This window comes from Streptomyces sp. NPDC014861 (assembly GCF_043081625.1).
Taxonomy (GTDB): domain Bacteria; phylum Actinomycetota; class Actinomycetes; order Streptomycetales; family Streptomycetaceae; genus Streptomyces.
On the sequence record NZ_JBIBWV010000017.1, the window covers coordinates 57,672 to 114,362 of the forward strand.

46 protein-coding genes and 1 pseudogene (1 of these 47 cut by a window edge) are annotated in these 56,691 nt (G+C 73.6%); 24 read left to right on the forward strand and 23 right to left on the reverse strand.

What is annotated here, in order from left to right; all coding sequences use genetic code 11:
* The first annotated feature begins 165 nt into the window (after positions 1-165).
* Positions 166-993 (forward strand): class I SAM-dependent methyltransferase, encoded by an 828-nt coding sequence (locus ACF1BN_RS27295; protein WP_392334238.1) that lies wholly within the window; start codon positions 166-168, stop codon positions 991-993.
* Positions 990-1,862 carry an alpha/beta fold hydrolase gene (locus tag ACF1BN_RS27300; RefSeq protein ID WP_392334239.1) on the forward strand — a complete coding sequence of 291 codons (873 nt, stop codon included), beginning with the start codon at positions 990-992 and terminating at the stop codon, positions 1,860-1,862. Before ACF1BN_RS27295 ends, ACF1BN_RS27300 begins: the two co-directional genes overlap by 4 nt.
* A gap of 45 nt (positions 1,863-1,907) precedes the next feature.
* On the opposite strand, the gene ACF1BN_RS27305 is transcribed toward ACF1BN_RS27300, so the two are convergent.
* Together ACF1BN_RS27305 and ACF1BN_RS27310 are read right to left on the reverse strand one after the other, a co-directional pair.
* Positions 1,908-4,328 carry an RICIN domain-containing protein gene (locus ACF1BN_RS27305; RefSeq protein ID WP_392334240.1) on the reverse strand — a complete coding sequence of 807 codons (2,421 nt, stop codon included), beginning with the start codon at positions 4,326-4,328 and terminating at the stop codon, positions 1,908-1,910.
* A 350-nt stretch (positions 4,329-4,678) separates the two neighbouring features.
* Positions 4,679-6,118 carry an RICIN domain-containing protein gene (locus ACF1BN_RS27310; protein ID WP_392334241.1) on the reverse strand — a complete coding sequence of 480 codons (1,440 nt, stop codon included), beginning with the start codon at positions 6,116-6,118 and terminating at the stop codon, positions 4,679-4,681.
* A gap of 427 nt (positions 6,119-6,545) precedes the next feature.
* Here ACF1BN_RS27310 and ACF1BN_RS27315 point away from each other — a divergent pair, with 427 nt between their 5' ends.
* On the forward strand, positions 6,546-7,541 hold the full coding sequence (locus ACF1BN_RS27315) for a LacI family DNA-binding transcriptional regulator (RefSeq protein ID WP_392334315.1): 996 nt from the start codon (positions 6,546-6,548) through the stop codon (positions 7,539-7,541).
* 210 nt (positions 7,542-7,751) lie between these two features.
* Here the strand turns inward: ACF1BN_RS27315 and ACF1BN_RS27320 are convergent, their stop codons facing one another.
* Positions 7,752-8,747, reverse strand: coding sequence for a LacI family DNA-binding transcriptional regulator (locus ACF1BN_RS27320; RefSeq protein WP_392334316.1), 996 nt, complete (start codon positions 8,745-8,747; stop codon positions 7,752-7,754).
* Between the two features lie 311 nt (positions 8,748-9,058).
* On the opposite strand from ACF1BN_RS27320, the gene ACF1BN_RS27325 reads away from it, so the two are divergent.
* From ACF1BN_RS27325 to ACF1BN_RS27340, 4 genes are all read left to right on the forward strand, one after another.
* The gene (locus ACF1BN_RS27325; RefSeq protein WP_392334242.1) at positions 9,059-9,985 is read left to right on the forward strand and encodes a carbohydrate ABC transporter permease; all 927 of its coding nucleotides are present in this window, start codon (positions 9,059-9,061) and stop codon (positions 9,983-9,985) included.
* A gap of 3 nt (positions 9,986-9,988) precedes the next feature.
* A complete protein-coding gene (locus ACF1BN_RS27330; RefSeq protein WP_392334243.1) occupies positions 9,989-10,969 on the forward strand; it encodes a carbohydrate ABC transporter permease in 981 nt (326 codons plus the stop codon).
* 176 nt (positions 10,970-11,145) lie between these two features.
* Positions 11,146-12,483: an ABC transporter substrate-binding protein gene (locus tag ACF1BN_RS27335; protein WP_392334244.1), complete on the forward strand. Its 1,338-nt coding sequence runs from the start codon at positions 11,146-11,148 to the stop codon at positions 12,481-12,483.
* 138 nt (positions 12,484-12,621) lie between these two features.
* Complete coding sequence (locus ACF1BN_RS27340) at positions 12,622-14,373, forward strand: beta-galactosidase family protein (protein ID WP_392334245.1); 1,752 nt, start codon at positions 12,622-12,624, stop codon at positions 14,371-14,373.
* 465 nt (positions 14,374-14,838) lie between these two features.
* On the opposite strand, the gene ACF1BN_RS27345 is transcribed toward ACF1BN_RS27340, so the two are convergent.
* The 3 genes from ACF1BN_RS27345 to ACF1BN_RS27355 all read right to left on the reverse strand — a co-directional run bounded on the left by ACF1BN_RS27345 (position 14,839) and on the right by ACF1BN_RS27355 (position 18,845).
* The gene (locus ACF1BN_RS27345) at positions 14,839-15,867 is read right to left on the reverse strand and encodes an ABC transporter permease (RefSeq protein ID WP_392334246.1); all 1,029 of its coding nucleotides are present in this window, start codon (positions 15,865-15,867) and stop codon (positions 14,839-14,841) included.
* Complete coding sequence (locus tag ACF1BN_RS27350) at positions 15,864-17,549, reverse strand: sugar ABC transporter ATP-binding protein (RefSeq protein WP_392334247.1); 1,686 nt, start codon at positions 17,547-17,549, stop codon at positions 15,864-15,866. Before ACF1BN_RS27350 ends, ACF1BN_RS27345 begins: the two co-directional genes overlap by 4 nt.
* A gap of 240 nt (positions 17,550-17,789) precedes the next feature.
* A complete protein-coding gene (locus tag ACF1BN_RS27355) occupies positions 17,790-18,845 on the reverse strand; it encodes a substrate-binding domain-containing protein (protein WP_392334248.1) in 1,056 nt (351 codons plus the stop codon).
* A 545-nt stretch (positions 18,846-19,390) separates the two neighbouring features.
* Between ACF1BN_RS27355 and ACF1BN_RS27360 the strand changes: the two genes are divergently transcribed.
* Positions 19,391-22,291, forward strand: a complete 2,901-nt coding sequence (locus ACF1BN_RS27360) for an RICIN domain-containing protein (RefSeq protein WP_392334249.1) — start codon at positions 19,391-19,393, stop codon at positions 22,289-22,291.
* A gap of 196 nt (positions 22,292-22,487) precedes the next feature.
* Here ACF1BN_RS27360 and ACF1BN_RS27365 read toward each other — a convergent pair whose 3' ends face one another.
* Together ACF1BN_RS27365 and ACF1BN_RS27370 are read right to left on the reverse strand one after the other, a co-directional pair.
* The gene (locus ACF1BN_RS27365) at positions 22,488-23,033 is read right to left on the reverse strand and encodes a hypothetical protein (protein ID WP_392334250.1); all 546 of its coding nucleotides are present in this window, start codon (positions 23,031-23,033) and stop codon (positions 22,488-22,490) included.
* A 40-nt stretch (positions 23,034-23,073) separates the two neighbouring features.
* On the reverse strand, positions 23,074-24,039 hold the full coding sequence (locus ACF1BN_RS27370; RefSeq protein ID WP_392334251.1) for a pirin family protein: 966 nt from the start codon (positions 24,037-24,039) through the stop codon (positions 23,074-23,076).
* A gap of 201 nt (positions 24,040-24,240) precedes the next feature.
* Here ACF1BN_RS27370 and ACF1BN_RS27375 point away from each other — a divergent pair.
* The 4 genes and pseudogenes from ACF1BN_RS27375 to ACF1BN_RS27390 form a co-directional block, all read left to right on the forward strand.
* Positions 24,241-24,591: pseudogene (locus ACF1BN_RS27375) on the forward strand (tetratricopeptide repeat protein); the annotation flags it as partial.
* Positions 24,592-24,642: 51 nt separating this feature from the next.
* Positions 24,643-25,128, forward strand: a complete 486-nt coding sequence (locus ACF1BN_RS27380; RefSeq protein WP_392334252.1) for a hypothetical protein — start codon at positions 24,643-24,645, stop codon at positions 25,126-25,128.
* Positions 25,129-25,219: 91 nt separating this feature from the next.
* Positions 25,220-25,855 (forward strand): DUF305 domain-containing protein, encoded by a 636-nt coding sequence (locus ACF1BN_RS27385; protein ID WP_392334253.1) that lies wholly within the window; start codon positions 25,220-25,222, stop codon positions 25,853-25,855.
* A 520-nt stretch (positions 25,856-26,375) separates the two neighbouring features.
* Positions 26,376-27,329 carry a F510_1955 family glycosylhydrolase gene (locus tag ACF1BN_RS27390; protein WP_392334254.1) on the forward strand — a complete coding sequence of 318 codons (954 nt, stop codon included), beginning with the start codon at positions 26,376-26,378 and terminating at the stop codon, positions 27,327-27,329.
* Positions 27,330-27,427: 98 nt separating this feature from the next.
* On the opposite strand, the gene ACF1BN_RS27395 is transcribed toward ACF1BN_RS27390, so the two are convergent.
* Positions 27,428-29,092, reverse strand: a complete 1,665-nt coding sequence (locus ACF1BN_RS27395; protein WP_392334255.1) for an amidohydrolase — start codon at positions 29,090-29,092, stop codon at positions 27,428-27,430.
* A gap of 47 nt (positions 29,093-29,139) precedes the next feature.
* Positions 29,140-30,573, reverse strand: a complete 1,434-nt coding sequence (locus ACF1BN_RS27400; RefSeq protein ID WP_392334256.1) for a purine-cytosine permease family protein — start codon at positions 30,571-30,573, stop codon at positions 29,140-29,142.
* Between the two features lie 223 nt (positions 30,574-30,796).
* On the opposite strand from ACF1BN_RS27400, the gene ACF1BN_RS27405 reads away from it, so the two are divergent.
* Positions 30,797-31,402, forward strand: coding sequence for a TetR/AcrR family transcriptional regulator (locus tag ACF1BN_RS27405; RefSeq protein ID WP_392334257.1), 606 nt, complete (start codon positions 30,797-30,799; stop codon positions 31,400-31,402).
* A gap of 7 nt (positions 31,403-31,409) precedes the next feature.
* Here the strand turns inward: ACF1BN_RS27405 and ACF1BN_RS27410 are convergent, their stop codons facing one another.
* On the reverse strand, positions 31,410-31,994 hold the full coding sequence (locus ACF1BN_RS27410) for a hypothetical protein (RefSeq protein WP_392334258.1): 585 nt from the start codon (positions 31,992-31,994) through the stop codon (positions 31,410-31,412).
* 518 nt (positions 31,995-32,512) lie between these two features.
* Complete coding sequence (locus ACF1BN_RS27415) at positions 32,513-33,970, reverse strand: dihydrolipoyl dehydrogenase family protein (protein WP_392334259.1); 1,458 nt, start codon at positions 33,968-33,970, stop codon at positions 32,513-32,515.
* Positions 33,971-34,081: 111 nt separating this feature from the next.
* Between ACF1BN_RS27415 and trxA the strand changes: the two genes are divergently transcribed.
* Positions 34,082-34,456 (forward strand): thioredoxin, encoded by a 375-nt coding sequence (gene trxA, locus ACF1BN_RS27420; RefSeq protein ID WP_392334260.1) that lies wholly within the window; start codon positions 34,082-34,084, stop codon positions 34,454-34,456.
* 81 nt (positions 34,457-34,537) lie between these two features.
* On the opposite strand, the gene ACF1BN_RS27425 is transcribed toward trxA, so the two are convergent.
* The 3 genes from ACF1BN_RS27425 to ACF1BN_RS27435 form a co-directional block, all read right to left on the reverse strand.
* Entirely contained in the window at positions 34,538-35,725 is a 1,188-nt protein-coding gene (locus ACF1BN_RS27425; RefSeq protein ID WP_392334261.1) for a thiolase family protein, read from the reverse strand.
* Between the two features lie 468 nt (positions 35,726-36,193).
* Positions 36,194-36,463: a hypothetical protein gene (locus tag ACF1BN_RS27430; protein WP_392334262.1), complete on the reverse strand. Its 270-nt coding sequence runs from the start codon at positions 36,461-36,463 to the stop codon at positions 36,194-36,196.
* A 52-nt stretch (positions 36,464-36,515) separates the two neighbouring features.
* Positions 36,516-37,562 (reverse strand): LacI family DNA-binding transcriptional regulator, encoded by a 1,047-nt coding sequence (locus tag ACF1BN_RS27435; RefSeq protein ID WP_392334263.1) that lies wholly within the window; start codon positions 37,560-37,562, stop codon positions 36,516-36,518.
* Positions 37,563-37,718: 156 nt separating this feature from the next.
* Between ACF1BN_RS27435 and ACF1BN_RS27440 the strand changes: the two genes are divergently transcribed.
* From ACF1BN_RS27440 to ACF1BN_RS27450, 3 genes are all read left to right on the forward strand, one after another.
* Positions 37,719-38,993 (forward strand): MFS transporter, encoded by a 1,275-nt coding sequence (locus tag ACF1BN_RS27440; protein ID WP_392334264.1) that lies wholly within the window; start codon positions 37,719-37,721, stop codon positions 38,991-38,993.
* Positions 38,994-39,049: 56 nt separating this feature from the next.
* Positions 39,050-39,277, forward strand: coding sequence for a hypothetical protein (locus ACF1BN_RS27445; RefSeq protein ID WP_392334265.1), 228 nt, complete (start codon positions 39,050-39,052; stop codon positions 39,275-39,277).
* Between the two features lie 94 nt (positions 39,278-39,371).
* Positions 39,372-40,808 carry a flotillin family protein gene (locus tag ACF1BN_RS27450; protein WP_392334266.1) on the forward strand — a complete coding sequence of 479 codons (1,437 nt, stop codon included), beginning with the start codon at positions 39,372-39,374 and terminating at the stop codon, positions 40,806-40,808.
* Positions 40,809-40,903: 95 nt separating this feature from the next.
* On the opposite strand, the gene ACF1BN_RS27455 is transcribed toward ACF1BN_RS27450, so the two are convergent.
* Both ACF1BN_RS27455 and ACF1BN_RS27460 read right to left on the reverse strand, forming a co-directional pair.
* Positions 40,904-41,074: a hypothetical protein gene (locus ACF1BN_RS27455; protein WP_392334267.1), complete on the reverse strand. Its 171-nt coding sequence runs from the start codon at positions 41,072-41,074 to the stop codon at positions 40,904-40,906.
* 92 nt (positions 41,075-41,166) lie between these two features.
* A complete protein-coding gene (locus ACF1BN_RS27460) occupies positions 41,167-42,012 on the reverse strand; it encodes a TIGR02452 family protein (protein WP_392334268.1) in 846 nt (281 codons plus the stop codon).
* 221 nt (positions 42,013-42,233) lie between these two features.
* Between ACF1BN_RS27460 and egtA the strand changes: the two genes are divergently transcribed.
* From egtA to egtD, 4 genes are read left to right on the forward strand one after another with little or no spacing between them, the layout of a single operon-like run.
* On the forward strand, positions 42,234-43,493 hold the full coding sequence (gene egtA / locus ACF1BN_RS27465) for an ergothioneine biosynthesis glutamate--cysteine ligase EgtA (protein ID WP_392334269.1): 1,260 nt from the start codon (positions 42,234-42,236) through the stop codon (positions 43,491-43,493).
* Positions 43,490-44,824, forward strand: coding sequence for an ergothioneine biosynthesis protein EgtB (gene egtB / locus ACF1BN_RS27470; protein WP_392334270.1), 1,335 nt, complete (start codon positions 43,490-43,492; stop codon positions 44,822-44,824). The genes egtA and egtB overlap by 4 nt, the downstream gene beginning before the upstream one ends.
* Positions 44,824-45,576, forward strand: a complete 753-nt coding sequence (gene egtC / locus ACF1BN_RS27475) for an ergothioneine biosynthesis protein EgtC (RefSeq protein ID WP_392334271.1) — start codon at positions 44,824-44,826, stop codon at positions 45,574-45,576. The genes egtB and egtC overlap by 1 nt, the downstream gene beginning before the upstream one ends.
* Entirely contained in the window at positions 45,573-46,538 is a 966-nt protein-coding gene (gene egtD / locus ACF1BN_RS27480) for an L-histidine N(alpha)-methyltransferase (protein WP_392334272.1), read from the forward strand. Before egtC ends, egtD begins: the two co-directional genes overlap by 4 nt.
* Here the strand turns inward: egtD and ACF1BN_RS27485 are convergent.
* From ACF1BN_RS27485 to ACF1BN_RS27495, 3 genes are all read right to left on the reverse strand, one after another.
* A complete protein-coding gene (locus tag ACF1BN_RS27485; RefSeq protein ID WP_392334273.1) occupies positions 46,433-47,545 on the reverse strand; it encodes a 1-acyl-sn-glycerol-3-phosphate acyltransferase in 1,113 nt (370 codons plus the stop codon). The genes egtD and ACF1BN_RS27485 overlap by 106 nt on opposite strands.
* The gene (locus ACF1BN_RS27490) at positions 47,542-48,393 is read right to left on the reverse strand and encodes a GNAT family N-acetyltransferase (protein WP_392334274.1); all 852 of its coding nucleotides are present in this window, start codon (positions 48,391-48,393) and stop codon (positions 47,542-47,544) included. Before ACF1BN_RS27490 ends, ACF1BN_RS27485 begins: the two co-directional genes overlap by 4 nt.
* Positions 48,394-48,675: 282 nt before the next feature.
* Positions 48,676-49,926, reverse strand: a complete 1,251-nt coding sequence (locus tag ACF1BN_RS27495; RefSeq protein ID WP_392334275.1) for an extracellular solute-binding protein — start codon at positions 49,924-49,926, stop codon at positions 48,676-48,678.
* Positions 49,927-50,214: 288 nt separating this feature from the next.
* Here ACF1BN_RS27495 and ACF1BN_RS27500 point away from each other — a divergent pair, with 288 nt between their 5' ends.
* The gene (locus tag ACF1BN_RS27500; protein WP_392334276.1) at positions 50,215-50,430 is read left to right on the forward strand and encodes a dodecin; all 216 of its coding nucleotides are present in this window, start codon (positions 50,215-50,217) and stop codon (positions 50,428-50,430) included.
* Positions 50,431-50,481: 51 nt separating this feature from the next.
* Here ACF1BN_RS27500 and ACF1BN_RS27505 read toward each other — a convergent pair whose 3' ends face one another.
* Positions 50,482-50,970: a hypothetical protein gene (locus ACF1BN_RS27505; protein ID WP_392334277.1), complete on the reverse strand. Its 489-nt coding sequence runs from the start codon at positions 50,968-50,970 to the stop codon at positions 50,482-50,484.
* A 515-nt stretch (positions 50,971-51,485) separates the two neighbouring features.
* Between ACF1BN_RS27505 and ACF1BN_RS27510 the strand changes: the two genes are divergently transcribed.
* Positions 51,486-53,480 (forward strand): hypothetical protein, encoded by a 1,995-nt coding sequence (locus tag ACF1BN_RS27510; RefSeq protein ID WP_392334278.1) that lies wholly within the window; start codon positions 51,486-51,488, stop codon positions 53,478-53,480.
* Between the two features lie 168 nt (positions 53,481-53,648).
* Here the strand turns inward: ACF1BN_RS27510 and ACF1BN_RS27515 are convergent, their stop codons facing one another.
* A complete protein-coding gene (locus ACF1BN_RS27515) occupies positions 53,649-55,160 on the reverse strand; it encodes a SulP family inorganic anion transporter (protein ID WP_392334279.1) in 1,512 nt (503 codons plus the stop codon).
* Positions 55,161-55,328: 168 nt separating this feature from the next.
* Positions 55,329-55,730: a hypothetical protein gene (locus ACF1BN_RS27520; RefSeq protein ID WP_392334280.1), complete on the reverse strand. Its 402-nt coding sequence runs from the start codon at positions 55,728-55,730 to the stop codon at positions 55,329-55,331.
* Between the two features lie 283 nt (positions 55,731-56,013).
* On the opposite strand from ACF1BN_RS27520, the gene ACF1BN_RS27525 reads away from it, so the two are divergent.
* Positions 56,014-56,691 carry the 5' portion of a MerR family transcriptional regulator gene (locus ACF1BN_RS27525; RefSeq protein WP_392334281.1) on the forward strand. Its footprint extends 294 nt past the window's final position, so only the first 678 of its 972 coding nucleotides appear in the window; its start codon is at positions 56,014-56,016; its stop codon lies beyond the right edge, outside the window.

Below are 56,691 nucleotides of genomic sequence, written 5' to 3' on the forward strand. Positions count from 1 at the left end.
CCGGTGGGAGCCGTCCGCACGGCGGGCGGCTCCCACCGGCCTTCTCCGCAAGGGAGTCGATGCCACACGCCCACCACCAGCCCTCTCCGCAAGGGAGTTGATGTCGCACGCCCACCACCCTAGGGTGACTTAGGTAAGCCTTACCTGAGCAAGGTTGGTGATCGTATGACGAAGGAGCCCGTCGGGCTGGGCACCGTCCAGGAGACCCTCCTCATTCCGCTCTACGGCCGCGCCCTCGACGCACGGGCCCGCCACCCGGTCCTGGGCGACGCCGAGGCGCGGAGGATGGTCGACCGGATCGACTACGACTTCGCGAAGTTCCGCGGTCCCTCCCTCGGCGGCTCCGTCCTGCGCACCGCGATCTTCGACGGGTGGGTCCGCCGGTTCCTCGCCGAGCACCCGGACGGCACCGTGGTCGAGCTCGGCGCCGGGCTCACCACCCGCTCCCGCCGCCTCGACAACGGCCGGGCCCGCTGGTTCGACCTCGACCTGCCGGACACGGTGGAGCTGCGGCGGCGGCTCCTCCCCGACGCGGAGCGGACGGAGACCCTCGCCGCCTCGGTGCTGGACACCGACTGGTTCGAACGGGTCGCGGCGGCCGGCGGGCCGTACTTCTTCGTCAGCGAGGCCGTGCTGCTCTACCTCGGCGAGGACGAGGTCCGCGGCGTCGTCGCCGCGCTGGGCCGACGCTTCCCCGGGTCGGCGCTCGCCTTCGACACCGGCGGCGGCACGATGATGCGCCATCAGGACCGCAACCCGGTGTTCAAGGCCGTCGACGCGCGGATGACCTGGACCTGCGACGACCCGAGGTCCCTGGAGGGCTGGGGGTTGCGGCTCCACGAGAGCAGGACGTTCGCCACCCCGCAGCCGGACGTGGGCCGCGGCTGGCCGTGGCGCCACCGCTACGGGATGCCGCTGCTGGCCCGCCTCGCCCCGCCGGTCGTCAACTCCTACCGGATGAACCTCTTCACCCTGGAGGAGCCGGCCCGATGAGCGTCGCCCCGGCGCCGCACGTCCAGGGCGCCCCCGAAGAGGTCCCCCTGCCCGACGGCCGGCGACTCCACGCGATGGTGCTGGACGGCCCCCGGCGGGACGGGCCGACGGTGGTGTTCGAGGCCGGGGCGGGGGCGGGCCGGTCCTCGTGGGGTCTGGTCCAGCCGGCGGTCGCGCCCCACGCCCGCGCGGTCGTCTACGACCGCTCCGGCCTCGGCCGCAGCGCACCCGACCCGGCCGGCCGCACCCTGGACCGGATGGCCGGGGACCTCGGCGCCCTGCTCGACCACTTCGGCCCCGGCCCGTACGTCCTCGTCGGTCACAGCGCGGGAGGCCCCCTGGTCCGCCTCGCCGCCGCGCGCGACCCCGGCCGCGTCGCCGGGCTGGTCCTGGTGGACCCCACCGACGAGGCGGCGGACGTCCTGTTCGGCCGCGGCTTCCGCCGGATGGAGCGTACGGCCCTCCGCCTCGGCCTGGCGCTGGCCGCCCTCGGGCTGCTGCGCCCCCTGTTCCGCGGCCGGCTCGCCCTCCTCCCGGAGGACGCCCGCCACGACATGGCCCGGGAGGGCTTCACGCCCGGAGTCCTGCGCACCCAGCGCCGCCAGGCACGCACGTACCTCGACGAACTGGCCGCCTGGCGCGACACCCCGCCGGACACCGGCGACATCCCGATCACGGTCGTCTCCGGCGGCCTCCCCGGCGACGGCATGAACACCGCGGTCCGCGCCGCCGCGAACGCCTCCCATGCCCACCGCGCCGGCCTGGCACCGGGAGGCCGGCACGTCGTAGCGGCGAGGTCCGGCCACTACGTCCCGCTGACCGAACCCGAGACCGTCGTCCGCGAGATCCTGGCCCTCCTGCCGGACTGAGCCGCGCGAGGTCCGGCGGTCGGGCGACGGCCGGACCGGCGGCTGCTACGAGGTGGTGAGCTGCTGGTTCGCGGCGGCGGAGCAGCCGTGCTGGACGACCTCGGCGCCGTCGGCCGTGGAGACTCCGCTGACGTCCAGGCACTTGCCGCTGTGCCGTGCCATCAGGGTGGCGAAGCCGTCGGGCGACCTGTGCACCGACCACTGCTGGTTGGCGCCACCGCCGCAGGCGTACTGGAAGACGGTCGCGCCGTCGCTCGTGGACTCGCCGCTGACATCGAGACACTTGCCGCTGTGCCGCGCGACGACGTTGACGTAGCCACCGCCGGCGGGCCGCAGGGACCACTGCTGGTCGGTCGCGCCCCCGCAGGTGTACTGGACGACCTGGGCGCCGTCCGCGGTCGAGGCTCCGGTCACGTCCAGGCACTTGCCGCTGTGCCGCATCCGCAGCGGCACCCAGGTGTCCGCCGCGAGGGAACGGAAGGTCCATGACTGGTTGGAGCCGGTCGTCGGACGGTAGACCCCGACGGGCGCGCCGTCGCTCGTGGACTCGCCGCTGACGTCGAGAAGCTTGCCGCTCGCGCTGTTGACCAGGGTGTGGCGCCCCTCGCCCGTGGTGGAGAGCATCCACTTCTGTTCGGCGGAGGTGCCCGCGGTCACCAGGGCGAGCGAGTCGCCCTGGGCGGCGAGCGCCTTGCCGTTGGCGACGCTGGTGACGCGGTAGGCGGCGGTGTTGCTCCAGTCGGCGGAGGACAGCTTGGTGAACCGCCACTGCTGTGCCGTGGTGCCCGGGCTGGAGGTGCGCTGGACCAGGGTGCTCCGGCCGCCGCTGGTGGCGACCGCGAGGGCCTTGCCGCTGTGGTCGTTGAGCAGCTGGCGCGCGGCGCCGGTGGGGGCGGTGGTGTCGGAGACGTTCACACCGGTCACGCCGGGCAGGACGAAGGTGGTGACGGAGCCCGCGCCCACGGTGGCGGTGAGCGTCTTGCCCGCGGGGGTGAGGTCGCTCTCGCGGTGGAGGTTCCTGGTGCCGTCGGTGGTGTAACGCTGGACGGCCCCGGTGCCCACGGTCTGGAAGCCGCCGAGGTTCAGGGTGAGTCGCTGCGGCTCGCCGGTGGGGTTGGTGTGGACGACGACCGCGCCCTGGCCGGCGGGCCGCAGGGCGGCGAAGGTGTCGGCGTTGTCGGTGTTGATGACACGGGCACCGGGACGGACGAACTTGGTGTAGTTGGCCAGCGCCCAGTACTTCTTGTTCTTGCGCAGCGGTTCGGTGGCCGCGTCCCGCGGGGTGAAGTCGGTCTGGATGAGGCCCCAGTTGGAGTTCTCGCGGCCGGGCGTCATGTTCTCGTAGTCCTCGACGGCCTGCCACAGGACCCAGGCGCGGGGCTCCAGTTCGCGGAAGTCCTCGTTGACGCGCTGGGTGAGGTCGAGGGCGGGGCTCATGTCGGTGAAGCTCTGTCCGACGCTGCCGCCGAGGTCCACCTCGGACATCCACAGCGGGGTGGCCGTCCCCTTGGCGATGTCCCGCGCTCCGGTGCGGCCGCCGGTGCTGTACGTGTGGGTGTTGAGCTGGCCGACAGCGGTCCTGGCGGCCGCGTCGTAGGTGTCCCAGTTGGTGCGGAAGGTGTTCGGGTTGGTCTCGTCCATGGCGGCGATGCGGGTGCCGACGCCGTCGGCGTTCAGCCGGGCCCGCATGGTGGTGAGCATGCGCGCCTGGGAGGCGGGGTCCCAGTGGGAGCCCTCCTGGCGGCCACCCGCGCCCCAGTAGTCGGTGCCGGGTTCGTTGAGCGGGGAGAGGGTGTCGAAGGTGACGCCGGTGGCGGCCTCGGCGCGCTTCATGGCGCCCGAGAGGTACGCCGCGAAGCGTTCGTACTGGTCGGAGCGGAGGTTGTCCTGCGAGGAGTTCCAGTTGCCCGAGACCAGGCCGCTGTGCGTCATGAAGTACGGCGCGGAGTTGGAGAAGGCCTCGAAGGTGTCGGCGCCACGCGCCTTGGCGGCGGTGAGCCACCAGCGCTGGTTGGCGTCGGCGTCCGGGTTCCAGTGGGTGGGGTCGGCCGGGTCCCACCAGTCGGGGGACTCGGGCCCGGGGCGGTTCCACCAGCCGGGGACGGCGCCGCCGGCCCGCATGTAGGGGGTGGTCTCCGGGCTGTCGCCGCCGCCGATGTTGTAGCGGGCGATGGTGAAGCCGAGGCCGTCCGCGCCGTAGAGGGCGTCGGCGAGCGCGTTGCGCTGGGCGTCCGGCCATCCTCCGGTCACGTTCGCGAACCAGGCCAGGGCGGTGCCCCAGCCCTCGAACGGCTGCTGCTGGTAGCTGGGGTCGGGGCGTACGGTCACGGCCTGGCCGGTCTCCTCGGCCGCCGCGGAGACGGTGGGGGTGAGGCCGGTCGTGAGGAGGGCGGCCGCGGCGGCCGCGCCCAGGACGGCGCCGCTCCTGCGGACGCGGGCCGGAGGTCGTTCTCTGCTGGGGCGCATGGTCGGTCTCCCTGAGTGGATCGGTGGTCGTCGAGGGCCTCCGACGGCGGGACCGGGCGGCCGGGAACGCGAGGAGGCGCGGAGGGTGGCGTCGGCCGGCCGGGAACGCGAGGAGGCGCGGAGGGTGGGGCAGGTCCCGTCGGGGGCTCGGGGCCTGCCCCGGTGCGCTCCGGACGGCCGTCGGGCGGCCGAGCGGAGCGGGACCGGCGGGTGCGGCGGCGGTGTCCACTCGCCGCACTCGCGGGCCGACCGGTCCCGGCGGCCGTCGGGCGGCCGAGCGGAGCGGGACCGGCGGGTGCGGCGGCGGTGTCCACTCGCCGCACTCGCGGGCCGACCGGTCCCGACGGCCGTCAGGCGGCCGAGCGGAGCCACTTCTGGTTGGCGCCGCTGTTGCAACTCCACTGGATCAGCGCCGTACCGTCCGCCGTGGACTGGTTCGTCACGTCGAGGCACTTGCCGCTCGCCGAGGCGGACAGCTGCACGGTGCCGCCGGAGCCCGTCACCCTCCACTGCTGGCCGGTCGTTCCGTCGCAGGGGTACTGGGCGATCGCGGCGCCGTCGGCGGTCGACCCGCCCGCCGGGGCCAGGCACTTGCCGCTGTGGCGGGCGATGATCTGCACCCGGTTGGTGCCGGCGGGCTTCAGCCAGAACTGCTGGTTGACGCTGTTCGCGCAGCCCCACTGGATGAGGGCGGCCCCGTCGGCGGTGGAGCGGTCGGCGACGTCGGCGCACTTGCCGCTGTGCGAGGCGGTCAGCGTCTCCCAGGTCCCGAGCCCCCGGACCGTGCCCGCGGCCGCGTCCACGGTGATCTGCGGGTAGTAGTCCATGGTCATGGTGGTGGCGGTGGGGAACTTCAGGGGGAGCCAGACGTACTGGGAGTCGTTGACCATGCCGCCCAGGGAGTTGCCCCAGCGGTCGCCCATGTAGAGGTACGAGGTGCCGGAGGTGCCCTGGACCGGCAGCACGTACGCCGTCTGGGATCCGTAGGTGGTCCAGTCGCCGATGTCCTGGAGGCCGCTCCAGGAGCCGGTCACGCTGCTCGCGGTGGCGTACTTCTGCTGGTTGGGGGCCCAGCCCGTGGCGCCCGAGGTCAGCAGGAAGTACACGCCGCCGCGCTTGAACATCGCCGGCGCCTCGCGCCACTGGCCCGGCCACAGCTTCTGGACCTGCGCCGCGATGTCGGTGTAGTCGGCGGTGAGGCGGTAGACGTGCAGGTCGGCGTTCTCGTTGGCGGCGGAGATCATGTAGCCGGTGCCGTCGGTGTCGACGAACGTGGTGATGTCCCGGGACATGTGGCCGAGCGGCCGGAAGCTGCCCCGCCAGGTGTAGTCGCCGTCGACGGTGTCCGACACGGCGACCGCGGCGCGGGCCTCGGAGTAGTCGGTCGCGCTGCCCTCCTTGTGCATCCACATCACGAACGTGCCGGTCGAGGCGTTGTACATCACCTTCGGCCGCTCGATGTTCGCCCCCGCGAGCTCGGGGTGGCTGCTCGCGGTGAGGACGTGGTGGCGGAACTCCCAGGTCTTCAGGTCGGTGGAGCGGTAGGCGGAGACGTACTTGAAGCTGTTGTCGGCGTTGCGGTTCTCGCCGAACCAGTAGTAGTACGTGCCGACCTTGACGACACCGCCGCCGTGGGCGTGGACGGGGTTGCCCTGCGGGTCCGTGAACTGGGTGGCGTTGGTGACGGTGACGGCCGCCGCGTGAGCGGTGCCGGCCGAGCCGAGCAAGGACAGGAGGACGGCGCAGAGTGCGGTGAGCACGGTGGCCGTCCCCGAGGTGGTGCGTCGCATGATCGCGTACCTCGTGGTCTGGAGGGGGAGGGGATGGACGGGTGTGGCGGAGGGGGCGGGCGAGGGCGCGGCCTCCCGCACGGCATGACCGGTCGTCAGGAGGAGCACGCTCGTGGAACCGCCGCAGCCCCGGCGGGCCGCCGGGGTCCGCGGACGCCGACGGCATGTGATCGCCGCGTCACGGCGAGGTGTCGGCTCGTCGTGTTCGCGTTAACACGAGTGCCTGGGACGAGAGTTTGGGAGGGGCGACAGGGGCTGTCAAGGATCCGGACACGATCCACCGAAGATCTACCGACTGGTATGTTTGCGCCAACACGCCGGGGCCCTCCTCGGGGGCCGCCCGGACGTTCGCGACGGAAGGTCATCGATGGCGACGGACAACAGAACGAGGTCGCCCCGCTCGCGGCCGGCCCGCCAGTGGCCGTCCATGGCGGACGTCGCCACCCTGGCCGGCGTCTCCTCGCAGACGGTGTCCCGGGTGGCGAACAACCGGCAGAACGTCGACTCTGCGACCCGCGAGAAGGTGCTCTCGGCCATGCAGACGCTCGGCTACCGCCCCAACACGGCGGCCCGCGCGCTGGTCACCGGCCGTTTCGGGGCGCTGGGCGTGGTCAGTTTCGACGTCGGCGCGCACGGCAACGCCCGCACGCTCGGCGCCATCGCCGACGCCGCCCGCGAGGCCGACTTCTCGGTGAACTTCATGGGCGTACGGGCCCAGACCGAGGCCGCCGTGCACCACGCCTTCCAGCATCTGATGCTGCAGTCCGTCGACGGCATCGTGCTGGTCGAGTCGCAGATGCTCGACACCCCGTCGCTGCGCCTCCCGCCGTCGATGCCGGTGGTGGTGGCCGACGGCGACACCGGCCACGAGTACCCGCACGTGGACTTCGACCAGGCGCACGGCTCCCGCAGCGTGGTGTCCCACCTGCTCGGCCTCGGGCACCGCACGGTCTGGCACCTCGCCGGCCCGCCCGACTCGTTCGCCGCGCGCCGGCGCGCCGAGTCCTGGCGCCGCACCCTCACGGACGCGGGCGCGCCCGTGCCGCCCGCGGTGCACGGGGACTGGTCGGCGCGGTCCGGGTACCGGGCCGGGCTCGACCTCGCCCGCCGGCCGGAGGTCACGGCCGTCTTCGCCGCGAACGACCAGATGGCCATGGGCCTGATGCGCGCCCTGCACGAGGCGGGCAGGAGCGTGCCCGGCGACGTCAGCGTGGCCGGTTTCGACGACATCGCCGAGGCCGCGTACCTCCTCCCTCCCCTCACGACCGTGCACCAGGACTTCGAGGTGGTCGGCAAGCACTGCGTCGCGCTGCTGCTCGACCAGATCGAGGGCCGTACGGACGGGCCTCGGCGCAGGGAGGTGGAGCCCCTCCTCGTGGTGCGCTCCAGCACGGCTCCGCCCCGGCCGGGCGCCCTGGCCTGAATTCGCCGGCCGGACGCCCTGACCTGAGCTCGCCGCCCGGGCACCCTGACCTGAATTCGCCGCCGGGACGCCCTGGTCCGAGTCCGCCGCCCGGCGCCCTCACCGGAGACCACCGCCGGACCCCGCGGGGCCCGGCCGCCCCCGCGCGGCCACGTGCCGCGAGCCGCCCGTCGTGGTGGTCCCGGCCTGCCGCGACCACCACTCGCGGCGTCAGCCCTCCCGTCCGGGTGCGGCGGGGGACGCCGTGCTGCGCCGTTCCACCAGGGTGGTCGGCACGAGGCGCACCCCCGTGACCGTCTCGCCCGCCAGTTCCCGCAGGACCGCCTCGACGCACCACTCGCCGACCTGCGCGAAGTCCTGGTGGACGGTCGTCAGGGGCGGGATGAAGGAGGCCGCCTCGGGGATGTCGTCGAAGCCGACGACGCTGACGTCCTCGGGGACGCGCACTCCGCGGTCGTGGAAGGCCCGCAGCAGACCGAGGGCCATCTGGTCGTTGGCCACGAAGACCGCCGTGCACCCGGTCCCGTCGGCGAGGCGCAGGCCTGCCTCGTAACCCGATTCGGGGGTCCAGTCCCCGCGCAGGGCGGGCGGCACCGCGCGCCCCTCGGCACGCAGCGTCTCCTCCCACGCCTCCGCTCGGCGGCCGGCGGCGAAGGACTCCTCGGGGCCCGCGATGTGCCAGACCGTGTCGTGGCCGAGGTCGAGCAGATGCCGTACGGCGGCGCGTGCGCCCTGCCGCTGGTCCGTGTCCACCACGGGGAAGTCGGTGGCGTCGGAGTCGACCACGACCACCTTGACGTGCGGCGGCAGGGTGAGAGCGGCGGTGTCGAGCAGGTGCACCTCCATGATCAGCACGACGGCGTCGACCGCCAGCTCGTCGAGGCGGGTGAACGCCCCCTTGACGTTGTCCTGGGTGGGTGCGTCGAGCGGGATGAGCGTGACCGCGTAGCCCGCGCGGGACGCCGATCCCGCGATGGCGTCCAGCGTCCGCACGTTTCCGGTGCTGGTGAGTCCCATCGTGATGACGCCGATGGCCCGGAAGTCACCCCGCTTGAGGGCGCGGGCCGCGCTGTTCGGGCGGTATCCCAGCTCCTTCATCGCGTCGAGGACCCGTTTCCGGGTGGCCTCGACGACGGCCGCGTCGCCGTTGGAGACGCGCGAGACCGTCTGCGAGGAGACGCCCGCCAGCTGGGCGACGTCCGCCATCGAGACACGGCGCTGCCTGGTGCGCGCCCCCCGCCCGCCGCCGCTCGCGGCCGCCGCCGGCCGGCCGGTCGCGTTCTGCTCGGTCACCCGATTCCCTCTCGTTCGCTGCCACTTCGTGCTTGACGCTCCCCTGCGGGAATGTCACCATCACGCTACCGATGATTACGTAAACATTTCTCGTCGGCCGGCCCTTCCGCAGGGCCGGTTCCCGGCCGCGGGCCGCCCTACGCCTCAGGCGGGCGCATCCCTCAGGCCCCATTCCCTCGCTCCCGTCCTCCGGCCCGACCGGTCACCGACGCTAGGACCACGCCATGACGCTCCTGTCGACGCGCGCTACGGCAGCACCACCGCCCCGCCCACGAGCCCGCTTCCGCCTCCGCAAGGAGGCCCTCGTGGGCTGGGGATTCGCCGGCCCGTTCGTCGCGGTCTTCGGCCTCGTCTTCCTCGCGCCCATCGGCTACGCCGGCTATCTGAGCCTGTTCCAGGACCGGCTCATCGGCGGGACCTCCTTCGTCGGCCTCGACAACTACGGCGAGGCGCTGACCGACCCCCGCTTCTGGGACGGGCTGATGCGCGTCGGCCTCTTCCTGCTGGTACAGGTGCCGATCATGCTGGGCATCGCGCTCCTCGTGGCGCTCGCGATCGACAGCGGCCGGCTCTACGGCAAGACCTTCTTCCGCGTCTCGATCTTCCTCCCGTACGCCGTGCCCGCCGTCGTGGCCAGCCTCATCTGGGGCTTCATGTACGGCGACCAGTTCGGCCTGGTGGGCAACATCAACGAGGCGCTCGGCGTCAGCCTCCCCAACCCGCTCTCCCCCTCCCTGGTCCTCGCCTCCATCGGCAACATCGTCACCTGGGAATTCGTCGGTTACAACATGCTGATCTTCTACTCCGCCCTCAAGGTCGTCCCCCGCTCGCTCTACGAGGCGGCGGCGATCGACGGCGCCGGGGAGTGGCGGATCGTGGCCTCGGTCAAGCTGCCGGCCATCCGCAGCGCCCTGGTCATCGCCACGATCTTCTCGATCATCGGCAGCTTCCAGCTCTTCAACGAGCCGAGCATCCTCCAGAAGCTCGCCCCCAACGCCATCACCAACGACCTGACCCCCAACCTCTACACGTACGCGCTGTCGTTCTCGGGACAGCAGCACAACTACGCGGCGACCGTGGCGATCGTGATGGGCGTGATCACCGCGATCATCGCCTACGCGGTCCAGCTTCGCGGCATGCGGAAGGGCTGAGCCATGACCACCTCCCTGACCACCGCGGCCGCCGAGTCAGCCCCGGACCCCCGGGAGCCGCGCGCCGCCGGCACCGCGGCCGCACCGCACCGCGCACGCCCCGCCGCGACCCGCCGCAAGCGCCTCCCGCACACTCCGCTCGACCCCCGGCGCAGCGTCCCGCTGACCCTCCTCACCGGCCTGGTCCTCGTCTACACCCTGCTCCCGCTCGCCTGGCTCGTCATCAACGCCACCAAGAGCCGGCGGGGACTGCTCGACTCCTTCGGACTGTGGTTCGCCGACGACTTCGACCTGTGGGGCAACATCACCCGCACGGTCACCTACGACGACGGCGTCTTCGTCCGCTGGCTGCTCAACACCCTGCTGTACGTCGCGGCCGGCGCGGGCGGCGCCACCGTCCTCGCCGTCCTCGGCGGCTACGCCCTCGCGAAGTACGACTTCCCCGGCCGCAAGGCGGTCTTCGCGGTCGTCATCGGAGCCGTGGCCGTCCCCGGCACCGCCCTCGCGGTGCCCACCTTCCTGATGTTCAGCAACATGGGCCTGACGAACACCCCCTGGGCCGTCATCATCCCCTCCCTGATCTCCCCCTTCGGGCTCTACCTCATGTGGGTCTTCGCCGCCGAGGCGGTCCCCACCGAGCTCCTGGAGGCCGCGCGCATCGACGGCTCCGGCGAGCTGCGCACCTTCTTCCGCGTAGCGCTGCCGCTGCTCGTACCGGGCACCGTCACCGTGCTGCTGTTCTCCATGGTCGCGACCTGGAACAACTACTTCCTGCCGCTGATCATGATCAAGGACCCCGACTGGTACCCGCTGACCCTCGGCCTCAACGCCTGGAACGCGCAGGCCCAGACGGCCGGCGGCGAGGCCGTCTTCGACCTGATCGTCACCGGTTCCCTGCTGACGATCGTCCCGATCGTCGCCGTCTTCCTGCTGCTCCAGCGGTACTGGCAGTCCGGCCTGGCCGCCGGAAGCGTCAAGGAATGAGCGCCCTCCCCTCCTCATCACCCGCCCTTCCGTCTCGCCCGCCTCGCCGCATCGCCGGTCCCTCCGCGTCACCTGTCCCTCCGCGTCACCCGCCTCGCCGCATCACCCGTCCCTCCGCATCACCCGTCCCTCCGGAAGTCCCTCCCTGCCCGCACCACCGACCAGGAGCACCTCCCATGCGCACCCACTCCTCCCGCAGACTCCTCAGCGCCCTCGCCGTGCTCGCCACGCTCTCGCTGACCGCCACGGCCTGTGGCTCCGACGACTCCGACGCCGGCACCGGCGGCGCCCCGAAGGACGTCGCCGCCGCGCTGGAGAAGGGCGGCAAGGTGACGGTGTGGGCCTGGGAGCCCACCCTGAAGAAGGTCGCGGCGGACTTCGAGAAGAAGTACCCCAAGGTCGACATCGAACTCGTCAACGCCGGCACCGGCGACAAGCAGTACACCGCCCTCCAGAACGCCATCGCCGCCGGCTCCGGCGCCCCCGACGTCGCCCAGATCGAGTACTACGCCCTCGGCCAGTTCGCCATCGGCAAGACCGTCGAGGACCTCTCCCCCTACGGCGCCCTCGCCCACTCCAAGAGCTTCACCCCCGGCCCCTGGCAGGCCGTCAACCAGCACGAGGGCGTCTTCGCGCTGCCGATGGACTCGGGCCCGATGGCGTTCTTCTACAACAAGAAGGTCTTCGACAAGCACGGCGTCAAGGTCCCGACCACCTGGGACGAATACGTGGAGGCCGCCCGCACGCTCCACAAGGCCGACCCCAAGATCTTCATCACCAACGACACCGGCGACGCCGGCGCCACCACCAGCCTCATCTGGCAGGCCGGCGGCCGCCCCTACCACTCGCGCGGGACCGACATCGACATCGACTTCGACGACGAGGGCACGAAGAAGTACACCGCGACCTGGCAGAAGCTCCTCGACGAGAAGCTCGTCGCCCCCATCAGCTCCTGGAGCGACGCCTGGTACAAGGGCCTCGCCGACGGCTCCCTCGCCACCCTCTCCATCGGCGCCTGGATGCCCGCCAACCTCACCTCCGGCGTCGCCACCGCCTCCGGCGACTGGCGCGTCGCCCCCCTCCCCCAGTGGACCGAGGGCGACAGGACCAGCGCCGAGAACGGCGGCAGCTCCCTCGCCATCCCCAAGGCCGCCGAGAACAAGGAACTCGCCTACGCCTTCACCGAGTTCGCCACCACCGGCACCGGCGCCTCCACCCGCGTCGCCGAAGGCGCCTTCCCCGCCACCCGCGCCGACCTCGAATCCAAGGCCTTCCTCGACAAGCCCTTCCCCTACTTCGGCGGCCAGCAGGCCAACCGCGTCTTCGCCGAATCCGCCCGCAACGTCGGCGAGGACTGGACGTACCTGCCTTTCCAGGTCTACGCCAACTCGATCTTCAACGACACCGTCGGCAAGGCGTACGTCTCCCCGACGAAGCTCGACGACGGGCTCAAGGCATGGCAGGACGCCAGCGTGAAGTACGGCGACGACCAGGGCTTCACCGTCAACAAGTAGGCCCCACCACCCCGGGGGCGGAGCGTCGGCGCTCCGCCCCCGCGAGCCCGCGCACGGGCTTGCCCCGCCCGTCATGTTTGCGTAAACATTCCGACGTTTCGATCTCAGCACGCCTTCACGTACAGGAGCAAGCAGCGCATGCCCGTTCTCCAGACCGACACGACCGGATTCCTGCTCGACGGACGCCCCTTCCGTCTCCTGTCCGGCGGGCTGCACTACTTCCGGGTCCACCCCGAGCAGTGGCAGGACCGACTCCGCAAGGCCCGGCTCATGGGCCTCAACACCGTCGAGACCTACGTCCCCTGGAACCTCCACCAGCCGCGTCCCGACCGCTTCGTGCTCGACGGCGGGCTCGACCTTCCCCGCTTCCTCGACCTCGCCGCCGCCGAGGGGCTGCACGTCCTGCTGCGCCCCGGCCCGTACATCTGCGCGGAGTGGGAGGGTGGCGGTCTGCCCTCGTGGCTGCTCGCCGAGCCCGACATACGGCTGCGCTCCCGCGACCCACGCTTCCTGGCCGCCGTGGACGACTTCCTCCACCGGCTCCTCACCCCGCTCCAGCCGTACCTCGCCTCGCGGGGCGGACCGATCCTGGCCGTGCAGGTGGAGAACGAGTACGGAGCGTACGGCGACGACACCGCCTACATGGAGCACATCGCCGGCTCCCTGCGCGCCTGCGGCGTCGACGTACCGCTCTTCACCTGCGACCAGCCGGTCGACCTGGAGCGGGGCGCCCTGCCCGGCGTCCTCGCCACCGCCAACTTCGGCAGCCGGTCGGCCCACCACCTGGCCGCCCTGCGCGCGCTCCGCCCCGAAGGCCCGGTGATGACCACGGAGTTCTGGATCGGCTGGTTCGACCGCTGGGGCGCCCGGCACGTGGTCCGCGACGCCGACGACGCCGCCCGCGAGCTCGACGAGGCCTTGGCCGCAGGCGCCTCGGTGAACTTCTACATGTTCCACGGCGGCACCAACTTCGGCTTCACCAACGGCGCCAACGACAAGCACACCTACCGCCCCACCGTCACCTCCTACGACTACGACTCGCCGCTCGACGAGGCCGGGGACCCGACGGAGAAGTACACGGCCTTCCGTGACGTGATCGCCAAGTACGCGCCCGTGCCGGACGCCCCCGTGCCCGCCCCGGGCCCCAAACTGGCCCTCCCCGCGGTCGTGTTGACCCAGAGCGCCGAACTGCTGCCGAGCGCGGACGAGTTGAGCTCACGGGTCGACTCGCGCCGGCCGCTGACCATGGAGGAGCTGGAGCAGGACTTCGGCTTCGTCCTGTACGAGACCACCGTGCCCGTGCGCGGCCCGGCCCTGCTGGAGATCGAGCACGTCCGCGACCGCGCCCAGGTCTTCGTCGACGGGCAGCCCGTGGGCGTCCTGGAGCGCGAGAACCACGAGCACTCGCTGTCCTTCACGGCCCCGCGGGCCGGCAGCGTGCTCTCGATCCTGGTGGAGAACCAGGGCCGGGTGAACTACGGCGAGGGCATCCACGACCGCAAGGGCCTGCTCGGCTCGGTCCTCCTCGACGGCGTCGAGCCGTCGGCGTGGACGAACCGCCCGCTGCCGCTCGCCACGCTGGACGACGTCCCCTTCGCCGTCGGCACGGCCACGCCCGTGGGCCCGGCCTTCCACCGGGGCACCTTCGAGGTCTCCGGGCCGGCCGACACCTATCTGCACCTCGACGGCTGGACCAAGGGCAACGCCTGGGTGAACGGCTTCCCGCTGGGCCGGTACTGGTCCCGCGGCCCGCAAAAGTCGCTGTACGTCCCCGCTCCCGTGCTGCGCGCGGGCACGAACGAGGTCGTCGTCCTGGAGCTCCACGCCGGCCCCCGGGGCCGTACCGTCGACTTCCGCGCGACGCCCGACCTCGGTCCGACCGAGGAGTAGACCGTCCGGCGGCGCCGGGTACGGGCCCGTCCCCCGCGTGCCCGAACCCGGCCCCTCTCCACCCAGCCCTCCCGGCTTCCGGGAGGGCTTTCGCCGCTCCCGGGACGCCGGGCCGCTCGCGTACGGCGGGCGTCAGGGGCGCGCGTAGGACGGGCGCCGGGGGACGCGTGCGGCGGGCGCCGGGGGACGCGTGCGGCGGGCGCCGGGGGACGCGTACGGCGGGAGGCTCCGACCGGGAGGAGCACCGCACACTGCACCGCACACCGCACACCCCACACGGCACCGCCACCGGCGCCCGCCCCGGGCGACCCGGTGCGCGCCTCTGGCCACTCCGGCGCGTCTCCCGCGGCCCCCTCCGGATCCCTTGCGCACTCGTCCGTCTCCACCGCGGCCCCGGTACGCCACGAGGCCCGCTCCCCGAGGGGGCGGGCCTCGTCCGTGCGCGGGGCGCCGGTGCGGGACGGGTCAGTGCGGGAGTCCGACCGCCCGTTCGCCGTTGCGGCGCTGCTGGATCACCACGGCGGCCACGAGCAGGGCGCCCTGGGCGACGTTCTGCCAGAAGGTGTTGATGCCCTCGACCGTCAGGCCGTTCTCCAGCGCGCCCAGGAGGGCGACGGCGAGGAGGGTGCCGCCTACCCCTCCCTTGCCGCCCTTCAGGGCGCAGCCGCCGAGGGCGGCGGCGGTGATGGCCTTGAGTTCGAGGCCCTCGCTGCCGGAGACGGGCTGGCCGGAGCCGGTGCGGGCGGTGAGGAGGATGCCCGCGATGGCGGCGACGACGCCGATGAGGGCGTAGACGGCGATCAGGTACTTGTTGATGTTGATGCCGGCGAGGCGGGCGGCGGTGTCGTTGCCGCCGATCGCGTAGAGGTTGCGGCCGATGTCCGTGTACGTGAGCAGCACGTGCACGGCGATCGCGACGACGATGAGGATCCAGACCATGACGGGCAGACCGGCGATCTTGCCGCGCCCGAGGAAGACGAAGACGGGGTCGTTGAGGACGTACCCCTGGGCGCGGCCGTCGGAGAGGAGCTGGGCGAGGCCCTTGTAGGCGGCGAGTCCGGCGAGGGTGGCGATGGTCGGGTTGACGCGGCCGTGGACGATGACGATGCCGTTCACGACGCCGACGAGGACGCCGGCGCCGACGGCGGCGAGCATGCCGGTCAACGCGCTGGAGCCGGTGCTGGTGAAGACCATGGCGCTGACCACGGAGGCGACGCCGACCTGGGAGCCGACCGAGATGTCGAGGCCGCCGCAGATGATGACGACGGTCTGGACGACGGCGAGGAGGCCGGTGATGGTGGCCGCCTCGGCGATCACCTGGAGGTTCGCGAGGCTGAGGTAGTTCTCGTTGAGGACGCCGAACAGCCCGAGGACGACGACGAGCGCACCGATGAGGCTGAGGTTCTGCCCGCCGAGGGCGGCCAGCGGGGAGCGCTTGCGCGCCGCCGGCGGGGCCTTCTCCGTCTCGGCCGGGGAGGTGGTGGCGGTGGTCATCGGGGGCCTCCATGGGCGGAGTCGTCACGGGGCCGGGCGGCGGCCGGGGTGGTGGCGGTGTCGTCCGGCGGGGCGAGGCCGTCGGCCGGGGTGGTGGTGGTCGGGTCCGGCGGGGCGGGATTTCCAGCCGGGGTGGTCGGGTCCGGCGGGGCGAGGTCGTCGGCCATGGCGAGGTTGAGGATCGCTTCCTCGGTGGCCTCGGCGCGGGCGAGTTCGCCGGTGACGCGGCCGCCCTGCATCACCACGATCCGGTCGGCGAGTCCGAGCACCTCGGGGAGTTCGGAGGAGATCACGAGCAGGGCGACGCCGTCCCGGGCGAGGTCGGCGATGATCCGGTAGATCTCCGCCTTGGCGCCGATGTCGATGCCGCGAGTCGGCTCGTCGAGGATCAGGACCTTCGGCCGGCGCAGCAGCCAGCGGGCCAGGACGACCTTCTGCTGGTTGCCGCCGGACAGCTTGCGCACCTCGTGTTCGAGGGACGGGGTGCGCACCCTGAGCCGGTCGGAGAAGTCCTGGGCGACGGCCTTCTCCTGGCCGCGGCGGACGAAGCGCATCCGGCGGAGGCGGTCCAGGCTGACCAGGGAGGTGTTGTCTCGGATGGAGCGGTGCAGGAAGAGTGCCTGGGCCTTGCGCTCCTCCGGCGCCAGACCGATGCCCGCCCGGATGGCGTCCTTCGGTCCGCGCAGCCGCAGCGGCCGGCCGTTCAGGATGATCCGGCCGGAGCGGAGGGGGCGGTCGCCGGCGAGGGCGAGTCCCAGCTCCGAGCGTCCGGCGCCCATCAGGCCGGCGAGGGCGACCACTTCGCCCGCCCTGACCTGGAGGCTGATGTCGGTGACGTCCTCAGTGGTGACGCCCTCCAGTTCCAGGACGACCTCGTCCCGTGCGACGTCCTGCCGGACGAAGAGCGAGGAGAGGTCGCGGCCGACCATCATCCGCACGACCTCGCTCTCGGTGGTCGCGGCGGCTTCGAGGACGCCGGCGGAGGCGCCGTCGCGGAGCACGGCGATCCGGTCGGCGAGCCGGAAGATCTCCTTCATGCGGTGGGAGACGTAGATGATCGCGATGCCCTGGGCGCGCAGGCGGCCGATGAGGGCGAACAGGGCCTCGGCCTCGTTCTCCGCGAGCGAGGAGGTCGGCTCGTCGAAGGCGATGACCTTGGCGTCGCCGGTGAGGGCACGCAGGATCTCCACCAACTGTCGCTGTGCGGCAGTCAGTTCGGAGCCGAGCCGGTCGGGGTCGATGACCTTCTCGAAGCCGAGCCTCGCCAGGTCCGAGGTGATCCTGCGGCGCAGTTCGGCGCGGTCGAGACGCCGGCCGGCCGTGCGGGGCAGGGATCCGGCGTAGACGTTCTCCGCCACGGAGACGTGCGGGATGATCTCCGGTTCCTGCGGGATGATGCGGATCCCGGCCCGGCGCGCGTCGTGCGGCGAGGCGAAGGAGACCGGCGCGCCGGAGAGCAGGACGCGACCCTCGGTGGGCTGGTGGTCGCCGGTGAGGATCTTCAGCAGCGTGGACTTGCCGGCGCCGTTCTCGCCCATGAGCGCGGTGACCTGCCCGGGCGGGAAGGTCAGGGTGACGCCGCCGAGGGCCTGAACGGCGCCGAAGCGTTTGGTGATGTTCTCGACGGCGACACCGACGCCAGGGGTGTCCCGGGTGAGGGGTGGGGTGTCGGGTGTGGTCATGCTGGCCTCACGTGCTGGAGGGGCGGGGGGGACGGGGGCACATGCGCCGATGGGAGGGGGAGGGCGCGGCGGGCGAGGGCCTGCGGTGGAGGGGAGGTCCGGTGCGGAGAGAGAAGGTGTGGAGAGGGCCGGTGCGGAGGGAGCCGGTGCAGGGAAGGCCGGTGCGAAGGGAGCCGGTACGGGGGAAGCCGGTGCGGCGCGGACGGGGCGGTACGCCGCACCGGCGTCGAGGGGCGGCACTCAGCCGCAGGTGACTCCGGCGGACTTCCAGGTGGCGGCGTCGACCATGGTGGTCGGGGCGAAGGCCTCCTTGGGGAAGGCCTTGCCGTTCTTGAGCTTGTCGTACATGGTCTGCACGGCCAGGGCGCCGACGTCCTCGCCGTTGATGAACAGCGCGGCCTTCATTCCGGACGGCTTGCCCGAGCTCCAGTTCTTGCAGGCGAGGTAGGCACCGAGGCCCACGCCGATGACGTCGTCGGCCGTGAAGCCGGCGTTCTCCAGCGCGGTCACCCCGCCCTGGACGTTCTCGTCGTTGCAGCCCCAGACCACCCAGTGCTTGACGTCCGGGTTCGCGGTGATCGTGGCCGCGATCTTGTCCTGCGCGCCGGTGGGGCTGTTGTCCGTGGGGACGTCGATGTTCCGCACCTCGGAACCGGCCCCGGCGGCGAAGGCCTCCTTGGCCGCCTCTACGCGGTCGGTGCAGACGGTCACGTCCTGCTTCCAGGCGGAGATGGTGCGGGTCTCCGCCGCGTTCCAGCCGGCCTTCTTGAACTCGGCGGCGGCGCGCTTGCCGACCTCGCCGCCCATCTGGGCTCCGCTGAAGCCGATCCGGGGCACGAGAGCGTCGGGAGAACAGGTGGAAGGGTCCGGTCCGGTCGTGCAGATCTGGTCGTCGGAGGTGAGCAGGGCGACCTTGGCGTCCTTGGCGATCTGGGCGACCTGGGGGCCGACGGCCGGGTCGGGGACGACGACGATCAGGCCGTTGCTCTTCTGCGAGATCGCCGACTGGGCCTCGCTGATGGTCTTGTTGGCGTCGGTGCCGAGGTTGACGACCTTCAGGTCGATGCCGAGCTCGTCCGCCCTGGCCTTGGCGCCGGCCGCCTCCCCGACGAAGTACTCCTGGTCGCCCTGCTTCTGAAGGTACGTCAGGGCGATCTTGCCGTCGACCTCGGCGACGTCCCCGCCGCCGCCCGGACCCGCCTCCTGCCGGCCGCTGGAGCAGGACGCCAGTGCGAGGACGGTGGTCAGTCCCAGGACGGCCGCCGCCATCGGACGCCGGTGGTGTGCAGTGAACATGGTCATTCCCCTTGCTCGGACGGGCCGGACGCGACCGACCGGTGAAGCGCGGATCGGCTGGACTCGCGGAGATCCGCGGAGGGAGGGGAACGACGGTTCCGGTCCTGTCCGACGGCGGCGCGAGAGTGAACGGCGGGCGCTTGCTGGAGTGGTGAAGTCACCACGACACGTCATGAACCAACTGGACGCACCACAGAGAAGCGCCGTTTCCATCAAAAGTCAACACGCTGGCTCCCGTCGCCCCGCGGATCGATACGCGCCCGTTACTGCCGCCCCACGAAGCCCTGTTCGCGTCGGACCACCCGACAGACAGCCAGCTGCCGCAAACATCAAGATGTTGAAATCTGTTGAATTCACCCCGGCTCTACGGGCCACGCACGGAGGCGCCGACGCGGCTCTTGACGCTCCCGAACGGCGCGTGCTGCACTGACCCGGCATCGATGTTTACGTTGCCATAGCGTGAGTCCACGGCGGCCGGGACGCCGCCGCGAGGCCCGCCTCCTTCGTCACGCCCTCCCCGCCCCGCGCATCGAAGGGTTCGATCCATGCCCACCCCGCACCCCCCTCTGGGCCGCAGAGGATTCCTCACCGCGACCGCGCTGACCGCGGGCGCCGCCGCACTCCCCGCCGGCCTCCTCCCCCACCGGGCCGAGGCCGCCGTACCGCCGCAGGTGGCCTTGCCCCAGCGGGGCATGTACGACACCGTTCCCGCCTGGTCCTGGACGGACGGCTTCGTCTCCGGCAACGGCGAGTACGGCGCGGTGTTCCACGGCGCCCCGCAGCTGGAGAAGGTCGTCCTCAACCACCACCGGTTCGTGCTGCCCAACGGCACCCGCCACCTGAAGCCCCCGGTCCTGGCGGACCGCCTGGAGGCGGCGCGGGACCGGGCGCTGGCCGGTGACCACTGGGGCGCCGCCGGCGAGTTCGCGGACGGCTGGTCCCTGCGCTGGACCCAGAGCTTCCACCCCGGGTACGAGCTGCGTCTGAGCACACCGGGGGCGACCACCACGAACGACTACGCGCGGGTCACCGACTTCCGTACCGGCGAGATCACGCACTCCTGGTCCGACGGCGCCGGGGTCTGGAAGCGGCGGGCGTTCGTCTCCCGGGCCGACCGGGTCCTCGTGCACGAGCTGCTGCCCGCCGCCGGGAAGACCGTCGACACCGCGCTCATGGTCGACACCGCTCTCGAGGGCGCGCCGGATGACATCGGCTTCACCACGACCGCCACCGTCTCCGGCGGACAGGGACTCCTCGGCCTGCGCGCGGTGTATCCGTCCGGTCTGGGCGCCTTCGGGTACGAGGGCGTCACCCGGGTCGTCGTCACCGGCAGCCGGGCCTCGGTCTCGGCCTCCGGCGGCAGGCTGGTCGTCGCCCGCGCGACCAGAGTCCTGCTGCTGACCAAGCTGGGCCGGTACGAGAGCGCCGCCGAGTGGAACACCAAGCCTCTCCACACCGCCCTGGCCGCACTCCCCGCGGACTACGCCGGACTGCTGAACCGGCACGCGCCGTTGCACCGAGCCATGTTCGACGGGTCCAGTCTCGACCTCGACGTCCCGGCGGCGGACCGGCTGCTGTCCACCTCGGAGCTGACGGCACGCCAGAACGCCGATCGCGGCACCGTCGACCTCGCACTCCTCGAGCGGATGTACGACTGCGGGCGCTACCTGTTCGTCAGCTCCAGCGGCATCCTGCCTCCGCGCCTGACCGGTATCTGGGCGGGCAGCTGGAACGGCGCCTGGGCGGACGACTTCACCACCGACGCCAATGTCAACCTCCAGGTCGCCGGAGGCAACATCCTCAGCCACGGGGACGCCATGAAGGGCTTCTTCGACCTCGTCCTGGGACAGCTCGACGACTGGCGCACGAACGCCGCCCATCTCTACGGGGCCCGGGGCTTCCACGCGCCGTCCCGGACGGACGGCGAGCACGGACACATGCTCCACTTCGACGGCGGCGGCTTCCCGGGCCAGTGCTGGACGGGTGGCGCCGACTGGATGCTCCACCCGCTCCTGGAGTACTACCAGGTCACCGGGGACACCGCTTTCCTGCGCGACAAGCTCGGCCCGGCACTGATGGAACTCGCCCTGTTCTACGAGGACTTCCTCACCCGCACCGACTCCGACGGCAAGGTGGTCTTCGTCCCGTCGTTCTCCATGGAGAACTCCCCCTCCAACACCGGCCAGATGCTCTCCGTCAACGCCACCGGCGACATCATGGCCGGACGCCACGCCCTCCAGGCGGCCATCGACGCCGCCGACGCGCTGGATGTGGAGCAGGGCAGCGGGCAGGGGGTGGCACGCTGGACGGCGCTGCTCGCCCGGCTCCCCGAGTACGCCGTGAACGGCGACGGAGCCCTCGCCGAGTGGTCCTGGCCCGGTCTGCACGACCGCTACAACCACCGCCATGTCCAGCACCTGTACGGCGCCTGGCCCCTGCACGAGATCAACCCGGAGGAACGGCCCGACCTGGTGTTCTCCGCGCGGAAGGCGCTCAGGATGCGCGGCGACGAGAACCACTCGGCCCACGGCAGCCTGCACCGGGCGCTGGCCTGGGGCCGCCTGAAGGACGGCGCCGGCGTCTACGAGAACATCCTCAAGATCCTCGGCGGCAACATGGTCTTCCGCTCCCTGATGACCTCCCACAACCCCGACCTGCACACCTACAACAGCGACGCCGCCAACGCGCTGCCCGCGGTCGTCGCCGAGTCCCTCGTCCACACCCGGCCCGGCCTCCTGGAGATCCTGCCCGCGCTGCCGGAGCAGTGGGCCCGGGGCACGATCCGCGGGGTACGGGGCCGCAACCGGGTCCTCGTCGAGAGCCTCACCTGGGACACCGCGGCCCGCACGGCCACGCTCTCCCTCGTCTCGGACCTCACCCAGACCCTCGACCTCGTCAGCCGCCGCGGCATCACCTCACTGACCGGCCCCGCGACCGTCACGGCCTCCCCGCTCGGCGCCCACGCCAGAAGCCTGACCCTCACCGCCGGAGCACGCACGCAACTCGTCGTCGGCCTGCTCACCGGGACGTACCGCCTGGTCAACCGGGTCAGCGGCAAGGTCCTGGACGTGGCGGACGAATCGACCGGCAACGGCGCCCCGGTCATCCAATGGCCCTGGACGGGCCGGCCGAACCAGCGGTGGCGGCTGTCACCGAACCACGACGGCTCCTTCCGTCTCGTGAACGTCCACAGCGACAAGGTCCTCGACAACCCGGGCGCGTCCACGACCGCCGGCGAGCCGCTGGACCAGTGGACGGACACGGACGCGCCCAACCAGTGGTGGAAGCTCGTGCCCGCCGGCACGAGCGGTCACCACCACCTGGTCAACGGCTCCAGCGGCCTGTACGCGGCCGTGGAGAACGGCTCCGCGGACGACGGCGCCAGGATCGTCCAGCGGCCGGCCGACGGATCGGCCGCCCAGGAGTGGACCCTCGTCGCCCTCTGACGCGAACGATCCGGACCGTCTCCGCGCGGGACATGACGTCGTCTCGCGGCGCGGGCGTGTTCGCTGAGGGGCACGCCCGCGCAGGTGGACCCGGGTGTCGTGACGCGCCTCCCGGGCGTTCGGGAGGCGCGTACGTCCTACGCGCGGTGCTGGACCGTGGAGTGCCCCAGCATCTCGGACATGGCCCGGGTCGCGCTCAGCAGTTCCGCCGAGAGGCGGGCCACGTCCTGCTCCGTGAGACCCCGCGCCGGCATGACGAGGGTGACGACGAGCGGGAAGGACTCGCCGGCCGTGAACACGGGGCCGCCAGGGAGGTGACGCCGGGAATGACGCCGCCGACGGTGGTGGACACCCCCTCGCGCAGCACCTCGGCCCGGATCCGGTCGACCCGGTCCCGGGTGGCCGCGTCCAGGGCCTCCGTCTCCAGCTGTGCGCGCAGCACCGGCTCGGTGAGCCGCTCGGGCAGGTGCGCGAGGAACGCCGCTCCCATCGCCGAGTTCAGCAGCGGCATGGTGGCGCCGACGCGGACCGTGATCGGCAGTGCGTGGGCGCCGTACTCCCAGCGCACGACGACGGGGCCGTGATCGCCCCACACCGCCAGGTTGACCGCGTGCGAGGTACGGTCCCTCAGCCCCGGCAGGTGTTCGCTGACCAGGGCGACCTCGTCCATCCTGCGCAGTGACTCGACACCGAGCCGTCGCATGGCCGGTCCCATGTCGTAGTGCCCGGAGCTGGGCGACATTCCCCGACCCCCGCATCGACCCGGGAGAGAAAACCCCAGGTCAGCGCACCCTTCCCCGGGCCTTCAGCGTCGTCGCCGGGACCTCGGGGGCGGACAGGCGATCGCCGTCGTAGCCCTTGACCTCGCCGAAGCGGTCGCTCGTCATCCACTCCTCGCGGGCCTTGCGGATCTCGTCGTCGGTGCGGCCGACGAAGTTCCACCACATGACGATCTCCTCCTCGAAGGGTTCGCCGCCGAGGAGCATCAGTCCGGCGTCGGAGGCGGCGCGGAGCGGGAGGGACGTGCGGCCGCAGCCAAGGTAGAGCATGGAGCCGGGGAGGACGGGGACGCCGTCGACGTGGGCCTCGCCGGACATGGCGAGGACGGCGTACTCGAAGTCCGGGTCGAGCGGGAGCTCCGTCTCGGTGCCGGCGGCGAGCGCGAGATCGGCCCCGACGATCGGGGTGTACGCGGTGCCGGGCGAGGTCGCGCCGTCGAGGGAGCCGAGGATCACCGTGGCGGTGAGGCCGGGCGCGGTGACCCGGGGCAGGTCGGTGTGGTGCTGGAAGTGCGGTTCGACGTGCCGGTGGGCGTCGGGCAGGGCCACCCAGAGCTGGGCGCCGTGCAGGAGGCGCGCGTGCGGCCGGGGGCTCTCCTCGGAGTGGGAGATCGCCCGGCCCGAGGTCATGAGGCCCAGCTCGCGGGGGCGGATCGTCTGGAGACTGCCGGTCGAGTCGCGGTGCAGGACCTCGCCCTCGTGCAGCCAGCTGACGGTCTGGAGGCCCATGTGGGGGTGGGGCGGGACCTGCATGCCGGGCTCGTCGGCGATGTCGTCGGGGCCGTAGTGGTCGACGAAGGCCCAGGCCCCGACCATCCGCCGGCCGAGGTTCGGCAGCAGCCGCCGCACCTCCGTCGCCTCGCCGAGCTGGACGTGCCGGGGGCTGAGGAGTTCGCGTACGGGCTCGGCGACGACGAAGCCGCGGCCACCGCACACCGCGAGCTCGGCCTGGCGGTCGAGATTGCTCATCGGGGATCGACACCTCTCCAGTGGGGGAATCAGGGAGATCGAAGAGATCGGGGAGATCGCAAGGATCGGGGCGATCGCAGAGATCGGGAAGATCAAGGAGATCGAGGCACAGCATAGATGGTGGAATGTTCAACTACTCTTCGGTGTTGACGAGGGCGGACCACCCCACAGGGTGGCAGATCCGGCACCCCGGAACAGGGAGAGCAAGTGAGCGACACGTACTACGAGTTCGGAACGGCCGCCGATCGCTGGAGCCGCGCGCAGTTGTTCTTCGACGCGAAGGAGTACCAGACCGCCGTCCGCATCCTGCGCGGCCTCGTCGCCGAGCACCCGGACCAGACCGCCCAGCGACTGCTGCTCGCCCGCGCCTACTACCACTCCGCCCAGCTCAAGCTCGCGGAGACCGAGCTGCGGGCCGTCCTGGAGCGCGATCCGGTCGAGCACTACGCGCGGCTGATGCTCGGCCGCACGCTGGAGCGCCAGGGGCGCGCGGACGAGGCCGCCCCGCATCTGCGGATGGCCGCGGCGATGAACGGCGAGCTGCCGTCCTGACGCGGATCTGATACCCCGGCACGGTATGGTCGGGCCCCGGAGGTCCTGATCATGCCCACACCCCGGCCGCGCCCCGGCGAACGAGCGGGAGGTGCCCTCGCGCACCTCCTGCTCGTCGTCGTGCTCGCGCTCGGGGTGGTCATGATGCACTCCACCGGTCACCCCCAGGGCTCGCCCTCGGGCACGAGCGCCGTCGCCGGCACCGTCTCCACCGCCGCGAACGCCATGGACGCCATGAGCGCCGCCGATGGCTCGGGGGGCGGGAGCGGCGCGGCGGCGCACGCTCCGGACGTCGGCGGGTCCCACGGCTCCGGCCTGCCGGACGAGGGGCACGCGCCCGGGTCCGGGATGGACATGACCACGCTCTGCGTGGCCGTCCTGGCCGGCTGGCTGCTCGCCGGCCTCGTCCGGGCCGCGCTCGGCCGCCGCCCCGACTGGCTCGTCCTCCTCCTCGCGCGACTCACTCCCGCGCTCGGGCCGCACGCCCCGCCGCGCCGCCCACCCGACCTCGCCCGGCTGTCCGTCCTGCGGATCTAGGCCGTACCCGTCCGCCGCGAGCCGCTCCGTGCCGCCCGCGCGCCCACCGGTATGAGCCCATGACCGTACGTACAGCACACGAGGTATCACCATGCGTACTTTCCGGAACCGCACCCCCCGCGCCCTCGGCCTGACCGGCGCCGTCGCCGCTGCCGCCCTGCTCCTCGCCGCCTGCGGTGACGAGGGCGGTTCGATGAGCGGGATGGACCACGACGGCGGGACCGCGTCGGCGTCCGCCACCGGCGCCCCCTCCGCCGCCCCCTCGGCGGCCGGGAGCTTCAACGACGCGGACGTGATGTTCGCGCAGATGATGATCCCCCACCACGAGCAGGCCCTGGAGATGGCGAAGCTCGCCGACGGGCGCGCCGAGGACGCGGGCGTCAAGAGGATCGTCGCCGCCGTCGAGCAGGCCCAGGACCCCGAGATCCGGAAGATGCGGGCGTGGCTGAAGGGCTGGGGCAGGCCCGAGTCCGCGGGGGCGGGCCACTCGATGGCCGGGATGATGTCCGAACAGGACATGAAGAAGCTCGCCGACGCCAAGGGCAAGGACTTCGACCGCGCCTTCGCCGAGCTGATGATCGCCCACCACGAAGGCGCCGTGACGATGGCGCGGGACGAGCAGAGGGACGGCCGCAACGCCGAGGCCAGGGACCTGGCCGGTGAGGTCGTCCGCGCCCAGACCTCCGAGATCACCGAACTGCGGAAGATCCTCGACCGACTCGGATAACGGCGTCCGGCCCGCGACCAGTCGCCACCGCGTGGCCCGGTCCGGCGGCCGGGCCGGGGGACCCGGCCCGGCCGGGGGACCCGGCCCGGTCGGGGATCCCGTTCCCGGCTGGGCCGGGTCCGTCCAGGCTGGGCCGGGGCCCTCCAGGCTGGGCCGGGTCCGTCCGGGCTCCTGTCCCCTCCAGGCTCGGGCCCCATCAGGACCGGGGCCCGGCCCGGCTCAGGCCGCATCCAGGCCCCGGGTCCCGTCCGGGCTCCAGTCCCGTCCAGCTCGCGGAACCGCCCGAGCCTGCGGTACCGCCCGAGCCTGCGGTCCCGCCGAGGCTCGCGGTGCACCCACCCGAGCACTGGCAATCACCCGAGCCCTCGACCTCACACGGACTCCCGGCCCCACCCGAACCCTCAGCCCCGCCCAGACCTGGCCCGGCCCCGAACCCTCAGCCCCGCCCAGACCTGGCCCGGCCCCGGGCCCGCCCCTCCGACACCTCCGCCTCGGCGAACGAAGGAACAACGAAAAAACGATGATCACGCCACGCATCCTCAGGATCGCGACCCGCTCCGCCGCGAGCGCCCCCGACCCTTCCCCCTCCCCCGCACGGCCCCTCGCCCCGTCCCGGCGGCTGTACCTCACGCTCGCCGTCGCCCTCGCCCTCCCTCTCGCCCTGACGGCCTGCTCGCAGGCCCCCGACGTCCAGGGCGAGGCTTCCGGATCCGCCCTCACCCACATCCACGGACTCGGCCTCCACGAAGGCACGCTGTACGTCGCCACGCACGAGGGGATCCACTCCCCCGGCGCCGGCGGCGCGCCCGTCCTCGTCGGCGACCGGCGCGACGACTTCATGGGGTTCACGGTTGCCCCCGACGGAACCTTCCTGGCCAGTGGCCACCCCGCGCCGGGCAGCGGCGGCCCCTCGAACCTCGGACTCGTCGCCTCCTCCGACGCGGGCCGCACCTGGACGGAGCAGCCCCTCGGCGGCGAGGTCGACTTCCACGCGCTCGACGCGGCACCCGGCGGGCCGGTCTACGGCTACGACAGCACCAACGGGCGGCTCCGCGTCACCCACGACCGGACGGCCTGGGAGGACCGGGCCACGCTCCGCGCCCTCGACATCGCCGTCTCGCCGACCGCGCAGGACACCGTGGTCGCCACCACCGAGGCGGGCGTCGCCCGCAGCACCGACGGCGGCAGGACCTTCACGCCCGGGTCCGGGCAGGTCCTCTCGTACGTCTCCTGGGGCACGGCGGACGCGCTCCACGGTGTCTCCCCCGACGGGGTCCTCTTCCGCTCCGGGGACGGCGGCACCTCTTGGACCCGGGTCGGTGCCGTGCCCGGGGGCGCGCCGCAGGCCCTGACCGCCGTCGGCGCGCGACAGCTCCTCGTGGCCACGGGCGACGGGGTCTACGAATCACGGGACGCGGGCCGCTCGTTCGTCCGGCGGATGGAGGTGAGGTCCGGGGATGACGGCGGGCACTGAGCGGATCGGTGCGTGAGGGCGCCCGTACGGGAGAAGGAGAAGGCGCCCGGCGACCGGGCGCCCCCGCCTCACCCTGCCGCATCCCGCCTCGCCCCGCCTCACACCACCGCGCTCTCCGCCACGATCTCGCCGCCGACGACGACCGTCTCCGCGACCGTCCCGGGGATGTCCTCCGGGGCGATCCGAAGGATGTCCCGCGAGAGGACGACGAAGTCGGCGAGCTTGCCGACCGTCAGCGAACCTCGTTCGTGCTCCAGGAAGTTGGCGTACGCGGAGCCCATCGTGTAGCCCTCGACCGCCTCGACGGCGGTGAGGGTCTGCCCCTCCGTCCAGGGCTCCCCGCCGTGGAGCGGGCGGCGGGTGACGGCGGCGTGGATGCCGACCATGGGGTCCATCTCGGCGACGTTCCAGTCGCTGGAGAGGGCGAGCACCGCGCCGGCCTCCCGCAGGTCGCGGAGCGGCCAGGCCTTGTGCCAGCGCTCGGGTCCGATGTTCTCGGCCCAGTCCTGGCCGGGTCCCGCGATGTCGGGGGCCGCGTGCCGGGGCTGCATGCAGGCGACGACACCGAGGTCGGCGAAGCGCGGGGTGTCGGCGGGGTCCAGGCACTCCACGTGGACGACCTGGTGGCGGGCGTCGCGGGGGCCGTTGACCGCGCGGGCGTGGGCGACGGCGTCGAGGACCGTCCGGATGCCCCGGTCGCCGGTCGCGTGCACGAAGCACTGGAAGCCGCGCGCGTCGAGGCGGGCGAGCAGGTCGGCGAACTCCTCGGGCGGGTAGAAGGTGTCGCCCCGATGGCGGCCGCAGCCGGCGTACGGCTCCAGGAGGGCGGCGGTCCGGGGCTCGACGACGTCGTCGATGTACAGCTTCAGCGGCCCGACGCGGAAGCGGTCGTCGGCGTGCTCCCCGGCCGCCGTCTCGAAGGCGTCGAGGTCGGCGTCGGTGGTGCCGCGCGGGTGGAAGAGGGCGGCGACGATCCGGGAGCGGAGCCGGCCCTCGGCACGCGCGCGCGTGAAGAGGGCGAGGTCGTCGAGGGAGTTCTGGGGTTCGACGACGGTGGTGATGCCGAAGCGGATGGCGTCGTCGAGGCTCTTGGCGAGCCGCCCGTACTGGCGGTCGGGCGAGGCCCACGGGACGCCGAGGGCGCGCAGCGCGCGGTGGCCGTCCCGGGAGAGGCCCTTGATGGCGAAGTCCTTGACGAAGCCGGTGGGTTCGCCGGTGGCGGGGTCGGTGACCGCGGTGCCGAAGGGGAGGTCGGTGTGGTCGCGGTCGACGCCGAGGGCGCGCAGGGCGGCCGTGTTGAGCCAGGCGGTGTGGACGTCGTAGCTGAGGACGAGGGCCGGGGTGTCGCCGGTGGCGGGGTCGAGGTCGGCGGCGGTGGGCATGCGGCCGCCGGGGATCGCGGAGTAGTCGAACGCCTCGGCCTCGATCCAGGCGGCGTCGGGGTGGGCGGTGTGCCAGGCGCGCACGCGCGCGTGGATCTCGTCGAGGGTGCGGGCGCCGGCGAGCTGGACGCAGGCGTCGTCGGAGCCGAGCCGGACGTGGTTGTGTGCGTCGACGAAGCCGGGGAGGACGAGCCGTCCGCCGGCGTCGAGGACGCGGGTGCCGGGTCCGGTCCAGGCGTCCGCGTCGGCGGCGGCGCCGAGCCAGACGATCCGCCCGTCCCGTACGGCCATCGCCTCCGCCTCGGGCAGCGCGGGGTCGACGGTGTGGATGCGGGCGCCGGTGAGGAGCAGGTCGGCGGGGGCGGGGGTGGTGCCGTTCATGCGGGGTGCGTTCCTTGTCGTACGGGAGGAGTGGCGGCGGTCGCGGGTCAGGCGGCCGGGTGCGGGGTGGCGGTGCGGCGCGCCAGGAGGACGTACACGAGCGCGGCGACGGGCGCGCCGAGGAGCGTGAGGTCGGCTCCGCCGAGCGGGGCGACGAGGGGGCCGGTCCAGAGGGCGGAGTCGCAGGTGAGGGCGGAGAAGAGACCGCCGGTGAGGAGGGCGGCGGCGCCGGCGGGATGCCAGCCCGCGCGGTACCAGTAGGCGCCGGCCGGGTCGGTGCGGTGGAGGGCGTCGGAGTCGTAGCGGCAGCGGCGCAGCAGCATGTCGGCGAGGAAGACGCCGCCCCAGGGGGCGAACACGATGATCAGGAGGGAGAGGAAGGAGAGGAGGGAGGTGGTGAAGTCGGTGAGGAAGAGGGCGCCGAGGGAGCCCGCGGCGGTGACGGCGGCGCTGACCCCGAGGGCGCGGACGCGGTTCCAGGGGATGCCGAGGACCTGGAGGTTGAGGCCGGAGGAGTAGAGGGTGATCACGGAGTTGGTGACGGAGCCGCCGAGGACGAGGGCGAGGAAGACCGGCCGGAACCAGCCGGGCAGCAGGCTCTCGGCGCCCGCGACCGCGTCGGTCATGTCGGTCTGCGTGGCGGCGGCGACGCCCGTGACGCCGAGGGCGACCGAGGAGAGGAAGCCGCCGAGGGCGCCGCTGACGGTCACGGCGCGCAGGCTGGTGGTGCGGGGCAGGTAGCGGGTGTAGTCGGCGGGCATCGGGAGGTACGAGAACGGGCCGGCGAGCATCACCACGAAGGCGAGGCTCCAGCCCACGGCGCCGGGACCGGTCGTCGGGGCCGAGGTGTCGGCGCCGGGCACCAGCAGGACCACGAGGACGCCGAAGCCCGCGGCGAGGACGTAGGCCATCCAGCGTTCGGCGAACTGGACGGTGGCGTGGCCCCAGAAGGAGATCGCGAAGGTCAGGGCGAGGGTGACGGCGAGGGCCAGGGCGCGGGGCAGCGGTCCGCCGGACCAGCCCAGGGAGGCGAGGAAGGCTTCCAGGGCGAGGGTGCCGACGACCGTGTTGACGACGGTGTAGCCGATGCTGACGATCCAGTTGAGGGCGCCGGCGGGGCGGTTGCCGCGAGGGCCGAAGGCGGCGCGGGAGAGGACGAGGGTGGCGGTGCCGGTGCGGACGCCGCCGAGACCGGCGGCACCGATCACGAGGAAGGAGAGGCCGCCGATCACGACGACGGCGGTGGCCTGCCAGAAGGAGAGGCCGAAGGCGACGGCCAGGGAGCCGTTGATCACGTAGGTGAAGGTGAGGTTCGAGCCGAACCAGACCCAGAAGACGTCCTTGGCGCTGCCGTGGCGCTCCGCGTCGGGGATGGGGTCGATGCCGTGTTCCTCGACCTGGAAGACCTCGTCCCGGGTGACCGTCGGGACGGCCGCGGCCGGCGTCTCCTGATCGAGCACCCCGCGCTCTTCTCTTCGCATGCCTGCACCCCTGCCTGGATCTCGCACAGCGATCTCGAACGATGATCTTGAACAATGACCTTGAGCAATGATCTTGAACACCGTTCTAAGTTCTTGAATGACATTCAAGATGAGTGACAGGTTCCGGTCGCGTCAAGACCCTGGGGAAGTCCGGTTAAGGTCGGAGGCGTACGCGGCCGCGCGCGAGGGCGGGGCCGGGCCGGACGAACGGGGCGGGACGACGGTGACAGGGGCGGCACGGCGGCGCGACGGACACGTCACGCAGGAGCGGATGCTGGAGGAGGCCATGGCGGCGATCGCCGAGGACGGCCTCGCCTCCCTCACGATGTCGGCGCTGGCCGAACGGCTCGGCACCAGCGGCGGCCACATCCTCTACTACTTCGGCTCCAAGGACCGGCTGCTGCTCGCCGCGCTGCGCTGGAGCGAGGCCGCGCTCGCCGACGAGCGCCGGGCCCTGATCGCCCGCCGGACCACCGCGGAGCGGAAGCTCGACGACTTCCTGAGGCTCTACCTCCCGCGCGGCCCGCGCGACCCGCGCTGGACGCTCTGGATCGAGCTCTGGGCCCGGACCCCCGGCAACCCCGAACTCCGCGAGGCCCAGCAGGAGCTGGACGCCGACTGGCAGCGCGACCTGGAGTCCCTGCTGTCCGCCGGCGCCGCCCGCGGCCGCTTCGCCCCGCTCGACGCGACCGCCCGCGCCTCCGAACTCCTCGCCCTCCTCGACGGCTTGAGCACCCGCGTCGTCCTCGGCCAGGGCTCCACCCCCGACCCGCGCCCCCCGCTGGACACCGCCCGCGCCGCGGCCGCCCTGCTCGTCCCCCGCGCCTGAGCCTCGCTCAGCCCGCCGCGGGATCCGCGGGGCCGGCGGGGTCCCCGGCGTCCGGGGGCTCCTGGGGGTCCACAGGCCCCCGGGGCTCGACGCGGTCGAACGGCCAGGTCGGCGCGTCCGGGTGACGCTCCATCTGTTCCGCGTACCAGAGGATCTGCTCGGTGTGCAGCATCGGGCGCGAGAGCTTCGCCACCGCCGGGTACGAGGCCGCGATCGCGTCCGCCACCAGCAGCGCCGCCCCGGCGTCCGACGCCGGATCGCCCGGCCGCTCGAGCGGAACCCCGTACCACTCCGCGACGGCCGGCAGCGAACGGCCGCCGGGCCGGTAGCGGTCCGCGTGCCGGTCCAAGACCAGCGGATCGCAGACCGGGGCGACGACGCCGTCCGGGAGACGGTCGGCGAGCGGGGCCAGGCCGTGACGCAGGAGTTCGGCGTGGAGCGTCGAGAGCACGTGGGGGGCGTACCAGACGACGAGGAGTTCGTGGCGGGCGAGGTGGTCGGAGAGGAGGCCGGCGAGCTCTTCGAGGGCTCGGGCGGGATCTTCGGATCCCTTGCCCGGACCTGGGACGGGGGATCCGACGCTCGGATCCAAGATGCTGGATCCAGGATCCGGATCCGAGGTACCGGATCCAGCGTTCGGGTCCGAAATACTGGATCCATGATCCAGACCCGGAGTCTGGGGTCCGGAGCTTGGATCCCGGATGTTGGATCCAGGATCCAGACCCGGAGCCTGGGATCCGGGGGTTGGATCCAAGATGTTGTATCCAGGAACCGGACCCAGCGCCTGGGATCCGGAGCTCGGGGCCTGGATGTTGGATCCAAGATCCAGTACCCAGTCCCGAGCCGTCCCGTCGCTCCCCCGCACCGCCGCCGCCGTGATGCGGTCCCGCGCGGGATCGTTTCCCGTGGATCCGATGTCCAGCGACAGCAGCGGCCGCCGGTGCCAGCCCGGATGGTCTCCGGGCGGCGGCGGGCCCGGCGCGGGAGCGTGCTCGCGGTGGTGGACGTCCCAGCCGCGGCGGCCGTGCCGGAGCAGCCCGGCGCCCGCCGGGACAGGTTCGCCGCAGCGGGCGCAGGTGGCGTCGTACGCGTTGATGCGCTCCTCGGGGCTCACGCCGGGTCGGCGCCGTCCCGGTAGGCCTCCAGGAGCCGGAGCCAGACCTCGCTGAGCGTGGGGTAGGAGGGGACGGCGTGCCAGAGGCGGGAGACGGGGACCTCGGCGGTGACGGCGACGGTGGCGGCGTGGAGCAGTTCGCCGACGGCGGGGCCGACGAAGGTGGCGCCGAGGAGGACCTCGCGTTCGAGGTCGACGACGAGCCGGGCCCGGCCGCGGTAGCCCTGGGCGTAGAGGCCGGCGCCGGCGACCGAGCTCATCTCGACGTCGACCGCGCGGACCCGGTGTCCGGCGCGTTCGGCCTCGGCGAGGCTGAGGCCGACGGCGGCGGCCTCGGGGTCGCAGAAGACGACCTGGGGGACGGCCCCGTGGTCGGCGGTGGCCGCGTGCGAGCCCCAGGGCGCGAGCTCCGTGAGCGCGGTGCCGGCGGCGCGTGCGGCGATGGCGGCTCCCGCGATCCGCGCCTGGTACTTGCCCTGGTGGGTGAGGAGGGCCCGGTGGTTGACGTCCCCGACCGCGTACAGCCAGTCGCTGCCGGTGACGCGGAGGCTGTCGTCGACGTCGAGCCACGAGCCGGGTTCCAGGCCGACGGTCTCCAGGCCGATGTCCTCGGTGCGCGGGGCCCGGCCCGTCGCGAACAGGACCTCGTCGCCCTCGACCGTGTCGCCGCCCTCCAGGACCACGGTGACGGGGCCGCTGCCGCCGTCCCGTACGACCGCCTCGACCGAGACGCCGGTGAGCACGTCGGCGCCCCGGGCCCGCAGCGCCTCCGTGACGAGCTCGCCGACGAAGGGCTCCATGCGCGGGAGCAGCCCGTCGCCGCGGACGAGCATCGTGACGTGGGAGCCGAGGGCGTGCCAGGCGGTGGCCATCTCGACGCCGACGACGCCTCCGCCGACGACGATCAGGCGACCCGGCACCCGGTCGGCGCTGGTCGCCTCGCGGCTGGTCCAGGGGCGGGCGCCGGCGAGGCCGGGCAGCGGGGGCAGGACCGCGCGGCTGCCGGTGCAGACGGCCACCGCGTGCCGGGCGGTGAGGACGTGGTGCTCGCCCTCGGGGCCGTCGACGACCACCGTGCGGGGACCCCGCACGCGCCCGTGGCCGCGGTACACGCGTACGTCGATGGACGCCAGCCAGTCGACCTGGCCGTCGTCCTTCCAGTACCCGACGGTCTCGTCCCGGTGCGTGAAGACCTCCACCGCGTCGAGCGGGCCGTACACCGCCTCGCGCAGCCCGGGGACCTTGCGCGCGTCGGATCGGGCGAGGACCGGACGGAGCAGGGCCTTGCTGGGCATGCAGGCCCAGTAGGAGCACTCGCCGCCGAGCAGCTCGGCCTCCACGATCGCGGCGGTCAGTCCGGCGGCCCGTACCCGGTCGACGACGTTCTCGCCGACCGGTCCCGCCCCGAGGACCACCACGTCGTACTCGTGCTCGTTCTCCACCGTTCGCGTCATGAGGAACAGTCTGCTGGGTAGGGGCCGGAATAGCGCGGCTCGATAGGCCGTTGTGCGGGGCGAGTCCCCAGGGGACCGTGAGGACACCACCGGAGACGGAAAGGCGGAGGAATGAGCACCATCGAGCTCACCAAGGAAAACTTCGACGAGGTCGTGAGCGAGAACGACTTCGTCCTGATCGACTTCTGGGCTTCCTGGTGCGGACCCTGCCGTCAGTTCGGCCCGGTGTACGAGGCGGCGTCCGAGCGTCACCAGGACCTGGTCTTCGCCAAGGTCGACACCGAGGCGCAGCAGGAGCTGGCGGCCGCCTTCGAGATCCGCTCGATCCCGACGCTGATGATCGTGCGGGACAAGGTGGCGATCTTCGCGCAGCCGGGGGCGCTGCCGGAGGCCGCGCTGGAGGACGTCATCGGCCAGGCGCGGAACCTGGACATGGACGAGGTGCGGAAGTCGGTCGCGGAGCAGCAGCAGGCCGGGGGCCAGTGACCCTGTCCGCCCCCGCACGGTGAGAGCCCCCGCTCCGGCGGGGGCTCCGTCGTGTGCCGGCGGCCGGGGGCGGAGGGCCTGTCAGCGCTCCAGGACCAGCGCCAGGCCCTGTCCGACGCCGATGCAGAGGGCCGCGAGGCCCGTGCCGGAGCCGGCGGCGGCGAGCTGGTGGGCGACGGAGCCGGCGAGGCGGGCGCCGGAGGCGCCGAGCGGGTGGCCGAGGGCGATGGCGCCGCCGCGCGGGTTGACGATCGTGGGGTCGAGTTCCGGCCACTCGGCGAGGCAGCCGAGGGCCTGGGCGGCGAACGCCTCGTTGAGCTCGAAGGTCGTCAGGTCGGCGAAGGAGCGGTCGGCCTTGCCGAGGGCCCGGCGGACGGCGGCGACCGGGCCGAGGCCGAAGAGCTGGGGCTCGATGCCGGTGACGGCGGAGGCGCGGACCCGGGCGAGCGGTTCGCGGCCGCTCTCGCGCAGCCCGTCCTCGTCGACGAGGAGGAGGGCGGCGGCGCCGTCGTTGAGCGGGGAGGCGTTGCCGGCGGTGACGGTGCCGCCGTCGGTCCTGAAGGCGGGCTTGAGGCGGGCGAGCGCCTCCAGGGAGGTGTTCTCGCGGACGCACTCGTCGCGGTGGAGCTCAGCGCCGGGGTACGGGACGACCTCGCCGTCGTACAGGCCCTTGGCCCACGCCTCGGCGGCCTTGCGGTGGCTGTCGAGGGCGAAGGCGTCCTGGCGGTCGCGGCCGATGGCGTGCTTGTCGGCGACGAGTTCGGCGCCCTCGCCGAGGGAGACGGTCCACTCGGCGGGCATCCGCGGGTTGGTCATGCGCCAGCCCAGGGTGGTCGAGTGGAGCTGCTGGTGGCTCGCGGGGAAGGCGCGCTCGGGCTTCTGGAGGACCCAGGGGGCGCGGGACATGGACTCGACGCCGCCGGCGATCGCCACGGACGCGTCGCCGAGGGCGATCGCGCGGGCGGCCTGGATCACGGCTTCCAGGCCGGAGCCGCAGAGCCGGTTGACGGTGACGCCGGGGACGGTGGCGGGGAGTCCGGCGAGCAGGACGGCCATGCGGGCCACGTCGCGGTTGTCCTCGCCGGCGCCGTTGGCGTCGCCGAAGTAGACGTCGTCGATGAGGGCGGGGTCGAGGTCGGGGGTGCGGTCGACGAGGGTCTTGACGACATGGGCGGCGAGGTCGTCCGGCCGTACGGAGGCGAGGCCGCCGCCGAACTTCCCGATCGGGGTGCGGACGGCGTCGACGATGTACACGTCGCGGATGCTCATCGGATCTCTCCCGGGTGACCGGCGGACGACTCTGTTCGCCTGGTGAAAGAAGTTTCGCGCTGGTGCGCGCGCAGAGTCTGGGCCCCTCGGCCGCGCCTGTCAACGGCGAGCCGGGCCCGCCAGCCGCGGCCGTCCCTCGGCGGCCGGACAGCCACGCGCCGGTGAGGCGCAGGTGAGGCGCCGGTGAGGCGCCGGTGAGGCGCCGGCCGGGACGTCCCTCGGCGGTCACGCGACCCTCGGCGGTCAGGCCGTCCCCTCGGCGGTCACGTGGTACGGCACCGGTCAGGCCGTCCCGGAGCAGTCACGCGACCCTCGGCCGTCAGACGGTCCCGGGCCGCCGGTCAGGCCGTCCCTCGGCGGTCACGCGACCCCCGGCCGCCAGACGATCCCGGGCCGGTCAGGCCCGTCCCGGGGCGGGGCCTGACGAGTCCCGCCCCGGGGCGCGCCCGTCTTCACCACCCCTCCGTGTCATCCCGCCGACGCTTCCCGCACCAGCGCGACCAGGCCGTAGTCGAGCTCCCGGCCGTCCACGAGCAGGGCCTCGACGGTCAGCGTCCCGGGGTCGATGTCGGCGACGACGCCGTGCCCCTCGTAGATGGGGTAGCCGGACTCGCCGGACCGTCCGGTCCGCTCGACGACGGCCGTCCGGACGGCGCTGTCGGCGACGGCGGCCCCTCCCCGGTCCAGGACGTGCGTCGGCACCAGCAGGATCTCGTACCGCTTCGGGTGAGTGCTCATGAACCGACGCTAAGCGCTGCGTCCGCCTCTCGCCGGGCGGCGGGCGCGCCGGTCAGCTGGACTCGCGCCGGATCACCCGCGAGTCGAGGAGGGAGCGGGCGCTCGGCCCGGGCGCGGTGCCGTTGACGGCGTCGTCGATCATGGCGGCCAGTTCGCGGCCGGGGATCAGGTCGATGCGCACGGTGCTCAGGCGCGGGCGCAGCAGGCGGCCGAGGAGGAGGTCGTCGGCGCCGACGACGGCGGTCTCCTCGGGCACGGTCGTCCCGGCGTCCTGGAGGGCGCGCATCAGGAGCATCGCGTACTCGTCGTTGTAGGCGAAGACGGCGTCGAGAGCGAGCTGCGGCCAGCGTGCGGCCAGTTCCTCCGCGGACTCCTCGGTGTACGCGAGGGGCAGGGGTACGACGGCGGCGCCGGCGGACTCGGCGGCGCGGCGGGCGCCCTCCAGGCGGGGGCCGGAGAACATCGCGAGGCCAGGCTCCTCGGGCACGACGACACCGATCCGGCGGCGGCCGTTCGCGATCAGGTGCTCGACGGCGACCTCGCCGACCCGGGGCTGGTCCAGGACCAGGGAGTGGGTGTCGTCGGCCGGGCGGGTCCCGACGGTGATCACCGCCTTGACCCCGGAGCGCTTGAGGATGTCCACGGCCTCGGGCGTCACCTCCACCTCGCCGGTCGAGACGACGGCGGCCGGGCGCAGCTCCGCCCACGCGCGGGCGGCGTCCTCGGGGGCGAGGCCGACGCTGCCGTACTGGACGACGGTGTAGTCGAGGCGGCGCAGGGCCCACTGGAGGTCGTTGTAGAAGCGGCTGTAGAGGGGGCCTACGGGCACGTGGGCGGTGGGCAGGAGGACCGTCCGGCTGTGGCCCGCGCGCAGGGTGCGGGCGGCCGCGTGGGGGATGTACCCCAGCTCGCGGGCCGCCTCGCGGACCCGTTCGCGGGTCGGTTCGCTGATGCGGACGGCCGAGGTGTTGTTGAGGACGTAGCTGACGGTGGCCCGGGAGACGCCCGCGAGGCGCGCCACGTCGGCGCTGGTCGGCACGGCTCGGGCGGGGGTGCGGCCCGGGGTGCCGTCGGCAGGCTGTTCGATCGACTGACTCATCGCTTCGGCATCTTTCCAGAACAATCCGGCGCCAGGTCTGGCGGATGGCCGGAATCCGGTGCTACACAATGCTGACACGCGTCACTGACACGTGTCACCACCCTGAAACCATCCGCTTCCCGCCCCCTCATCGGGCGTTCTCCCCTGGAGGGCAACGTGGCCCTTTCCTCCCCCGGGACCGGAGCCGGTACGGGCTCCGGCTCCGCCGCCGGCCCCGACTCCCCCACCACCCGGCCCACCCGGCCCACCCGAGGCCTCCTCCCGCTGCTACTCCTCGGCAACACCGCGATGTACACGCTCTACATCGGCGTGCCGGGACTGCTGCTCGCGCTCCAGATCGAGGCCATCGACCCGGCCGACAAGGTGGCGAACTTCGGACTCGTCTCCGGCGTGTCCGCGATCTTCGCGACCGTGTTCAACCCGGTCGCGGGGGCGCTGTCCGACCGCTCCGGACGGCGCAACCCGTGGATCCTGGCCGGCGGACTGCTCGCCGTTCCGGTGATGCTGCTGCTCGGCAGCGTGGACACGATCCTGATGGTGGCCATCGCCTGGTGTCTGGGCCAGGCGGTGATGAACGTGTACCAGGCGGCCATCACCTCCGTGGTGCCCGACCGGGTCCCGCTCGCCTCGCGCGGCAAGGCGTCCGCGGCCGTCGGCCTGGGGCTGCCGATCGGCTCCACCATCGGCGCCCTGGTCGGCGCGGCCTTCTCCGAGGACTACCGGACCGGCTATCTGGTCTTCGGCACGATCGTCGCCGCCACCTCGGTCGTCTTCACCACACTCGCCCGCGAGGAGCGGATGCCGGCCAAGGCACCCATGCCGGTGAAGGCACAGATCGCCGCCTTCGGCAGCGCCCTCAGGGACCACGACTTCCGCTGGGCGTTCATCGGCCGCGCGCTGCTCGTCCTGGGCTACTTCGCGGTGGCCGGCTTCCAGCTCTACATCCTGAAGGACCACACCCAGTTGCCGGCCGGGCTCTCCGCGGAGGAGGCGGTCGCCATCCTCATGCCGGTCAACTCCGTGGCCATGGTGGTCTCCACGGTCCTCGGCGGCTGGCTGTCCGACCGCTACGACCGCCGCAAGCTCTTCGTCGGCGCCTCCGCCGCGCTGGCGGCCGTCGCGCTGCTCATCCCCGCGGTCTCGACCAGCTGGGCGGCGATGCTCGCCTTCTCGATCGTCAACGGCCTCGGCTTCGGCTGCTACATGGCGGTGGACACCGCCCTGGTGACGATGGTGCTGCCGAAGGCGGAGGACGCGGCCCGGGACATGGGCGTGCTGAACGTCGCCAACGCCGGCCCGCAGATCGTGGCGCCCTTCGTCGCCTCGGCGGTGGTCTCGATCGGCGGCGGCTACACGCCCCTGTTCCTCGTCGCCGCCGTCCTGTCGGTCCTGGGCGCCCTCGCGGTCCGCCCGATCCGCTCGGTCCGCTGATCGACGGCGACGTACAACCCGCTCCGTACACTCACGTTCTGACGTACCGTTCGGACATGGACGCGTCGATGGACAGCTCGATGGTGGGACTGCTCGGCCGGGTCACCGGGACCATCGGCCCCGGGCTGGTCGGCGAGGTGATCCTCCGGATCCGCGGCGGGGCCGAGCACTTCCTCGCGTACCCCGCCTCCCCGAAGCAGCGGATCGAGGTCGGCGCACTCGTCACCGTGATGGAACACCTCCCTCCGCGCACCGTCTATGTCACAGCCGTGTACGACGTCTGACACGACGTCCGCCACGCCCTTTGAGCGGCGTCCGTCCCGGGCGGACACTCCCTTCACCGGATCCGCACGGCTCCGGTGAAGGGGGACCTTGCCCATGGGCATCGGCATCCTGGCGGGCGCCGTCGTCGGCGCGCTCGTCGTCCTGATCGTCCTGTTCAAGATGATGTGGCGCGTCGCGGAACCCAACGAGGCGCTGATCATCTCCGGTTCCAACCACAAGAACGAGGGCCTCGGCGAGGGCATGGGGTTCCGCATCGTCACCGGACGCGGCACCCTCGTGGTGCCTGGCGTGCAGGCGGTGCGCAAGCTGTCGCTGGACCTCAACGAGACCCAGTTGTCCGTCGAGTGCGTCACCCACCAGGGAATCCCGCTCAAGGTGCGCGGCGTGGTGATCTTCAAGGTGGGCGACGACTTCGTGTCCATCGCCAACGCCGCCCGCCGCTTCCTCGACCAGCAGAAGCTGATGAGCGAGCGGGTGCACATCGTCTTCGCCGGTCATCTCCGCGCCATCGTCGGCGGGTTGACGGTCGAGGACATGATCCGTGACCGGGAGAAGCTGACCGGGCAGGCCCGCTCGGCCTGCGGCACGGAGATGGAGAAGCTGGGGCTGATCGTCGACTCGCTCCAGATCCACGAGATCGAGGATCCGACCGGTTACATCAAGAACCTCGCCGCCCCGCACGCGGCGGCCGTCCAGCGCGACGCCCGCATCGCGCAGGCGGAGGCCAACCGGCGGGCGACCGAGGCCGAGCAGCAGGCGGCGGCCCGGATGTCGGAGGCGACCCGCGACAGCGAGATCCTCCAGGCCGGCTACCAGGCCGAGCGGGACCAGGCCAGCGCCCGGGCCCGGCAGGCCGGCCCGCTCGCCGAGGCGGCCTCCCGCCAGGAGGTCGTCGTCCAGGAGACCCGGGTCGCGGAGCTGGAGGGCCACCGCAAGGAGCAGCAGCTCCAGGCGGAGGTCCGCAAGCCGGCCGACGCGCTGGCGTACGAGACCCGGACGCTGGCCGAGGCCGAGCGCGACGCCCGGATCTCGTCCGCCCAGGCCACGGCGCGGGAGACCGAGCTGGCCGGCGCGGCGAAGGCCACGGCGACCCGGGTCACCGGCGAGGCGGAGGCCGCCGCGGCACACGCCAAGGGTCTCGCGGTGGCCGAGGCCACCCGGGCCAAGGGTCTGGCCGAGGCGGAGGCCATCAAGGCCCGGGCCGCGGCCCTCGCCGAGAACCAGGAGGCCGTCGTCGCGCAGCAGCTGGCCGAGAAGTGGCCGGAGATCGTCGAGGCCGGCGCGTCGGCCTTCGGCAACGTGGACCAGATGGTCCTGCTCAACGGCGCCGACGGCATGGCGGAGATGTTCGCCAAGGCCCTGACCATGGGCGGGACGGGTCTCGGCCTCGCCCGCCGGCTGCTCGCCACGACGGATCCGAACGGCTCCGAGCGGCCGGCCGCCGTTCCGGCGGCGCGGGGCGGCGACGCGCGGGCCGGCGGCTCGAAGGAGGTGACGACGGTGGAGATCACCGTCGGCGACGACACGTGACCGACCCGTCCGGGCGGCACCTGAGCCGGGGCCCGCGCGCCGTGAAGGCACCGGGCCCCGGCCCGTACTCCCGTGGTCCGCGTCCCCGCGGCCGCTCAGTTGTGGCCGAACTTCCGTTCCTTGCGGTGGGACGCCGTCTCGATGACCGACCGCGGCGCCTCGCTCGCGCCCGCGGTCCCGCCCTTCTCCTTGACGGACACCGCCTCGCGGTGCTCGTGGCCGCCGGTACGGGCGCCCTTGTTCACCCGGGTCTGTTTCTTGCCCACGACGGTGCCTCCCGTGGCCGAATCCATGTGCCTTCAGGCTCGCACGGGAGTGCGAGGTGCGCATCGCGGGACGGATCGGGCGCCTGAACGGGCTACCGGATCCCCTGCCCCGCGGACGGATCCCATGTCCGACGGAACGCGGCGAGGGTCGGAGTCCCGGATCCCCGGTCCAGGACGGCGAAGACGACCTCGTCGAAGTGGCCGGCGAACCGTCCGTCGCCGGCCAGCAGCGCCTTGAAGGCGCCCGCCACCTCGGCCGGGTCGTTCTGGAAGACGCCGCAGCCCCAGGCGCCGAGGACGATGCGGCGGTACCCCTCCGCCACCGCCGTCTCCAGGACCCGCTCGGCGCGGGACGCGAGCGCCGCGGGCAGCCGGTGGGCCTGCTCGGGGTCGCGGCGGCGGACGACGCCGGCGTTGGGCGCGGGCGAGGTCAGGAATCCGACGGTGAAGGGGGGATCGAGCAGGGCACCGCGGTCGTCGCGGAAGACGGGCACCCGGGGCGAGTGGATCACCCGGTCGGTGTAGAAGGCGTCCCGTTCGCCTCGGTGGTGCGCGTAGTAGGCGGGGGCGCGGAGCAAGGTGGCGTGCAGGGCGGAGGAGCGGCACAGGGCCTCCTCCTGGGCCTGGGCTCCGTTGAGGTAGCCGCCGCCGGGGTTGCGGGCGGAGGCGAAGTTCAGGACGGCGACGGGGGTGCCGGGGTCGGCGCCGGTCATCCGGCGGGCGGCGGCGAGGCTGCTCTCACCGGTCACCTCGATCCGGCCCGCGCGGTCCGTGCCGGGGGTGACGGGGACGGGCTCGGGCCCGTACAGGCGGGTTCCGGCCAGGGCGGCCGCGAGGTCCTCGTGGAGGGAGACGGTCCGCCCTCCGGGGGCGGTGTAGGAGCCCGAGGCGACGATCGCCTCGGTCTGCCGCGCGATCTCGCGCAGTCGTGCACTCATGAAGGAAGGATGATCTTCTCGGCGTGTCCGGGACAAACGCTTTTCCTTCACTCCTGTGCCGTCCCGCCCCACTCCCCTCCGAGCGGCGATTTACGGACGTCCGGGGGCACAAGGGGCGCGCGTGGGGGCGCTGAGGCGCTCTTGCACGCCGCCCGGCGGTGCCTTTAGGTGGAAGCAGCGGCTCCCGAACGGATCCGCGACCAGCACCTGGAGGTGCACGGATGACGCTCAGCGGCACCCCGCGCGGCGGTCCGCCCCTCACCGAGGAGGCGGCGGAGGAACTGCTGCGCTGTATCTGCTTCAAGACCGGCCCGCCCCGCACCGTGGGGGCCGAGCTGGAGTGGCTCGTCCACGATCTGCGCGACCCGCGCGAGCCGGTGCGACCGCCCCGGCTGGCCGCCGCGCTCGACACCGTACGGTCCCTGCCGCTGGTGTCGGCGCTCACCTTCGAACCCGGAGGGCAGCTGGAGCTCAGCTCGCGCCCCGCCGGATCCCTCATGGAGTGCCTGGACTCGCTCGCCTCCGACCTGGCGGCGGTGCGGTCGGCGCTCGGCCCGCTCGGCCTGACCCTGAGCGGATACGGGGTCGACCCCTGGCACGCTCCGCGCGAGCGGGTGCTCCGCGAGCCGCGGTACGACGCGATGGAGGCCGCGCTCGGCCGGACGGGCCCCGCGGGCCGCGCCATGATGTGCGAGTCGGCCTCGGTCCAGGTCTGCCTGGACGCCGGCCTGGAGGAGCCGGGACCGCTCGGCTATCTGCGCCGCTGGGAGCTGGCGCACCTCTTCGGCGCGGTGCTGGTGGCGGTCTTCGCCAACTCGCCGCAGCACGGCGGGCGCCGTACCGGCTGGCGCTCCACCCGGCAGTCGCTGTGGGCGGACCTCGACCCCCTGCGGACGCTCGCGCCGTCGGCCGACGGCGACCCGCGCGCGGAGTGGGCGGCCCACGTCCTCGACACCCCGGTGCTCTGCGTGCGCGAGGAGGACGGCCCCTGGCTGGTACCGGAGGGGCTGACCTTCCGCGAGTGGCTGCGGACGGGATCGCCCCGGCCGGCCGACACCGACGACCTGCGCTATCACGTGACGACGCTCTTCCCTCCGGTCCGGCCGCGCGGCCATCTGGAGCTGCGGATGATCGACGCGCAGCCGGGCGCGGACGGCTGGATGGTGCCGGTGGCGGTGACGACCGCGGTCTTCGAGGACGCGGAGGCGGCCGAGGCGGTGTACCGGGCGGTTCGGCCGCTGGCCGACCTCGCCGGTCCGGAACCGGCGCCCCGCAACCCGCTGTGGCTCCGGGCGGCCCGCGACGGACTCGCCGACCCGGTCCTGCACGCGGCGGCCCGCGACGTCTTCGCGGCGGCGCGGCCGGCGCTGCGGAGGATCGGCGCGAGCGGGCGGGTGCGACGGGCGGTGGACGCCTTCCAGGAACGGTACGTGGATCCCGGGGCCTGCCCGGCCGACGAACTCCAGGTGATGACGTCATGACCGGAACGACCGACGCGGGGACGACGGCGGGCGCGGAAGCGCTGCGGAGTCGCGCGCTGGACGCGCTGACCGCGGCCCGGGCCCGCACCGCCCTCCTCACCGACAGCGTGGAGGACGGTGAACTCACCGCGCAGCACTCTCCGTTGATGTCCCCCCTCGTCTGGGACCTGGCGCACATCGGGAACCAGGAGGAACAGTGGCTGTGGCGGGAGGTCGCGGGGCGGGAGGCGCTGCGCCCGGAGATCGACCCGCTGTACGACGCCTTCGCGCACCCGCGCTCCGCGCGTCCGTCGCTGCCGCTGCTGTCGCCCGCCGAGGCGCGGACGTACGCCGCCGACGTACGGACCCGGGTCCTCGACGTGCTGGCCGGGGCGCGCATGGAGGGGCGTCCGCTGCTGGACGCCGGCTTCGCGTTCGGGATGATCGCCCAGCACGAACAGCAGCACGACGAGACGATGCTGATCACCCATCAGCTGAGGACGGGGCCGGCCGCGCTGACCGCTCCCCCGCCACCGTCCCACCCCTCGGGGCCGCTCCCCGACGAGATCCTCGTACCCGGAGGGCCGTTCACGATGGGGACCTCGGACGAGCCGTGGGCCCTGGACAACGAACGCCCCGCGCACACCCGTACCGTGGCCGCCTTCCATCTCGACACCGCGCCGGTCACCAACGGCTCCTATCTGGCGTTCATGGCGGACGGCGGCTACACCGACCGGCGGTGGTGGCATCCGGAAGGCTGGAACCAGATCCGCGAACACGGCGTCGTGGCACCGTTGTTCTGGCACCAGGAGGCCGGACGGTGGCTGCGCCGGCGGTTCGGGGTGACCGAACCCGTGCCGGAGGACGAGCCCGTGGTCCACGTCAGCTGGTACGAGGCGGACGCCTACGCGCGCTGGGCCGGCCGGCGGCTGCCGACGGAGGCCGAGTGGGAGAAGGCCGCCCGGCACGACCCGGTGAGCGGCCGCTCGCGCCGCTACCCGTGGGGAGACGCCGATCCCGGACCCGACCACGCCAACCTCGGCCAGCGGCACCTGCGGCCCGCGCGGGCGGGGAGCTACCCGGCGGGGGCCTCGCCGCTCGGGGTGCGGCAGCTGATCGGCGACGTGTGGGAGTGGACGTCGAGCGACTTCCTGCCCTACCCGGGCTTTCGCCCCTTCCCGTACAAGGAGTACTCGGAAGTGTTCTTCGGCCCCGAGTACAAGGTGCTGCGCGGGGGTTCGTTCGCCGTGGACGCGGTCGCCTGCCGGGGCACCTTCCGCAACTGGGACTACCCGGTGCGGCGGCAGATCTTCGCCGGCTTCCGCACCGCACGCTCCGCGGAGCTCGACTGATGTGCCGTCACATCGCCTATCTCGGCGATCCCGTGGCGCTCGGCGACCTGCTGATCCGGCCGCCGCACGCGCTGCTGCGCCAGGCGTGGGCGCCGCGCACGCAGAGCAGCGGGGTGGTGAACGCGGACGGGTTCGGTGTCGGCTGGTACGCGGACGGGGACCCGGTCCCGGCCCGGTACCGGCGGACCGGTCCGATCTGGGGCGACCTGTCCTTCGCCGACCTGGCCCGGGTGGTACGGAGCGGGGCGCTGCTCGGCGCGGTGCGGGGGGCGACGCTGCCGGGCGCGGACGGGGAGGCCGCGGCGGCGCCGTTCGGGTCGGGGCCCTGGCTCTTCAGTCACAACGGCGCCGTGCCGGGCTGGCCGGGGTCGCTGACGCCGCTGGCCGCCGCCCTCCCGGCGGCGGAGCTGCTCGATCTGGAGGCGCGGACCGACTCGGCGCTCCTGTGGGCGCTGGTGCTGCATCGGCTGCGGGCCGGTCAGGGGCCGGGGGACGCGCTCGCCGGGACGGTCCTGGCGGCGGCCGAGGCCGCTCCGGAGGCTCGGCTCAATCTGCTGCTCACCGACGGCGATCAGGTCGCGGCGACGGTGTGGGGGAACAGTCTGTGGTGTCTGTCGGGTCCCGGCCGGGTGGCCGTGGCCTCCGAACCGTACGACGACGATCCGCGCTGGCAGGAGGTGCCCGAGCGGACGCTCGTCACCGCCTCCCGGGCGGAAGTCGTCCTCACCCCGCTCAAGGAGCCGTCCGCGTGAGCACGTTCCAGCTGACCCGTACCCTCGCCGCGGACGCGGCCGCCGCCGATCTGCGCGCCGACGTGCTGCGCGGGCTGACCCGCTCCCCCAAGGAGCTGCCGCCGAAGTGGTTCTACGACGCCCGGGGCAGTGAGCTGTTCGACGAGATCACCCGGCTGCCGGAGTACTACCCGACGCGGGCGGAGCGGGAGATCCTGGTCGCGCGGGCGCCGGAGATCGCGGCGGCGACCGGGGCCCGGACCCTGGTGGAGCTGGGTTCGGGGTCGTCGGAGAAGACGAGGTTCCTCATCGACGCGCTGATGCCGGAGCTGGCCGCCTATGTGCCGGTGGACGTGAGCGAGTCGGCGCTGACGGGGGCGGCGGAGGCCCTCCTGGCGGACCGGCCGGAGCTGCGGGTCCACGCGCTGGTCGCCGACTTCACGCGGGGGATCACGCTGCCGGGGACGCCAGGGCCGCGACTCGTCGCCTTCCTGGGCGGGACGATCGGGAACCTCCTGCCGGAGGAGAGGCGGGCCTTCCTGCGCTCGGTGCGGTCGATGACGGCGCCGGGTGACGCGTTCCTGCTCGGCACGGATCTGGTGAAGGACGAGTCGACCCTGGTGGCCGCGTACGACGACGCGGCCGGGGTGACGGCGGAGTTCAACAAGAACGTGCTGGCCGTGATCGACCGGGAGCTGGGGGCCGACGCGGATCCGGCGGACTTCGACCACGTGGCCCGGTGGGACCGGGAGCGGGAGTGGATCGAGATGCGGCTGCGGGCCCGGCACGCGCTGACCGTGAAGATCCCCGACCTCGATCTGGTGGTGCCGTTCGAGGCGGGCGAGGAACTGCGGACGGAGGTGTCGGCGAAGTTCCGTCAGGAGGGCGTGCGGGCGGAGCTGGCCGAGGCCGGGTTCGAGGCGGAGCGGTGGTGGACGGACGAGGAGGGCCGGTTCGCGCTGTCGCTGGCGACGGCGCGGTAGGCGCTCGAGGCGGGCTGCCGGGGGACGGCGGGAAGCGGGTCGGCCTGGCTCCCGGTGGGGAGCGCGGCGGTCGGAGATCCGGCGGTCGGCATGGCGGCGCGAGGTCCGGCGGGGAGCGCGGCGGCGCGAGGTCCGGCGGGGAGCCGCGGGGCCGGTGAGCGGGGTACGGCGGTGGGGTGGACGGCGTGCTGGGCCGCCGCGGCCAGGAGCCTGCGGTCCGGATACTGAATGCTGGATATCGGATCCAGTATCCGGACCTCGGCGGCCAGCTCCGGCGTCCGCACCACCCTCCACAGCGACGCCCCGAGCGGGTCCTCCCCCACGTACCCCGCCGCCCCGTGCGGCCGGTAGCCGATCCGTACCGGCTGGACATCGGATCCGGTGTCCACCGCCGCCTGGAAGAGGGCCGGGCGGAACCGCCCGCCGGCCCGCCCGCACCACGTGGAGCCCTCCGGGAACGCGGCCACCCGGCCGCCGGCCGCCAGCGCGCCCGCGACCTCGCGCACGGTGCCGGGCAGCCCGCGGAGCCCGTCGCGGTCGATGAAGAGGGTGCCGCCGAGGGCGGCGAGCGCGCCGAGCACCGGCCAGCCGCGCACCTCCCGCTTGGCGATCATCCGGCCGGGGAGGACGGCGGCGACGAGGGGGATGTCGAGCCAGGAGACGTGGTTGGCGACGACGAGCGCGGGCCGTCCGGCGGGCGGCCGGTTCCCGGTGACCGCGAGCCGGACGCCGAAGGCGCGGACGACCGCCCGCGCCCAGAGCCGTACGAGGCGGAGCCTCCCGGCGGCGGGCAGCCGCCCCACCAGCGGGAGGAGGACCACCCCGAGGAGGACGACCGCGAGACCGGCCGCCAGGCGGGCACAGGCCAGCGGGACGGATGCGGGCCGGAAGGCCGCGCGGGCGGTCCCGGGGGCCGTGCCGGGGGCCGGGTGCGCCGCGCAGCGGCGGCCCGGGGTGCACGGCGCCGTGGGGAGCCACGGCGAGGGGTGCGGGACCGCCCGGTTCACGAGGCCGGGACGAGCGAGAGGAAGTGGCGGAGGTAGCGGGGGTTGGTCCGGCGGAGCGAGAGCAGCACATAGAGGTCGGCGACGCCGAAGTCGGGGTCGTGGGCGGGGGCGCCGCAGACCCAGGCGCCGAGCCGGATGTAGCCGCGGAGCAGGGCGGGAAGTTCGGCGCGGCCCTCGGGGCGGGCGACGCCGTCGGCGTTCCACAGCTTGTGCGGGGTGACCCAGTACTCCTCCGGGGCGAGGTGCTTCGCCTTGACGGTGTCCCAGGTCGCGGCGGCGAGGGTGCCGCCGTCGGCGAGCGGGATCGAGCAGCAGCCGGCCAGCCACTCGTGGCCGGTGCGGGTCATGTAGCGGGCGAGCCCGGCCCAGATGAGGGCGATGACGGCGCCGTTGCGGTGCGCGGGGTGGACGCAGGAGCGGCCGACCTCGACGAGGTCGTGGCGGACGGGGGCGAGGCGGGTGAGGTCGAACTCGGTCTCGGAGTAGAGCCGGCCGGCGACGGCGGCCCGCTCGGGCGGCAGGATCCGGTAGGTGCCGACGACCTCGCGGGTGGTCTCCTCGCGGACGAGGAGGTGGTCGCAGTAGGCGTCGAAGGCGTCGGTGTCGAGTCCCGGTTCGGGTCCGTCGAGGCGGGCGCCCAGCTCACCGGCGAAGACCAGGTGGCGCAGGCGCTGGGCGGCCCGGACGTCGTCCTGGTCACGGGCGAGTTCCACGACGTAGCGGGGCGCGGGCTGTGCCCCGCCGGCCGGGCCGGGCTGGGCGGGGAGCGCCACGGAGGGCTGGATGCCGGCCGGCACGGGGACGGCCGGGACGATGGAGTCGGCGAGCGCGGGCGAGAGTGCGGGCATGGCGGTCTCCTCCGGCGTACGGAAGGTGAAGGGTCGTCGCCGGTCCGCGAGCGGTGCGGTCCGGCCCCTCGTTTCTTCCGTCGTCGGCTGGATTCGACATGACCGGCCGGGGGATCGCGGGTGTGGGAAGGCTGAATGCTCCGCGGCGCCCCCGTCCGGGGGCGCCGCCGAGGTTCTGCTCGGCCGGGCAGGTGTCGCGGCGGTCCACCCGGCCGAGGTGTCGCGGCGGTCCACCCGGCCGAGGTGTCGCGGCGCTCTACTCGTCCGAGGTGCCGCGGCTCTCTACTCGGCCAGGGAGTCGGTGATGGCCTCGGAGGCGGTGCGGGCCGCCTTCTTGGGGTCCTCGCCGTCCAGGACGGCGGTCATGTAGGGCTTGATGGGGTTGTCGCCCTCGACGTCGGCCCACTGGGGGGAGTTCGGGGTGGCGCGGCCGTTGGCCGCGCCGGCGGCCATGGCGGCGGTCGCCTCCTGGCCGGAGACCACGGAAGCGAGGCCCTTCTTGTTGGGCACGTAGCCCATGGCGCGGGCCAGCTCCGTCTGCCACTTCTCGCCCGCGAGCGCCTTGACGACGTCGAGGGCGGCGCTGCGGTCGGGGGCGTTCGCCGGGATGATCAGGTCCGAGCCGCCGGTGAAGACCGCGCCCGGAGTACCGGCCTTCTTGCCCGGGATGGGGAAGTAGCCGAGCTTGTCCTTGAGGGCGGGGTTGGCCTTGACGATGGCGGAGACGGCACTGGGCACGGCGACGATCTGGGCGACGTCGCCGCGGGCGAAGACCTCGGCCTGCGGCGGGTTCTGCTCGTCGGCGTTCTTCGGTCCCGAGCCGAGGGACTGGAGCGACTTGTAGAAGTCCATGCCGCGCAGGGCCTCGGGGGAGTCGAGGGCGCCGGTCCAGAGGCCGCCCTCGTCGACGGCGAGCTCGCCGCCCTCGTCCCAGATGAAGCCGGCGAGGGTGTACCAGTCCTGGCCGGCCAGGTAGATGCCCTGGGAGCCCTGGCGGTTCAGCTTCTCGGTGACCTGGAGCCACTCCGCGCGCGTGGCGGGCGGGTCGGTGACGCCGGCCGCGCTGAAGAGGTCCTTGTTGTAGATCACGATGCGGTTGGCGGCGTACCAGGGGATGCCGTACTGCGAGCCGCCGAGGTTGCCGGGCTCGGCCAGACCGGGCAGCCAGTCCTCGCTGCCGAGGTCGCGGACGGACTCCAGGGTGAGGTCGTAGAGCCGGTCGGTGTCGGCGTACTGGGCGACCTGGGTGTTGCCGACCTCGATGAGGTCCGGTCCGCCGCCGCCCTTGATGGCCTCGGTGACCTTCTTTCCGATGCCGGTCCAGTCCTGGATGGTGACGTTGAGCTCGACGTCGCCGTGCTCGTCCTCGTACGCCTCGGTGAAGCGCTTCAGGAAGTCCTCGCTGACGCTGTCCCGCATGAGCCATATGTCGACCGTGCGGCTCTCGCCCCCGGTCCCGGGCAACAGCCCGCAGCCCGCGAGGGCGAGTGCGGTGGCGGCAGCCAGGGGACATGCGAGCAAGCGGTTCTTCACGGAGGTCACCTTCGGTTCAGCACGCGGTGGTGCGGCATGGGGAGCTGACCCGACGTGGGGGGACCGAACGGGGTGTTCGCGCGGGTATGTGGCCTGGATTCTGGTCTGGACCAACCGAGTGGTCAAGTCCTTGACCATCCCGTTCCCGGAGCGGGCGGGACAATCGGCACTGTTACCCACGGGTACGGGCGAAGGGTGGCGGACCGCCCTCGCCGTGTCGCGCGGTGCCGTGCCCTGGGGCACGGTGGAGGGAACCCCCGCCGGGGGCACCGAGAGGAGTCCCGCTCCATGTCGAACCACACCTACCGCGTCACCGAGATCGTCGGCACCTCCACCGAGGGCGTCGACCAGGCCATCCGCAACGGCATCGCGCGCGCCTCGCAGACGCTGCGCGGCCTCGACTGGTTCGAGGTCACGCAGGTGCGCGGCCATCTGGTCGACGGGCAGATCGAGCACTACCAGGTCGGACTGAAGGTCGGCTTCCGGCTGGACGAGGACGCCTGACCCGGCGTCCGCCCCAACACCGGCCCGCCGGCACGCGCGTGTGCCGGCGGCTCAGGTCCTGCCCTCGCGCTCCTGGGCCTCCCGCAGCGCCTCCGAGGAGGACGCCCAGTCGGCGCGGACCACCGGGAAGCCCGCGGCCTCGGCCGCGTCGCAGACGAGCGTGTCGTCGTCGACCAGCATCCGGACCTCCCGGTCCGCGCCGAGCCGCCGCAGGATCTCCACCTTGGTGACCCGGGCGGGCCGAAAGTCGCGGTGCCGGCGCATGTGGACCGGCCCTTCCGGAAGCCCCTGGGCCGCCAGCCAGTCCAGCGTGTCCCGCCGACACCGCTCCGGACGCCCGGTCAGGTACACCACCTGGCACTCCTCGGCCGCCGACCGGCAGAGCGCCGCGCCCTCCGCCAGCGGCGGGTCGTCGGGCGCCGCCGCGAAGAAGCCGTCCCAGTCCCGGGGCCTCTGCTCCAGGAAGTGCTGCCGGTGGGCGGTCCAGGCGAGGGTGTTGTCGAGGTCGAAGACGGCCAGCGGCCGGGTGTCACGAGTCACACGGCCACCCTAGGAGCGCCCACCGACACTGCGGGCCGACGCGGTGGCCGACGCTGTGGGGCGCCATCGGTGCCCGGCGCTGTGGGCCGCCATCGGATCCCGACCCCTGCGGGCCCCCATCGAGGGCCGCCACCGCCGAGCCCACCGAACCGACCCGACCGGACCGACGGACCAACGGACCGACAGACCGACAGACCGACCGATCCCGGGCGCGATCCGGCCGACGCCCACCGGTGACGACAGGTCACCAGCCTTCCCTCCCACCGCCTCCTCGGACTCCCCCGGCCCAGCCGACCCCTCGGAGCCCGCCGCCCCCTCAGCCCCCACCGACCCCTCGGCCCCCGCCGCCCCGGGCGACCCCACCGACCCGCCGACCCCACAGGTCGCCCCCCGCCACGCGCGCGTGGCGGCGCCCGCGCACGGGCGGTCGCGCCGGATGCGCCGGGGGCGCCGGGAGGGACTCCCAGCGCACCCGTCCGGGGTGACCGATGCGCGGACCCCTCGTTGGCACAGTCATGCAGTCGTACGACACCTTGCCCGGCAGCGGCATACCCCCCGCCGCGCCCCCTCGCCCCGGCCGGAGCGACGCCGAGGCGGCGCTCGTCGAGCACTATCCGCGGCTCGTCAGGCTCGCCCACCTGATCCTCCCGCCCGCCCTCGGCCGGCACCGCCGCGTGGTCGCCGCTCATGCCATCGTGCAGAGGTCCCTCGCGGCGGCCGGCCCGTCGCGCCCGCGTCCGCGCGTGCCCGCGCCGCGCGGCGAGCAGGGACCCGTCCTCGCCTGGCTGCGGGAACGCGTCGTGTCCGCCGCACTGCGGGCCGCCGCCCGTCCCCGGTGGTCCCTCGGACGGACCCCGCTCCCCGCCGTCCTCGGACTGAGGGTCTTCCCCCGGGCCGGCGGCGACGACGAGACGGCGCTGGAGGCCGCGCTGACCGAGGTGGACCCCGAGGTACGGGCCGCCTTCGCCCTCCGCGTCCTCGAAGGACTCACCGCCGACCCCACCGTCCTCCTCCTCGCCGCCGCGGGCGCGCGCCGGCCGGACGAGGCCCTCCGCACCGCCGAACGCCTCCGCGCCACACTCGGCGCCGACGCCGAGTCGCTCCTGCACGGCGTCGAGTTCGACCCGTGCACCGTCCAGGCGCGGCCGACGGACCTGTTGCGCCGCCGACACCGCGGCCGGATGGCCGCCCTCGCCGTCACCCTGCTGCTCGCCGCGACCACGGCCGCCGTGCTGACCCCGCGTCCCGCGCCGCCTCCGCCCGAGCCGCCCGTCACGCCGCTCACCCTGGCGTCCGCCCGCGCGGCCGACCCCGCGCTCCTGCTCCGTACCCCCGCCGAGCTGTGGGCCGACACCGCGCGCGTCGATCTGACCGTGTGGCCCGCGCGCGGGGCCGGGACCGGGGACAAGGCGCTGCTGTCCCGCGCCCTCGACGCCTGGGCGCGCGGCTCCGGGGACCGTACGGGCATCCGGGTCACCGCCACACCGGGGACGCCGGCGACCCCGCCCGTCGCGCCGGCCCGGCTGCTCTTCGCCGGCCCGGTCGACGACTCCGCGGTCGTCCTCCTGCACGACGGCGGCCGGCTCGTCCGGTACGCCGAGCCGCTGACCGGCCGGCCCGGGGCGGTGCTCGAACTGGCCCGGGCGGACGACGCGGACGTGACCAGCGGCGCGGCCGTGGCGGTGAGCAGGACACCACTCGGAACGAGGTTCCTGCTCGCCCCCTGGATCGACGAGAGCGCGGTGCGCGACCTCCGCCGGCCCGAGGTGCCCGCCCGGCCCCTGGACGTCTCCCGGGACGGCGTCACCGACCCCGTACCGCAGGCGCCGGGCGACTGCCGCACCGTGCCCGCGTTGCAGGTGCGCTCGTCGACCAGGATCGTCGAGGACCACTCGTTCCTGCTGGCCGACCTCGGGGAGCCCGTCGCCGCGCACCTCACGTGGACCCCGGCGCCGGGGACCGGAGCCCCCGCGCGCCAGCCGAGGGAGGCGACGTCGGCGGCGGGCCTCGCCGCCTGGGCCCGTTCGGCCTGCGCGCTGCCGGAGCTGCGGGGCACCGGCGTACGCGCCGTGAACCGGTGGGAGTTCGCCCAGCAGGACCTGCCGGAGCGGGCGGGACGCGCCACCTGGACCTGCACGCGCGCGGAGGGCTGGGACGGACGCGCCCGCGTGGCGGTGGCCTGGGAGCGGCCGGGCGCGGGCGACCGGCCGACGCCGGTACCGGCGTCGGGTCCGCCGCCCTCGGACACGGCGGCATGCAGCCGCTTCGGCCAGCACCTGCTGGCGGGGGCGTACTGGACGGCGCCGTCCGGGGCGCGCTACTACCTCGCCGCCGGCAGCCGGGCCCTGACCGCGATCACCGCCCGGGGACCCGTCTCGGCCACCGCGCGGGGACAGACCCTGACCGTCCGCACGGACGCGGAGGGCCGGGTCCGGCTCACCGGCACGGTGCCCGGCCCGGACGAACTGCCTGGCTGGGGCGAGCCCGAGCGGGCCTCCGACGGATCCTGAGGCGGCGCGAAGCCCTCGGGCGGCGCGCCACGGCGTCGCCCATGGGCAGCGGCACCACGGGGCGGGCGCCCACGAGCCGTGCGCACGGTGCGGCCGTGCGCCGTGACGCGGCCCGCCCCACGGTGGGTACGGGGGACGACGGGTGCGCGCCCGCCGTCCCCCGCGGGCTCACCGGCCGGAGCCGGGTTCCGCCCCCTCGTGCCGGTCCGGAGCCGTGCTGGCGCGGACGGCCTCGGCGTCGGCGCCGCCGTGCCGCTCCGCCCAGGTCTCCAGCGCCGCCCGGCAGGCGTGGTCGAGGTGGTGGATACCGGAGAGGTCCAGCACCACGCGGCGGTCGCTGGGCAGGGCTTCGAGGCTGTCGAGTATCTGGGGCAGCCTCAGGAAGGTGATCGTCCCCTGGAGCCGTACGCGCACCGCGTCGCGCCCGTCGTCACTGTGCTCGATGCGCAGGTGCGAGGCCTCCCAGGCGGCCTTGGCCACCGACAGGACGAGTCCGATCAGGACGCCCTCGAACATGCCGACCGCGACGATCGCCGTCGCCGTCGCCACGAGGACGAGGGCTTCGCCCCGGTGACGGCGCCAGAGCGTCGCGACCCCCTTGAACGGGATGAGCTTCCAGCCCGCGTGCACCAGGATCCCGGCCAGCGCCGCCAGCGGAATGTACGCGAGGACGGCGGGCAGCAGGGCGACGAAGAGCAGCAGCCAGACGCCGTGGAGGACCCGGGACGCCTTCGTCCGGGCACCGGCCTCGACGTTGGCCGAGCTGCGCACGATGACCGCGGTGAGGGGCAGCGCGCCGAGCAGGCCGCACAGGGCGTTCCCGGAGCCCTGGGCGAGGAGTTCCTTGTCGTAGTCGGTGCGCGGGCCGGAGTGGAGCCGGTCGACCGCCGCCGCGCTGAACAGCGACTCGGCGGAGGCGATCAGGGCGAAGGCCAGGACCGTGCCGAGGAGGGCCGGGTCGGCGAGGGAGGAGAGGGCTTCGGCTCCCGGGAGGTGGACGGCCTCCAGCACCCCGCTCACCCGCACGGTCTCCACCGGGAGGCCGAACGCGGCGGTCGCCAGGGCCGCGAGGAGCACCGCCACCAGGGCGCCGGGCACGGCCCGGGCCCGGCGCGGCATCCGCCGCCAGCCGACGACGACGAGGACGGTGCCGGCCCCGAGGGCGAGCGACACGAGGGCGGTACGGCTGCCGAGCGCCTCGACCAGGGCTCCCGGGAGGCCGATGAGCTTGTCGAGGCCGGAGGCCGGGGCGGTGAGGCCGGCCGCGGCGTAGAGCTGTCCGGCGATGATGACCAGGCCGATGCCCGCGAGCATGCCCTCGACGACGGAGAGGGAGATCGCGCGGAACCAGCGGCCCCAGCGCAGCAGCCCCATGACGATCTGCAGGACGCCGGCCGCCAGCACGATCACGCCGAGCGCGGGGAGGCCGAAGGCGCGGACCGCCTCCAGGACGAGGACGGTGAGTCCGGCGGCCGGGCCGGAGACCTGGAGGCTGCTGCCCCGCATGAGTCCGGTGACGATGCCGCCGACGATGCCGGTGATGAGGCCGAGTTCGGCGGGGACGCCGGAGGCGACGGCGACGCCGATGCAGAGCGGGAGGGCGACGAGGAAGACGACGAGCGAGGCGGCGAGGTCCTGTCGCGGGAAGGGGAGGGAGCGGGGCGTCCGGAGGTCGGTCATCACGGCGCCTCGCAGGCGTCGGGTCCGGTGCGGTGCTCTCGTGGGGCTGACTCCTCAGGGCGCTGTCCGGATCGGCGGGCGGTGTCGATGAGGGGCTGCATGAAGGTTTCCTCCTGGCGCGCGTGGGGGCGCGTCGGGCTGACAGGTCGGCGCGGGGTGTGGCGCCGGTCAGCAGAGGAAGACCTGGAGGGCGGAGGGGTCGTGGCCCGCGAGCGGTCTCGGCCGGGAGTCCGGTCCGCCCGTGCGGCCGGCCCCCGGGTCCGGGTCGGGCGTGGCGGCGCGGGTGACGAGCGGCTGCGGGCCCGGGGCGCCGGTGGGGGCGGGCACCGCCCTCCGCCGGTCGCCGTGGAGGACGGTGCCCCGGGGTGCGTCGGCCTCGCCTCCCCCGGTGTGCCCGGACTCGTACGTCGCGACCGGTGCGGCCTGCTGGACCCGGGGCTGCTGGAGCCGGGGCGCGGACCCGGACGGGGTCGGCCCGGCGGGGGCGGAGAGGGCGCAGGTGCCGCAGATCAGGGCGAGGAAGAGCAGGAGGGCGGTGCGCAGGGGGAGAGGCGTACGGACGGACGGCATCGTGGACGCTCTCCTCCCTGATCCTCCGGTCGGATCTTCACGGGAATTCACCAAAGCAAGCCCAAGGGCGGGTCAACGAAGAGTAATGCGCCCATGTGAACAGCACCCCGCAACACCCGTGCTGTACGAGGGTTTTCGAATGGAATCGGCCTGATGTTGACGCGAACGGCAGCGTTCGGCCGCCTGCGCCGCGCGCTCCGGGCGTCCGCCCGCGCCGCGATCGGCCGCTCCGGCCGGCTTCTCGCATCGTTCGCGCACCGTTCTCCCGACGTAGGGTGGCGGCATGTCGGACGCATCGCACGGGATCACCACCGGCGCCCTGGCGCGGCGTCTCGGGGTCTCCCCGACGACCGTGCGCTCCTGGGACCGGCGTTACGGGATCGGGCCCGCCGCACGCCCGGACGGGCACCACCGGCGCTGGGGCCCCGGGGACGTCGCGATGCTGGAGGAGATGTGCCGCCTCACCGCCTCGGGCGTCCCGCCGGCCGAGGCGGCCCGGTCCGCGCTCAGGGCGCGGACCACGGGCGTGGCCGACAGGGACGACGCCCCCGCCCCGGGGCGGGCGGCGGCGGGCAGCGGACTGCCGCTGGGCGCCGTGCGGCAGGAGTGCCGCGGTCTCGCGCGCGCCGCGGTGCGCCTGGACGGCCCGGCCGTGGAGGGACTGCTCCAGGAGGTCCTCGCACGGTACGGGCTCGTCACCGCCTGGGAGGAGGTCATGGCGCCGACGCTGCACGCCGTGGGCCGGAAGTGGGAGTCGTCCGACGACCGGTACGTCGAGGTGGAGCACCTGCTCTCCTGGCACATCTCCACCGCGCTGCGGCGGGCCACCGTGGCCGGGCACGCCGAACCCTCCGCGGGCCCCCCGGTGGTCCTCGCCTGCGTCCCGGCCGAGCAGCACACCCTGCCGCTGGAGGCGCTGACGGCCGGTCTCGCCGAGCAGGGGCTGCCGATCCGGATGTTC

Excerpts from the sequence above, each read along its gene's own strand:
- egtA (WP_392334269.1), top strand. The coding sequence starts at position 42,234 with ATGACGCTCAGCGGCACCCCGCGCGGCGGTCCGCCCCTCACCGAGGAG.
- ACF1BN_RS27385 (WP_392334253.1), top strand. The coding sequence starts at position 25,220 with ATGCGTACTTTCCGGAACCGCACCCCCCGCGCCCTCGGCCTGACCGGC.
- ACF1BN_RS27460 (WP_392334268.1), bottom strand. The coding sequence starts at position 42,012 with ATGAGTGCACGACTGCGCGAGATCGCGCGGCAGACCGAGGCGATCGTC.
- ACF1BN_RS27520 (WP_392334280.1), bottom strand. The coding sequence starts at position 55,730 with ATGCCGTCCGTCCGTACGCCTCTCCCCCTGCGCACCGCCCTCCTGCTC.
- ACF1BN_RS27445 (WP_392334265.1), top strand. The coding sequence starts at position 39,050 with ATGGACGCGTCGATGGACAGCTCGATGGTGGGACTGCTCGGCCGGGTC.
- ACF1BN_RS27510 (WP_392334278.1), top strand. The coding sequence starts at position 51,486 with ATGCAGTCGTACGACACCTTGCCCGGCAGCGGCATACCCCCCGCCGCG.
- ACF1BN_RS27325 (WP_392334242.1), top strand. The coding sequence starts at position 9,059 with ATGACGCTCCTGTCGACGCGCGCTACGGCAGCACCACCGCCCCGCCCA.
- ACF1BN_RS27350 (WP_392334247.1), bottom strand. The coding sequence starts at position 17,549 with ATGACCACACCCGACACCCCACCCCTCACCCGGGACACCCCTGGCGTC.
- ACF1BN_RS27310 (WP_392334241.1), bottom strand. The coding sequence starts at position 6,118 with ATGCGACGCACCACCTCGGGGACGGCCACCGTGCTCACCGCACTCTGC.
- ACF1BN_RS27370 (WP_392334251.1), bottom strand. The coding sequence starts at position 24,039 with ATGAGCAATCTCGACCGCCAGGCCGAGCTCGCGGTGTGCGGTGGCCGC.
- ACF1BN_RS27380 (WP_392334252.1), top strand. The coding sequence starts at position 24,643 with ATGCCCACACCCCGGCCGCGCCCCGGCGAACGAGCGGGAGGTGCCCTC.
- ACF1BN_RS27500 (WP_392334276.1), top strand. The coding sequence starts at position 50,215 with ATGTCGAACCACACCTACCGCGTCACCGAGATCGTCGGCACCTCCACC.
- ACF1BN_RS27450 (WP_392334266.1), top strand. The coding sequence starts at position 39,372 with ATGGGCATCGGCATCCTGGCGGGCGCCGTCGTCGGCGCGCTCGTCGTC.
- ACF1BN_RS27345 (WP_392334246.1), bottom strand. The coding sequence starts at position 15,867 with ATGACCACCGCCACCACCTCCCCGGCCGAGACGGAGAAGGCCCCGCCG.
- trxA (WP_392334260.1), top strand. The coding sequence starts at position 34,082 with ATGAGCACCATCGAGCTCACCAAGGAAAACTTCGACGAGGTCGTGAGC.
- ACF1BN_RS27490 (WP_392334274.1), bottom strand. The coding sequence starts at position 48,393 with ATGCCCGCACTCTCGCCCGCGCTCGCCGACTCCATCGTCCCGGCCGTC.
- ACF1BN_RS27365 (WP_392334250.1), bottom strand. The coding sequence starts at position 23,033 with ATGTCGCCCAGCTCCGGGCACTACGACATGGGACCGGCCATGCGACGG.
- ACF1BN_RS27300 (WP_392334239.1), top strand. The coding sequence starts at position 990 with ATGAGCGTCGCCCCGGCGCCGCACGTCCAGGGCGCCCCCGAAGAGGTC.
- ACF1BN_RS27295 (WP_392334238.1), top strand. The coding sequence starts at position 166 with ATGACGAAGGAGCCCGTCGGGCTGGGCACCGTCCAGGAGACCCTCCTC.
- ACF1BN_RS27515 (WP_392334279.1), bottom strand. The coding sequence starts at position 55,160 with ATGACCGACCTCCGGACGCCCCGCTCCCTCCCCTTCCCGCGACAGGAC.
- ACF1BN_RS27390 (WP_392334254.1), top strand. The coding sequence starts at position 26,376 with ATGATCACGCCACGCATCCTCAGGATCGCGACCCGCTCCGCCGCGAGC.
- ACF1BN_RS27320 (WP_392334316.1), bottom strand. The coding sequence starts at position 8,747 with ATGGCGGACGTCGCCCAGCTGGCGGGCGTCTCCTCGCAGACGGTCTCG.
- ACF1BN_RS27335 (WP_392334244.1), top strand. The coding sequence starts at position 11,146 with ATGCGCACCCACTCCTCCCGCAGACTCCTCAGCGCCCTCGCCGTGCTC.
- ACF1BN_RS27395 (WP_392334255.1), bottom strand. The coding sequence starts at position 29,092 with ATGAACGGCACCACCCCCGCCCCCGCCGACCTGCTCCTCACCGGCGCC.
- ACF1BN_RS27435 (WP_392334263.1), bottom strand. The coding sequence starts at position 37,562 with ATGAGTCAGTCGATCGAACAGCCTGCCGACGGCACCCCGGGCCGCACC.
- ACF1BN_RS27430 (WP_392334262.1), bottom strand. The coding sequence starts at position 36,463 with ATGAGCACTCACCCGAAGCGGTACGAGATCCTGCTGGTGCCGACGCAC.
- ACF1BN_RS27360 (WP_392334249.1), top strand. The coding sequence starts at position 19,391 with ATGCCCACCCCGCACCCCCCTCTGGGCCGCAGAGGATTCCTCACCGCG.
- ACF1BN_RS27305 (WP_392334240.1), bottom strand. The coding sequence starts at position 4,328 with ATGCGCCCCAGCAGAGAACGACCTCCGGCCCGCGTCCGCAGGAGCGGC.
- ACF1BN_RS27315 (WP_392334315.1), top strand. The coding sequence starts at position 6,546 with ATGGCGGACGTCGCCACCCTGGCCGGCGTCTCCTCGCAGACGGTGTCC.
- egtC (WP_392334271.1), top strand. The coding sequence starts at position 44,824 with ATGTGCCGTCACATCGCCTATCTCGGCGATCCCGTGGCGCTCGGCGAC.
- ACF1BN_RS27355 (WP_392334248.1), bottom strand. The coding sequence starts at position 18,845 with ATGTTCACTGCACACCACCGGCGTCCGATGGCGGCGGCCGTCCTGGGA.
- ACF1BN_RS27425 (WP_392334261.1), bottom strand. The coding sequence starts at position 35,725 with ATGAGCATCCGCGACGTGTACATCGTCGACGCCGTCCGCACCCCGATC.
- ACF1BN_RS27330 (WP_392334243.1), top strand. The coding sequence starts at position 9,989 with ATGACCACCTCCCTGACCACCGCGGCCGCCGAGTCAGCCCCGGACCCC.
- ACF1BN_RS27415 (WP_392334259.1), bottom strand. The coding sequence starts at position 33,970 with ATGACGCGAACGGTGGAGAACGAGCACGAGTACGACGTGGTGGTCCTC.
- egtB (WP_392334270.1), top strand. The coding sequence starts at position 43,490 with ATGACCGGAACGACCGACGCGGGGACGACGGCGGGCGCGGAAGCGCTG.
- ACF1BN_RS27340 (WP_392334245.1), top strand. The coding sequence starts at position 12,622 with ATGCCCGTTCTCCAGACCGACACGACCGGATTCCTGCTCGACGGACGC.
- ACF1BN_RS27400 (WP_392334256.1), bottom strand. The coding sequence starts at position 30,573 with ATGCGAAGAGAAGAGCGCGGGGTGCTCGATCAGGAGACGCCGGCCGCG.